We start from the raw sequence: 42,428 nt of genomic DNA, 5'->3' as shown, positions 1-42,428 counted from the left end.
AGTGACTATGAAGCGGCACTAGCTCAGCTGGTAGAGCGCGACCTTGCCAAGGTCGAGGTCACGAGTTCGAACCTCGTGTGCCGCTCCAATCCCCCTTTAAAATCTCTTTTTTTATCAATTCCTTTATAAATTTATTCTTTACATAGCAAATTTTAATTGCTTAATAATCCAACTCTACGTAAAATACGCGCTCTTTCGGCTATCACATTTAGTTCCTTGCCTTCACCCGACTGGCCGAAACGGGAAAAGGCTATATTAACCGTAAGGAATATCCATGCGTCATTACGAAATCGTATTCATGGTTCACCCAGATCAAAGTGAGCAAGTACCTGGTATGATCGAGCGTTATACAGGTTCTATCACTGAAGCTGGCGGTACTATTCACCGTTTAGAAGACTGGGGTCGCCGTCAATTGGCATACCCAATCGAAAAGCTTCACAAAGCACACTATGTTCTTATGAACGTTGAAGCACCAACTGAAGTAATCAACGAGCTTGAGACTTCTTTCCGCTACAACGATGCAGTACTACGTAACCTAGTTATGCGTACTAAAACTGCTGTAACTGAAGCATCTCCTCTTGTAAGAGAAGAGAAAAAAGAAGCAGCTACTGCTTAATCGTTATTGACTCTGGACATTGAGGGTTTGCGGTGCAAAAACAGGTTGACCTGTATACAAATCAATATGTGCTTTCGGGCGTGATTTGTAAAACACCCAAATTTAATCAAAGCCCAGCCGGCATTCCACATTGTATTTTTGTGCTTGAGCATAAATCTACTCAAGTTGAAGCTGACTTAAACCGTAATAGTTATGTTCGCATTCAAGTGGTTGCCAGTGGGCACAAGTTCCAGTCTCAAACTCAGCATTTATACGTTGGGCAAGCAATACAAGTTAGTGGTTTTTTAAACCGACACGAAAACCGTAATGGTTTAAGTCAACTGGTATTACACGCACAACATATTGAAAGAATTAATTGAGGAAATTACTCATGGCACGTTATTTCAGACGTCGTAAGTTCTGCCGTTTCAAAGCGGAAGGCGTACAACAAATCGATTACAAAGATCTAGCTACTCTTAGAAACTATGTAACAGAAAGTGGCAAAATCGTACCTAGCCGTATTACAGGTACTAGCGCTAAATACCAGCGCCAGCTAGCAACAGCTATCAAGCGTGCTCGCTACTTAGCCCTTCTTCCATACACTGACTTACACAAGTAAGCAGCGGATTAACAGTTTTTAAAAGGTGTAGAGACATGCAAGTTATTCTACTAGACAAGATCGCTAACCTAGGTGGCCTAGGTGACCAGGTTGTAGTTAAATCTGGCTTCGCACGTAACTTCTTATTCCCTAAAGGTAAAGCAGTTCCTGCGACAAAAGCAAACATTGAAACTTTCGAAGCACGTCGTGCTGATTTAGAAGCGAAAATCGCTGAAGAGCTAACAGCTGCACAAGCACGCGCTGAGAAGCTAGAAGCATTAGCTGAAGTTACTTTAGTATCTAAAGCTGGTGACGAAGGTAAGCTATTCGGCTCAATCGGTACTCGCGACATCGCTGACGCTATCTCAGCTGTTGGTGTTGAAGTTGCTAAATCAGAAGTTCGTCTACCTCTAGGTACTATCCGTGAGACTGGTGAATTTGACGTAGCAATCGCAGTACACTCAGACGTAACTGCTACTATCAAAGTAATCGTTATTGCTGAAGCTTAATTTTTTGTATTAAGCAAAACCGTGTACGCTCGTGCACGGTTTTTTATTTATCACGCCTGAAACACATAACAACAACTCTAATTTTCAGATAAAAACCAAAGTATACTTTGCATAATTGCGTAACTCGCTGTTATTTAATGTGATGAAATTGCTTGAGGCTGAATAATTCGCATGGTTTTTACACAAATATTATTGCATGAAACTTCCAACTCGCACCGTGCAATGTTAACTTATAGAAACAATATATAAGAATTAAGTATTGCTGCAAAAATTGCTATAATTTTAATTAAGCGATGACAGCGCTGTCCTTGTATTGGGTAAATTTAAGGCTTTTGAGGTATGTATGGTTAGTAAAGGGTTTTCGTTAACGGAGCTGTTAATCGCCGCTGCAATCGTTGCAATACTTGGCGCAGTTGCTTACCCCACCTACATAGAGTCTATGCAAGAGAGCCGGCGCTCACAAGCGCAACAAGAAATGCTACAAGTGGCAATCATATTAGAGCGTTCCTACTCACGTAACGGCGGCTATCCAGACAGCGACACCTTTACAGCTCTACCAGCACTTGAAATGTATACATTTAAATATGAGCACCTAAACAAGCCTGAGAATGGAGAAAACTATACAAGTCGTTCATATTTACTAACAGCAACGCCAAAAACGGGAACATTACAGGAGTCTGATCCTTGCGGGGCAATCACCTTGAACCACATAGGCACACAGGGGGCTGAAGTTGATGACTGCTGGTAGTAAAAGCGTCCGTGGCTTCTCCTTGACGGAACTTGTAATAACGCTGTTGATTGCAGGTATATTGGCTTCGTTGGCAATGCCTTCTTTTGTTAGGCAAATAAAGCAGGACAGAGTTGTTAATAATGCGAACTATTTGAGTGCTTTTTATAAGTACTCTCGTAGTGAAGCGGTAAAGCAGGCAAAAACATTACATCTGGTTGCCAGCTCTTCTAAATGGTTATTGCAGTCACAGGCTGATGGTGAATGGGTAACGGTACATGAATTTTCAGTTGTAGATGATTCAATCGAAATTGAATACGCTGATAGAACAATTACATCAACGGGAGAGGTCAATCAGGCGCTAAATTTATTAGTGACAGACAACGATGACAGTACCACTGACTATCGGCTGTGTGTGTTACAAAGTGGGCAAAGTTGGGTTGATGAGGCAGATAAAAATTGCGCTTAACGAAAGGTTTTTCATTGGTAGAGGTGATGGTGTCGATGCTGATAGCGAGTATCGCGCTGCTTGGACTAGCAGCAACGCAGCTCAGGGCTTTGCAATATGCGACCAATAGTTTTGACTATACTGTAGCGCTAGTACAGGGCCAAAATGCGATGGAGAAAATTTGGTCTCGATTATGTGATATTCAACATAACGACCCATCGTTGTTCCAAGATGAAGATTTTAGAGAGTGGTTATTAGCGCCATCAGATATACGTACAACCTTTGAAGTGATTGTTCCTCAGACCTATGAAAATGAAATGAATATATTGGTGAATTGGGTCGATGATCGTATGGATCCGGATGTAGATGGTGAAAACCAAGTGGTATTGAATGCCACATTTATGAGTTTGGATGACACATGCGATTAAGCTCGTACTCAGTTAGAGGTTATTCACTCGTAGAGTTGATGGTAGCGTTAACTATCGGGACATTTTTATTGGCGGGGATTGGGATGTCTTATTCAGCAATAAAAGGCACGGTGATGACCACACAACAACTGTCTCAAGCGCAGGAAGTTGTGCGTTATACAAACCATATTTTGTCTCGTAGTGTGAAGCAAACTTCTGTTATTCCAGCAATTACAGAAAACGGAACGATAATTACCATCGATCAAGATGCGTACAGCACTTCGTGTCAAGGAACTGTACCTACATTTAATTATCAGGAGGTCTATACTTTAAGTGATGGGTACTTAACCTGCGATATATTAAATCTGGATGATGATGGGAATAGTGTAGGGGTCTTAAACCTTTTAAAAGGTGTACAGGCGCTTGGATTTAGTAGTAGTCAAAGCGGACGTTTAATCAATGTTAACGTGACGCCACAAGATGTACCAGCGCAATTTGCTACAGGCATCGTGATTAGCCTAGCTACTACCAGGGTAATTATGAGGTAAATGATGAAAAAGCAAAATGGCTTTACACTGATAAAGGTTTTGCTATTAAGCACAATGGCAGGTGTTGTTGTGTTTGGTGCAATGAGAGAAACTCTTGTTCAAGAGCGTTTATCAGGTAATTTTCAAAAAAGCATGAATGCCAGATTCTTGTCTGAAAAAGGTATTTATATTGTAGCAAAATGCCTAAAGGATAAACTGGTAGAGGATCCGTCGTTAACGAGAGATGAGCTTGTGTTGGCCCAGTGTTCATACACTGGTGGTGGTAGCGCAGGGGACGATCTAAAGTATGACGCTTCGGCTGAGGCGGGGGATGCACCGGATATTGTGGTGATTACAAGCTCTGGTGAGCGTTACAGCGGTGACTCTAATGACAAAATTATAGCTCACTACAAGTTCACACCGGGTAGCTCTTCTGCGGTTAATGACAGCATTATGGCAGGTTGCACGGGAGTTAGTCTCAAAGGCAGCTCGTTGATAGACAGTTATGACTCGTCTGCGGGTAGTTATGAACAGACTAAAGGCAGCAATGCCGTCATCAATACTTCCAGCAGTAATGCAAATGTGTCATTGAGCGGACACTCAATCATAAAAGGTGATGTTAACGCCGCGGGCGCAATATACCTAACGGGCTCTTCGCCAGTTTATGGCAATATTAAATCGAACACCGGGATTGAGATTTCATCAGGTGGCGGTGTGCGTGTTGACGGTAACGCGATTACGCTAGGTGACATTGTGCATAAAGGCGGTGAAATAACGGGTTATGTGCGTGCCAATGGTGATGCCACTATGAAATCGGGTGCCTCAATTGCTAACCTTAGCAATGATGATTTTGATATCCAATATGGTGGTACAGGGACTTTTCCCAATGAAGGTGCATTTAGCCAAAATGGTGTTCATTACTCAAATAGTCGGTATAACGTAAATCCTCAGATCACGCCAATAGAGATCCATGCAGCAGACTCATCACACTGTGATCCATTAGCAATCGTACAGAATATGGACGAAGTGATCGGAGAAAGTAACGATTATCTATACTACAAGGTATGGGCCAACCAACATTATACGTTTGCACCTACTTGGGCCTATTACGAAACTATAAATGGCAATGGCAATGGCAATGGAAATGGCAATGGAAATAGTGGTGGTTTGAGTGCAATATCTGCCTTTCAGAAGGATATTTACATATTCGATACCTTGGAGCAGTATTATGAAGATGTTGTACAAAGCGACAATGACCTTGAATATGTATATGGCATGAGCGGCTTTGAACTTGGTAGCAATGGCTCTGTTACGATTCAAGGGGGCGATGTTATTTTCCTTATTGATGGTGACTTCTCTATTAAAGGTGGTTCGGGAATGACCATTAAAGCTGGAAGTAGCCTGAGTATTTTTGTGACGGGCAATATAGACCTAGGTGGCAGCGGTAATGTGTATGTGGAGCAACATGGGCTTACTAACAGCGGGCATGCGGCATTTAACATTTACTCATCTAAATCCGGTGAAGGGGTCTCACTGGGTGGCAATAGTGACATGTACGCTATGGTGTATGCGCCATTATCAACAGTTAAAGTGACAGGTAGCGGTTCTCTTTATGGCAGCATTGTTGGCTCGTTCATTGATGGCTCCGGCAGCGGTGACTTTCACTTTGATGAGGCACTGAAAACGGTAGACTTCGGTGTCGGTGATGGTAGTGGAAGCACACAAACTAAGCCATTACTTACTTTTGAGCGTTGGTATTACAGGTTACCAAATAGTACTGAGTAATATAACTCTTTATAGAAAGACCCGCTTTATAGCGGGTTTTTTATTTTTTCAAAAAAATACTTCTTATATTTAAACCTTTTCTCGCTTTAAAGACGTCTTACTTAGCAACTTGAAAGCAAGCTCTGTTTATATCAAGCTAGCTCGACCAAGAAAAAGGAAAGTAAAAATGTTAATTGATGCCAACCAGGCATTGTCGAACACAGAGCAAAATCCTATCGACGAGTTGGTGCGTAAAGTACAACAGGGTGATCAACGGGCTTTTGAACAACTGTATAGAAAGCATGAAAGGCGAGTTTTTGGGCTTTGCCTAAGGTTGCTCGCATCTCCAGAGTATGCGGAGGACGTAACCCAAGAGGTATTTGTGCAGTTGTGGCATAAGATTGCGCAGTTTCAGGGGCAGTCACAGTTCTCGACTTGGCTCCACAGCGTCACGAGTAACATAGCAATAAGTTATTTACGAAAGCATAAAAACTGGTTGCAAAAGGTCGTGAGCATTGAAGGCAGCGGAATGAATGAACAATCAGCGCAGATGTGTCACGGGCTTAACGGGTTAGACAAGCTGATAGTACGTTTACCAGAGAGAGCCCGTTTAGTATTTGTATTGCATGCTGTTGAAGGTTATCGCCATGAGGAAATAGCCAACATGTTAGGTATGGCAGTGGGATCAAGTAAATCGCAATATCACCGTGCTCGTCAGTTATTGCAGGAGTGGTACGACAATGAGTAAACCTGACTTTGAGCAGTTTTTGAAAGAATCGCTCGAACAAACAAAAGACATCGCACCAACGCGAGACTTATGGAAAGGAATTGAAAACGCAATCGCGTCAACACCAGCAGAGGATACGCAAAATAGTTATTGGCCGAAACTCACAGGAATAGCGGCTTGTATTCTCGCTGGATTAATGGCTTGGCAGGTGGTGCTGAATCAACCGCAGCAAAATACCATGACAAACATGAGTGCGTTCTTTGAGCAGCAAAAACAGAGTTTGTTGGTGCAGTATGAAACTCAGCCTGCATTAACTTCGGATTGGCAAGCCCAACTGGGGGAGCTTGAAAGTGCTGAGCAAGCGATAAAAATGGCGTTGCAGAATGATCCTGAAAATGCGGCACTGTTACAAATGCTTGCTCAAGTTTATCAGCAACAATTGGATTTAATAAACAAGGTACATGCACCTCGTTGGCAACAAATTTAGGAGAAGAGTATGAGAGCACTATTAGCAGGATTAGCACTACTGCCATTGACGACTTTTGCTGGGCAAAGTATTGATGAGAAGATATCTCTGCCAAAGCAAGGGAAGGTTTTTATCGAGAATCAGCGCGGTGTCATCACAATTAAAACTTGGGACGAAAACAGCTTTAAAATTACGGGTACCTTGGATGAAAAAGCCAAGGGATATAAGCTAGAAACTAATGGCTCCGTTACCGAGTTTATTGTACAGATGCCAAATCAGTACCGAGGTTGGAACAACCGTCATGATGGTTCAAAGCTGACAATTCATATGCCTAAAAGTAGCGAGTTAAATCTCGAAGGCGTGAGTATTGATGTAAACGCGAGCCAGTTATATGCGGGCACCAGTATAAAAACTGTTAAAGGTGATATTCAGGTTTTTGATTTGAAAGGGAAAATCTCTTTACAGACCATAAATGGCGATATTGATGCATCACAACTTAGCGGCCACATTCACTATGAAACAGTCAACGGCAGCATCAATGATAGGGGATCAGATGGTAAGCTGAAATTTAATGCGGTTAATGGTGATATCGAGAGCGACACAAAAGCGCAGGACGTACGGTTAGAGAATGTGAATGGTGAAGTTGACTTACGTATAGAGGAATTAGCTGATTTACGTCTGAACACGGTAAATGGTGAAATCAATGTACACATCAAAAAGCTAAAAGATAACGCGAATATTAATATGGACTCAGTTAGTGGTGATGCTAGGTTTTACTTTCCAGCGGATGTTTCCGCTCGGTTTGACATTGATATGCATGCCGGTGGTAAGGTTATTAATGAATTGAGTGACCATAAAATGAAAAAGGCAAAATATGGCCCCTCAAGAGAATTAGAATTTGTGCTCAACGGCGGTAATGCCGATGTAGAAATCGACACTGTGAGTGGGCACATTGAACTGAAAAAAAACTAATCTCCCTCACACCACCAACCCACTCGTTGGTGGTGTATCTTTTTATTACTCGTGGTTTGGGATATAGCATTGCACTTATCTCATGAGCAGATAAAATAGTCCTCTGAATTCCCAATTGTGCAGTGCTATGGCAAAACCAGATCTTCAAGTTGATACGCTAAAAGTTCCACCCCATTCAATTGAAGCCGAGCAGTCCGTTCTCGGCGGCCTTATGTTAGATAATCAAGCGTTTGACAGAGTTGCAGAACTTGTTGTTGCGCAGGACTTTTACACCCGTACACATAAGCTGATTTTTGAAGCGATGGAAAAGCTGGTGGAAATGGGTAACCCCATTGATTTAATCACCATCTCCGAGAATTTGGAGAAAAATAATCAGCTCGCTAATGTCGGTGGTTTTGCTTATCTTGCTGAAATAGCTAAAAACACGCCCAGTGCCGCTAATATTGATGCTTATGCGAATATTGTGCGCGAACGCGCGGTTGTTCGAGAGATGATAGCGGTCGCAAATGAAATTGCTGAGGCTGGTTTTAACCCCGAGGGTCGTGATAGTCATGAACTACTCGACTTGGCCGAAAGTAAAGTGTTCAAAATTGCTGAGCAACGTACCAAAAGCACAGAGGGCCCGCAAAATCTTCATAGCATCTTGGAAAAAACCGTCGATAAGATTGAAGAGCTATACCAGTCACCTCAAGATGGTGTGACCGGGGTAAGTTCAGGCTACTCAGACTTAGATAAAATGACTGCGGGCCTACAACCATCGGATCTGATCATCGTCGCCGCGCGTCCTTCAATGGGTAAAACCACCTTCGCAATGAACCTTGCGGAACATGCGGCGATGACCCAAGATAAACCAGTACTCATTTACTCTCTAGAGATGCCCTCAGAGCAAATCATGATGAGGATGCTCGCATCTCTTGGCCGTATTAACCAAACCAAGGTACGTACCGGCCAGTTGGATGATGATGATTGGGCGAGACTGTCTTCAACCATGGGATTGTTGATGGAAAAAGGCAAGATGTATATTGACGATGCATCAGGTTTGACCCCAACGGATGTTCGCTCCAGAGCAAGACGTATTGCACGTGACCATGGTGGTATCAGTATGATCATGGTGGATTATTTGCAGCTCATGCGTGTACCTAGCTTGTCAGACAATCGAACACTTGAGATTGCTGAGATATCTCGCTCTTTAAAGGCGTTGGCAAAAGAGCTACAGTGCCCGGTTATCGCGCTTTCTCAGCTTAACCGAACGCTAGAGCAACGTGCCGATAAGCGTCCAGTAAACTCCGACTTACGTGAATCAGGATCAATTGAGCAGGATGCCGACTTAATTATGTTTATCTATCGCGACGAAGTGTACAACGAAGATAGCCCAGATAAGGGAGTCGCAGAGATCATTATAGGTAAGCAGCGTAATGGTCCAATTGGTAAGGTTAGGTTAACCTTCCAAGGACAATACTCACGTTTTGATAACTACGCAGGTCCTGCGGTTGACGACGAATACTAGGAGAGTCGCACATGAAGTTAGCGGCGGCGGAGATAAACTTATCGGCATTAAGGCATAATTTACGGCGTATCAAAGCGCTGGCACCGCGAGCCAAAGTTATGGCGGTGTTAAAAGCCAATGCGTATGGGCACGGCCTAGTGACCATTGCTCAGCACTTACAAGACGCTGATGCGTTTGCAGTAGCTCGAATCGATGAGGCATTAGCCCTCAGGGCTGGTGGTTTAACTAAACCGATAGTGTTGCTTGAAGGTTTTTTTAATGCCAATGATATTCCTATCCTTTTAGCGAATAACTTTCAAACGGTGATTCACAACGAGTATCAGCTTAATGCGTTAGAGAGCGCAAAGTTAGACGCACCGATAGCGACATGGCTAAAAGTTGATACAGGAATGCATCGGCTGGGAATTGAGCCTGAGCAATTGGACAGCTTCTATAATCGTTTGAAAAGCTCTGAGAATGTGAAGCCCCAAGTTAATTTGATGACCCACTTCTCGTGTGCCGATGACGTCGAAAATAGTAAAACTAAGGTACAGCTAAATAAATTTACTCAGTTGGTAGACAATAAAAATGAGTCTCTATGTTTAGCAAACTCGGCGGGTATTATTGGTTGGCCTGAAAGTCATAATGATTGGGTGCGCCCAGGGCTTATGCTCTATGGTGTGTCGCCAATGCAAGAGCAGGTTGGCGCTCATCATGGTTTACAGCCCGTTATGCGTTTAACTACTCGAGTCATTGCTATTCGCAGTTTACCAGCCAACGAACCCGTCGGGTACGGTGGGCGCTGGCAGAGCAAGCACGCGACACAGCTTGCTATTGTTGCAATGGGGTACGGTGATGGCTATCCTCGACATGCGAAAAATGGTACGCCAGTGATGATCCGCAATCAACGCTTTGGCATTGTGGGTAGTGTCTCTATGGATATGATAACGGTAGATATTGGTGATAACAAAGCTGGTATCTCGGTTGGCGACGAAGTAGAAATGTGGGGTCCCAATTTACCGGTTGAAGAAGTTGCGGCGTATGCAGATACTATACCTTATGAACTGCTATGTAATGTGACTCCGCGAGTAAGCTACGAATACGAGGATAAAAACCAAGCGTAAGCTACTTACAGCCGATACTCGAATCTAGGAATGTTTCATGTGGTTACAGAAAAAAATAGTACTCAAAGCAAGAAAGAGGGGCTTTCACCTTATTGGTGATGAAATTGAACATCAGCTTCCAGAGGTAAAAAATGTCCGTGTAGGTTTACTCCATGTATTTATTCAGCACACGTCAGCTTCTCTTGCCATTAACGAGAACGCAGATCCTTCAGTCAGGCAGGACTTAGAAAGCCATTTTAATGTACTTGCACCTGAGAACGCTCCTTATTACATACACACATATGAAGGGCCTGACGATATGCCTGCACACATCAAGTCCACCTTAATAGGCAGCAGCCAAAGTATACCCGTGAGTAATGGACAATTGGCATTGGGAGTGTGGCAGGGGCTTTATCTGTGCGAACATAGGGATCATGCTTCAAGCAGAACCCTTATTGTTACCTTACAAGGTGAAATTTGCTCTTAGCCTTGCAGCCTAAAGCTTGTCGAAGCTGACTTCTATATTTGCATCACCATCTGGTGATGTAAAAGGCATAATGATTTTTGCACCTTCACATTTATGTGTAATGGTGTGGTTTTTACCAGATACAACAATTGGTGTGGCCATTTCAAACTCGTAGCCCTTTTCACCCAATAGGTTTTTGGCACCGCCAGTTACCATATTAGTGATTTCACCGACCATATCGGTGACTTCCTCGTTAATGGTATCTGGGCGCTCACCTAGCATTCGTTCCATAATGGTCAAGGCTAAGTTTTCATCAAACGTTATAGAAAATGAACCTTTAGTTTGCGGCCCAACCATTCCTATGAGACCAGACACATCACCCAGAGCAATTTCATCTTTTTTTATTTTTGGCTTGCCTGGCGTTAACTCCGTTTGCGCCATGGTTGCCAATACATTGATTAAAGACGATAGAAAGGGGTTTATAAACTCTACATTCATATGACTTCCTTAACTACATATTTTTTTAGAGATAGTATTTGAGTGTAGTGTGGTTTTGGAGCAGATGCACTTACTCATTACACTTTTCACATTTACCGTGCGCTTCAATGGTTTGAGCGCTTACTACGAAGCCTTTCTCGGCTGCGAGGTTATTAAGTTCATGGGAAATTGCGCTTGAGTGTAACTCTTCGACATTACCACATTGGTCACATATCAATAGTTGTACGGGGTGAATATGGTCAAAATGATGGCAAAGCATGAACGAGTTTGTACTTTCGATCTTGTGGATGAACCCTAATTCTGCAAGAAAATCCAAAGCGCGATAAATCGTTGCCGGTTTAGCTGCGGCTTCTGTAACTTTGAGTTCTTCAAGTAGGTCATAAGCTCCGACACCGCCTTGCTTGCTTGCGAGCAGACGAAATACCTTCTCGCGGATAGGAGTAAACCTAGCCCCGCGATTATCACACACTTGCTTTGCTTTGCTGATCAGTAATTCTACATTCATTATCTTAATCCTTACCCTTGCACCGCAATACTAACATATTCTTATTAATAGTCTTATAAACTGAGTAAGTTATCATGAAAAAGCGTCGCATGGGGTTGAAAAGTTAATACGTTAGCCTTCGCTATATCGCTCTTTGGTGATGCCAATTGAATGTTCGAAATCTTCACTTGTCATTGGCTCTCCAAGTAAAAAACCTTGTCCAACATCACATTGATAATTCTGTAAAATCTTGAGCTGAGAGAGGGTCTCGATGCCCTCTGCAACAACCCTTATCCCGAGACTGTGAGACATGGTAATAATAGAGTTTACCAATTCATCAGCAGCTTGGCTGGTAGATAGGTCAGCAATAAAACTTTGATCGATTTTTAAGATATCAAAAGGATATTGGCGTAGATAATTGAGGGATGAATAGCCTGTTCCAAAGTCGTCCATTGAGATAACTAACCCTAATTGATGTAAGTTATCTAGCGAATCCTTGAGTGCGTCATCACCGGACAAAAGCACGCCTTCGGTGATTTCAAGCTCAAGTAAAGAAGTGGGTATTTGCGACTGTTGAATGTATTTGTGAATATCTTCAATTAAGGTGCGATCTTTAAATTGTCGCGGAGATAAATTAACTGCCACTTTCAATGGTCGCTCTAGCACGGATTGCCACTTTTTAATTTGCTTTATTGCTGATTGCAGCACGAATTTTCCAATAGCAACTATCTCGCCGTTGCTTTCTGCCAATGGAATGAATTCACTTGGTGAAACGGTGCCTAGGGTTTTATTGTGCCACCTAAGTAAGGCTTCTGCGCCAATCAGCTCGTTATTATCAATGGTAAATTGTGGCTGATAATAAACTTCGAACTCTCCATGCTCCAGAGCGTGACGCATATGCTCTTCAAGTAGCAAGCGCCGAGATAAATCCTGACTCATTTTCTCTGTAAAAAATGAGTACGTATTTCTACCTTGCTGTTTTGAGTGATACATTGCTGAGTCAGCTTTACGAAGTAGCGTACTGGGTGTACTGCCATCTTGTGGGTATACAGAAACGCCTAAACTCAATGAAATGCTAAACTCTCTTTTATCGATATTTAAGGGGATGCGAAATCGCCTTACCAAATTTGCGGCGATTGGAATGATATCCTCGCTGTTGTGTAAGTTATTGATTAGAATTACGAACTCATCACCACCAAGGCGAGCCACGGTGTCTTCATCGCGCAGCGTATCTTGCAATCTCTGCGCTGAGGCAATGAGCAGCTTATCACCAATTTCATGCCCTAAAGAATCGTTTACCTTTTTAAAATCATCTAAATCAATGAAGATCACAGCAATAATAGTTTTATTTCTGGTCGCTGTTTTGATTTGTTGAGTCAGTCGTTCCATGACTAAAAAACGGTTGGGGAGATTGGTAAGGGTATCAAAAAATGCATGATGGAAAATAAGTTCTTCTTGGCGCTTACGCTGAGTAATGTCTCTGAGTACGATAACAACATGACTGCTTAGCGGCATAACAGACATGCGCGCTTCCATGAATTTTTCTTGATGCCTATGAGTAAAGGGATATTCAATACAAGTGAGCTTTTTATATTTTCTGGTCTCTTTGATAGCGCCATTAAAGCGCTTCATAATGGTATTAGGCAATAAAGTGGTCACATCACAGCCGATGAGCGGAGGACTTTCAACAAACATATCGTTTTGATGAGAGTTACTAAACTCGATCACTTTACCTTGTGAGTCGATAACAATAAACAAATCTGGCAGTGCCGAAAAAATACTTTCAAGCAAGTTGTGTTTAGACAGAGCATATAGCTCAGCCGCTTTTTGTGCGGCAATTTTCTCCTGCAAATTGTCAGCCATATCATTGAAGTTATCAGCTAGTAACTTTAGTTCACCACTGCCTTCAATTTTCGCTCTTTGGCTAAAATCAAGTGAGCGCAGCTTCTGACCAACATAAATTAGTTGATTTATGGGCTTGGTGATAAAAGCGTACACAAACATCGCTGTAAGGCAGATCAAGCACAGCAGCAGTAAGGCAACGATAAAACTCTTATTCAGGCCAATTTCTAGAACACTCTGAACTTCATGCGCAATGTGGTACGTGGCAAATAGTATGGCTGTTTTGGTTTCATCACGATGTTGAAACTGCAGCGGAAAATATGCCTCAAAAACAAACTTTGACTCATTAAATTCAATAATCCTTGCGTTTTGAGCGAGTGCCGTTTGCAATAGTTTGAAGTTAATGGGCAGATCAAATTTACTGAAGTGTTGTGTTTGCATATGTCGCTCTGGTGCGGCGATTATGTGACCATCGGGATCTAGTACTAAAACATGTTGGTAGTTAACTCGGCTCATTTTAGTGTTGAGTGCAAAGGTCGCATTTTCAGTGTTGTTGGCTGATAAGGCCCGCTCAAGCTTGTGGGAAAAAATTGGCAGCTCCTGTGATAATGACTCTTGGCTACTCCTAATGAGCGTATCTAATTGGGTGTAATAGGTATGAAAGGTGATAATGACAGAAAACAACAAAAAAACCAGCGCAGCCAAAATGCTCAGCCACAGCTTAATATTGATAGAGTATAGCGCTTTCATCATTATTCACTCACGGACGCTTAGCGAGCGAATAATGTTAATTACTGAAAAGGTATGCATGCTGTTAGTCATTGATAAAGTTGAGCACAGTAGTGAATTAAGTCTAGCTCAAAATATTAAAGCGGTAGTTGTTTGAGTGCCAAAGGTATGTAGGCTCTGCAAAAAGTGACCTGTAGAAATAGTGAAAGTTAATGAATAATACAGCGAATGAGAGACAGGTATTATTGCTTATGTTGATATAACCTTGAGGTTACATCAGCATATTTTAAAGGATCACTATGCAGATTGACCTTCACCTAGGCATGACTTGGGTTGTAGCCCGTGCCGCAGGCTTTAGTAACGAACAGGCAAATATCATCGCGCATGCTTCGCAATACGTTGACGACGCGACTAACGAAGGCCACATAAAATTCAATAATGGTGCTGCATATCAACGCATTGCCACAGCCCATAAGATGTTGGACTATAGAAATATCCAAAGCCTAAAGAACCAACAAGTGTGGATCCCATTTCACTTTTTGCCTGGTAACAGTGGGCTGCCGGCGGGCAGCAACCCATCAGGTCGTTTTGTTCATAAGCTAGTATGTAAGCCTAATTCCTATGTTGCCCGCGATATGGTGAATGAGTGTATAGCTCATCAACACAAGCCTTATGCATTGCATTTACTGGGGATCACATCACATGTATTTATTGATACTTGGGGGCACAAGGGATTTGCGGGAATACAGCATAAAGTCAATAAGGTCGATGATATTAAAGATCACAATGGCCAAATAGATAAACATTGGACGCAAAGAGTAGCAGATTATTTTATGGGGATGTTTCAGGATGACATTCCCAGTTTGGGACATGGTCAGGCGTTATCAAATCCTGACTTACCACATCAACATTGGAGCTACACCAACGGGTTGGGGGAGGTTATAGAGCGTAATAACCCGGACGATTTTTTAGAAGCAGCTGATGAATTGTGTAAAGTCTATCAAACTTACCTGAAGCAGCAGCCAAAGGGCTTGAACGAGTTACTCAAAGCACAAATAGCCAAATGTTTTACCGACTTTAATATGGATGCTGGCCAGCAGAGGCTTGCTTTGTGGATTGAAGCAATCGCCAACGATGAGTTCTCACTTGGGGCATATCAGCTGGCCTATATCGCAAAAGGCGCGGGTTCCTGGAAGCATGAAGCATTAGGCACTACGTTGATTGATAAGGACGAAGATGAATACACCTTTACACAGGGGTTTTTAACCTCAAACTGGAAGCTATTTCATGACGCTGCGAAGCAACATAGGTTGAATATAGTGGATATTGTTTTACCTCGATATGGGATATGTGTCGCTTAAGGCATCAAAATTGATATTTATGCTTCATTTTATCCATCAAACGGTGTCGAGAACTTCTTGCTCTTTCATGAGGAGTAAACAGCGCGCTTGATTCATCCAGTAGGTCTATTGCGCGCTTTAGTTGGGAGAGCTGCGAGCCAGTTGGTGACTCAAGCTTTGAAAGCGCGTTAATTTGGGTGATCGCAAGTTCCTTTGTTGCAATATGTTCGGGTAAGCCTGATTTTGTGCAAAGGCCGTAAATCCCTGACTTTTTAATTGTTCGAGTGCTTTTTTATAGCGTTCAGAAAACACAGAATATATTTTTAGCCTTTCGCCACATATTTTTTGACGCTAATACGATAGAAACAGCAAGGGAAAAGAGATCGTTTGTAACATGTGGAGTGATAAAAGATGACTTGCTAAGAAAATGGTGGCCCCTCCCAGACTTGAACTGGGGACCTAACGATTATGAGTCGTGTGCTCTAACCAACTGAGCTAAGGGGCCATTTTTGTGCCTGCTTAGGAATGCAGGTAAATAGACTTACCAATGTTGGTAAGCGGGTTGCAGTATAAAAACTTTTAAAAGCCTTGTCACTAGCAAAAGCCATAAATTTAACTATCTGTAAATCAAATGATTAAATTTAGACCAATTTGGCTTGTTTCATTTTTGAACACAATGAAAAAGCCGGCATTGGCCGGCTTTTCAAATCATAAATACTTATAAACCAAGTTTCTTCTCTAAGTAGTGAATGTTTGTGCCACCACTTTGGAAGTTTTCATCCGCTAAGATCTTCTTGTGTAGCGGTGTATTGGTTTTGATACCGTCGATGACTAACTCATTGAGTGCATTGCGCGCACGTGCAATCGCTACGTCGCGATTTTCACCATACGTGATCAACTTACCAATCATTGAATCGTAATGAGGTGGTACGGTGTAATCAGCATAAATATGGCTATCCCAACGAATACCTAAGCCGCCAGCAGGGTGGAAGCGTGTGATCTTACCCGGTGACGGAATAAAAGTATCAGGGTCTTCAGCATTGATACGGCATTCGATAGCATGACCTCGGATCACCACGTCATCTTGTGTGATAGACAATGGTTGGCCTGCGGCAATCTTAAGTTGCTCTTTGATCAAGTCCACACCTGTAACCATCTCGGTAACAGGGTGTTCAACCTGGATACGGGTGTTCATTTCAATGAAATAGAACTCGCCATTTTCATACAAGAACTCAAAAGTACCCGCGCCACGGTAGCCGATTTCGATACATGCACGAGTACAGCGATCACCAATGAACTTACGCATTTCAGCAGTAATACCTGGTGCTGGCGCCTCTTCAACAACTTTTTGGTGACGGCGCTGCATTGAACAGTCACGCTCACCTAAGTGAATCGCATTACCTTGGCCATCGGCAAGGACTTGAACTTCGATGTGACGTGGGTTTTCAAGGAATTTTTCCATGTAAACCATGCCATTACCAAAGAACTGCTTAGCTTCTTGCTGTGTTAAGGCGATTGAGTTATTTAGCTCAGCCTCGCTTCTTACCACACGCATACCACGACCACCACCGCCACCTGCGGCTTTGATGATCACAGGGTAGCCGATACGTTTAGCGATTTGTGTGTTGCGTTCTTTGTCGTCCGTTAATGGACCATCAGAACCAGGTACACACGGTACGCCAGCTTTGCGCATCGCTTCGATGGCTGACACTTTGTCGCCCATTAAGCGAATAGTGTCACCACGAGGGCCGATGAATACAAAGCCACTTTGCTCAACTTGGTCAGCAAAATCAGCGTTCTCTGATAAGAATCCGTAACCTGGGTGAATTGCAACCGCATCTGTTACTTCTGCTGCTGCAATAATGCGTGGAATGTCTAAGTAACTTTCAGACGCTGCTGGTTTACCGATACAAATGGTTTCATCCGCAAGAAGTACATGCTTAAGATCGCGGTCAGCGGTTGAGTGTACAGCCACCGTTTTGATCCCAAGCTCCTTGCAGGCACGCAATACGCGAAGTGCAATTTCACCTCGGTTCGCAATGACTACTTTATCTAACATAGCGTTTGCCTTCTTATTGCGTAATTATTCGATAATGAATAGTGGCTGGTCGAATTCAACTGGCTCGCCATTTTCAACAAGAATTGCTTTCACTACACCAGCTTTGTCAGCTTCAATTTGGTTCATCATTTTCATTGCTTCAACGATACATAGTGTATCGCCAACGCTTACTTTAGAACCGACTTCTACGTATGAAGGAGCTTCAGGAGAAGCGGCCGCGTAGAAAGTACCAACCATAGGAGATAACACTTGATGGCCAGCAGGTGCTGCAGGAGCCGCAGGTGTTGCTTCAGCAGGAGCTGCTGCTGGCGCTGGTGCCGCTGCTGGTGCAGGCGCTGCAGCAAACTGTTGTGGCTGTGCCATCACAGGTGCGTTGCTGTAACGATTAATGCGTACTGATTCTTCACCTTCAGTGATTTCTAATTCAGCAATACCTGATTCTTCTACTAATTCGATAAGTTTCTTGATCTTGCGAATATCCATAATGACCCGCCTGTTAGTTAATTTGCGTTATTTCTGTTGTGCAATTTGCTGACGGCCGCCGTTAAAGCAGCTTCATAGCCAATTGCGCCTAATCCACATATCACCCCTTGCGCCACATCGGAAAAATACGATTTATGGCGAAACGGCTCTCGTGCATATACGTTACTAATATGCACTTCATAAAAAGGTATGTTGACGCTTAAAAGCGCGTCTCGCAGCGCGACACTGGTGTGTGTAAATGCTGCGGGGTTGATGATAATGGCATCAATTTTTTGCCATGCATCGTGTATGGTGCTGATCAGTTCAGCCTCACTGTTACTTTGCAAATGAGAAAGCGTTACGCCAAGTTGCTGAGCGTGTTTGTCTACTCTGCTCATTAGCTCATCAAGTGTGAGCGTGCCATAAGTCTGTGGCTCACGGTGACCAAGCATATTAAGGTTTGGCCCATTTAAGACTAAAATCTTCAAATTTGCAGTCATAATCCGTGAAAACCTCTCAAATTGAAATTAACGTGATTTTTTGTATAAGTTAATAAATAACTTAAGCTGTTCAGACCAAAATAGCAACTTTTTCTCACTTTAGCTGTGTATTATAGATATTTCGCGGTAAATAGCAGCAAAATACTGGTCTAATCAGAGAGGAGGCGCTGGTCAAACATGACCAGCGGGTGAAGATATAGGGTTATTGTACGTTGGCACGCACCTTTTCTAGGTGTTTTGCAAATGGCTCAGGGCCCATAAAACCGGTAACGCGTAGATCTGGCAGTTCATTACCTTGTGCATCAAAGAACAACATGGTGGGCAGCCCAAATACGTCGAACTCTTTCATTATCTCTACGCTCTTGTTGTTACTTTCGGTTAAATCCAACTTCAGTAGCGCAAAGTGTTTGAATTGCTGCTGTACTTGAGGCTCAAAGAAGGTGTACTTCTCAAACTCTTTGCAGGCAACACACCAGTCTGCGTATAGGTCAACGATGGCAATTTGACCGTTGTTGTTGGCCTGTTCAATGGCCTCTCTCAAAGCGCTTAAATCGTCGACGAGCTGAAACTTTTTCTCGCCTTGTGCCGACTGTGCTTGTGTTACATTAATTGTTTTGCTCGGCCAAATGAGATTTTTGCCTACCAGCAAGGCACTGACTAACAACACTGAAGCAATACCCCACAACAAGGTTTTTAACACCCCACTGCTTTGTTGGCTTTGCCAGTGATGTAAATAAAGAGCCGTCGCAAGCATCAAACCGCTGGCAAGCCATAAGATAATGTCAAATTCAACAATGCGCTCTAGCAGTATCAGTGGCACCACGAGCATAATGAAACCAAACAGCGTTTTTACCTGTTCCATCCATGCGCCTGCTTTGGGTAGCAACTTGCCACCGGACGTACCTAATAGTAATAGTGGTAAACCCATGCCTAAGCTGAGCGCGTAGAGCGTAATGCCACCGATAAAATAGTCACCACTTTGAGCAACATAAAGCAAAGCGGCTGACAGCGGTGCAGTGGTACATGGTGATGCGATTAAACCTGATAGCACGCCCATAGAAAACACGCCCAGATAGTTACCACCTTGTTGTTGATTGCTGATAGCCGTGAGGCGATTCATCATGCCGCTGGGCAGTTTAATTTCATACCAACCAAACATGGCCATCGCCAGCAATACAAACAGTAAACTAAAGCTAATCAATACCGCAGGGTGTTGCAGGTAACCTTGTACTTGCCCGCCTAAAGCGGCTACAACAAGCCCAAGCAATGCATAAGTTACCGCCATGCCTTGTACATATACAAATGACAAAGTAAAAGCCCGCTTGGTCGATAATCCTTTTTGTCCAGCGATGAGACTAGAAAGGATAGGGAACATAGGAAAAACACACGGGGTAAACGCAAGACCCACACCCACCATAAAGAAAATGGCTAAATTCGCCATCAAACTTTGGCTGGCAAGGCGCTCGGTAAATGATAACTCGTTGTCTGAGGATGGCGTTTGCTCTGCGACTAGAGGTGTTGTGGCTGCGCTATCGACGCTTGCTGTGCTGCCATTAGCCATCGCTAGAGGAGATAAGGGAATCGTGATGACTTCAGGGGGGTAACATAATCCAGCTTCGGCACAGCCTTGATAGCGGATTTTTACCACCGCATCGTCGCCAATATTGCTAAGCTTTGACACCACAGAGAACGAATCAAAATACACTTGGGTTTTACCAAAAAATTCATCCTCTATTTCTACCCCTTCGGCATATTCTCCCACTTTGATGTCGGCATTTTTTGCGATTATCTCAAGCTTCTTTTTATAGAGGTAATAGCCCGGTGCAATATCCCAACCAGTGAACAAAATATTGCCCTGCTGATCAAAATCGAATTTAAATGCCTCATTGACCGGCAAGAAGGTATCTTGTTTTGGGGCCAGCAAGCTATTGAGAACATCATTGTTGGCCTGTGCTGGTAACAGCCACAAAAGTGAAAAAACAAATAACAGCGCGCGCATTAATTCAATACCTCGTCCATCCAGTGAAAATAAGCAAGATTCCCCGCGCTGACATCTAGTACCTGAATTTCCGGTACCTCATAGCTGTGCAACTCTTTAATGACTTGGATCATTTTACTTATTTTGTCTGCTTTGGTTTTTATAAACAGTTTAGTTTCGGTTTGTTGCACAACCTCGTTCTGCCACATATACACCGACTCGACGCCTGGCAAAATATTCACACAGGCAGCCAACTTTTGAGCAATCAGCTGTTTGGCAAGTTGGTGAGCGTCATCTTGGTTTTCACAGGTGGTCAAAACCAGTTTGTAATGGGGAGCCATGCTCAATTCCTTTCAACAAAAATATGAACTTTCGCCATAGTAGCTCAAACTATCAGCTATCCCAAGTGTCTATAGATGAAAGCAAAAATACCTAACTTAGCCGTGTGGGGTCGTTTGTGCTTGAAATGAGACCGAGTCACCCATATTTAAGTTTCATTAATTTAGGAGAAAGTATGTTTCGGATTTTATTTGTACTGTTTATTGTGGTGCCGATCATTGAAATTGCGCTGCTTATTCAAGTGAGTGACATCATCGGAGGATTTGCGACGATTGCGTTGGTGATCTTAACCGCAATTCTTGGTGCAAAGCTGGTAAAACAACAAGGCCTGAGCGCATATAGTAATGTACAAGGTCAAATGGCGCGTGGTCAGATGCCGGCCAGCGAACTGTTTACAGGGTTGTGTGTGATAATCGCTGGTGTATTACTGATGACACCAGGGATCATGACCGATGCACTTGGCTTTATGTTATTAACGCCCGCCATTCGCTCAAAACTGGCGGGTGCATTGATGAAGCAGATGACCGTTAAAATGCACACGACGATGCAGCAGTCGCAACATGCTTACTCTGAGCATGAGCAGGCACAGCCCTTTGAGCATAACGAACAAAGCTCAAAGCAGCCTTCCCATCACTCATCGAACACCATTGAAGGTGAGTACGAGCGAAAAGATTAAAAAATTTTAGTTTTTTGACTTGGGTTTTAAAAGTGCCATCCCCATAAATGATGGCAACTTAGTTTTAAAGAATTTTTCTGTAGTTGTTCAGAAACTGTTAGGAGAACATAACAAATGAACATTCGTCCTTTACATGATCGCGTAATCATCAAGCGTCTTGAAGAAGAAACAAAATCTGCTGGCGGTATTGTATTAACTGGCTCTGCCGCAGAAAAGTCAACTCGTGGTGAAGTTATCGCTGTAGGTAATGGCCGCGTGCTAGACAATGGTGAAGTAAGAGCGCTTGAAGTAAAAGCAGGCGATACCGTGCTATTTGGCTCTTATGTTGAAAAAACTGAAAAGATCGAAGGTCAAGAGTACCTGATCATGCGTGAAGATAACATTTTGGGCATTGTAGGCTAATCCTACTTTTCACTTTTCAAATTAACCAAATTTAATAGGAATTTATATCATGGCAGCAAAAGAAGTTTTATTTGCAAACGATGCTCGCACTAAGATGCTAGCGGGTGTAAACATTTTAGCAAACGCAGTACGTGTTACTCTTGGTCCTAAAGGTCGTAACGTCGTTTTAGACAAATCATTTGGCGCACCGGTTATCACCAAAGATGGTGTTTCAGTGGCTAAAGAGATCGAACTTGAAGACAAGTTTGAGAACATGGGCGCACAAATGGTTAAAGAAGTTGCATCTAAAGCAAACGATGCAGCGGGTGACGGTACAACAACTGCGACAGTACTAGCACAGTCTATCGTAAACGAAGGTCTAAAAGCGGTTGCCGCAGGCATGAACCCAATGGACCTTAAGCGTGGTATCGACAAAGCGGTAGCGGCGGCAGTTGCTGAGCTTAAAGAACTATCGGTTCCATGTGCAGACACTAAAGCGATTGCTCAAGTAGGTACAATTTCTGCAAACTCAGACGTTGAGATCGGTGACATCATTGCAAACGCAATGGAAAAAGTAGGCCGTGAGTCTGGTGTTATCACAGTAGAAGAAGGTCAGTCGCTAGAAAACGAATTAGACGTTGTTGAAGGTATGCAGTTTGACCGCGGTTACCTATCACCTTATTTCATCAACAATGCTGAAAAAGGTGCGGTTGAGCTAGATAACCCACACATCCTATTAGTTGATAAGAAAATCTCTAACATTCGTGAGTTACTACCGACGTTAGAAGCGGTTGCAAAAACCAGCAAGCCACTCCTTATCATTGCTGAAGACCTAGAAGGTGAAGCACTGGCAACACTCGTTGTGAACAACATGCGTGGTATCGTTAAAGTTGCTGCGGTTAAGGCACCTGGTTTTGGCGACCGTCGTAAAGCGATGCTACAAGATATCGCAATTCTAACTGGCGGTACGGTTATCTCTGAAGAAATCGGCCTAGAGCTTGAAAAAGCAACTGCTGAAGACTTAGGTACAGCTAAGCGCGTTGTGATCACCAAAGACGATACAACTATCATCGATGGTGCTGGTGAGCAAGAAGGCATTGACGGCCGTGTTGCACAAATCAAAGCACAAATCGAAGAAGCTACTTCAGACTACGACAAAGAGAAGCTACAAGAGCGCATGGCTAAACTTGCAGGCGGTGTAGCTGTTATCAAAGTAGGCGCTGCAACAGAAGTTGAAATGAAAGAGAAAAAAGACCGCGTTGAAGATGCACTACATGCAACTCGCGCAGCGGTTGAAGAAGGCGTAGTACCGGGTGGTGGTGTTGCACTTGTACGTGTGGCAAACAAGCTTGTTGACTTATTAGGTGACAACGAAGACCAAAACCACGGTATTAAAGTAGCACTTCGTGCGATGGAAGCGCCACTTCGTCAAATCGTATCAAACGCAGGTGACGAAGCATCAGTCGTTGTAAACAACGTTAAAGCAGGTGAAGGTAACTATGGTTACAACGCTGCAAACGGCGAATACAACGACATGATCGAGATGGGTATCCTAGACCCAACTAAAGTAACGCGCTCTGCACTACAATTTGCAGCATCTGTAGCAGGTCTAATGATCACTACTGAAGCAATGGTTGCTGAACTACCTAAAGATGAGCCAGCCGCTCCAGATATGGGCGGCATGGGCGGTATGGGTGGCATGGGCGGCATGATGTAGTAAAAATCGGTCCAAATCGCTTTTTATAAAAACCCTAACAGTTTGATGTTAGGGTTTTTTTGTGTCTGAAATTTGCTCAAGCGTCATTATTTAAGGGGTATAAAGTGGGGTATCGATTTAACGCCCATGTGTTGTCTTTAGAGCGTAAAAGTGGGCAGCAAAGTTTTGCGTTACTTTCTTTTAATGCCTCATGCTAAGAGAAGTGGGTATATGTATCCACTGAACTTTTAGGGAGGATTTCTTTAGCGATACCAGCTTGACTAGAGCGCCACTTATATCGTGGCGTCTATTATTATCTATCTGAATACGCGTGGCGATAGGCTAATTAACTACAGCATCCAGTTTCCATTGTTCAAACTTGGCTGTTTTGCTCAATGCCTCTACTTGCTCTAAAAATTGCTTGTGCAGACGCTTGCAGCCTTCCAAATCATCGTTAATCGCGGCCTTCTCTAGCTCAGCACAAACTCGCCCAATACCTATTGCGCCAACATCACCTGCTGCACCTCGAAGCCTGTGGCTTGTAATGCGAATATCGTTCAGGCTTTGCTGTTCAACTGCTGATTGAATTTCCTCTATTCGCTCAGGCAAAGAGTCTAAGAACATTTTCACAAGCTGATTATGTAGCTTTTTATCTCCCATCAGTCGAGACAGTACATTTTCTATATCCCAAACATCAGCATCTTTTTCTAACCTGTCATCTTTTTCACTCGGGGAGCTAGGTTTACCATTGCTATCAGTATTTACACGCTCAGGGGGAGATTTGGCATTTTTGTTATTGTCGGGAGCATACTTTGTTATCGCTTGGGTAAGCGTGTTGATTGTCATTGGTTTAGCGATGTAATCGCTCATGCCAGCCGCTACACACTTGTCTTTTTCGCCCGACATTGCATTGGCAGTCATTGCAATAATGGGAATATCTACATAACGTTTACCAGCATCTCCGCGTCTGATTGACTTTGTTGCTTCGTAACCATCCATGTTTGGCATGGAGCAATCCATGAGCACTATATCAAGCTCAGAAGCATGCTCTTTGAGTGTAGCGATTGCCTGTAAGCCATCTTTCGCCGTGGTAATATTTATCTCAAGTGGCGCTAAAAAGCCTTTTAACACTTCGAGATTAATGTCGTTGTCATCAACCGCTAGAATATTGAGCCCGTGAATGCGCTCTAAACTTGCGTCTAGAAGCTCTATTGAGCTGTTTGTGGCCGTTAAAGCTGAGGTTGACGTACTTGCACTTGAGCTTGAAGACTGTAGCTTATTGCTCAACTCTGAAAGGGTGATTGGCTTGTCAATCAAGATGGCTGGCTCATAGTCGATTTCAATATTATTTGAGGCGGGTGCCTTCATGAGCGCGACTTTACAGCTACCTTGTGGATATTGTTGCCATTGTTCAAACCAATGAGATAAGTTAGGTATGTTGTTGTCGATTATCAGCCAGTCACATGAATGACCAACTAATGCACTTTTTAAATCCTCATTGGCTTGATGGTGTATTTGTACTTCACTGGCGCCTAACCTTTTTAAGATAGCTAAGGCACTTTTACATACCACTTCGTTTTCACAAGCAAATATAACGTTTTTTTCAGCGAGTATTTTAGGTACTGATAATGCTTGGCAGCTGTTTTTTTCATACTTTAGCTGCAACGTAAATGTACTTCCCACGCCCTTTTCAGACCCAAATGTAATATCGCCATTCATTAGCTCGGCTAACTGTTTAGAGATTGATAACCCTAACCCTGTACCACCGTACTTTTGTGATGTTCCTGACGTTTCTTGATCAAACTTTGAAAAGATTTTGTCGAAGTTTTCTTTTGCTATGCCAATTCCGGTATCGATAACGTCGATGCGTACTTCAACTTGGTCATCGTCTATAGCGTAACTACTTGCTTGTAGCGTGACATTGCCATTTTCTGTGAATTTAATGGCGTTACCTATGAGATTAAACAGGATTTGATTGAGCCTCAAAGCGTCACCGTCCACAACTCGGTGTTGTAATTTTTCGATGTCTAAAATCAGCTCAGTTGAACTATCAAATGCTCTCACAGCCAAAGACGCCATGACATTTTCAAGTAACCCGAGTAGGTCAAATGGTTTGTTGTCTATTTCTAGCTTGCCAGCTTCAATCTTAGATAAATCAAGTATATCGTTGACCAAAGTGGCAAGGCTTTCAGCGCTACTTTGCGCCATTTTCATATACTGTTGTTGCTTTTTACTGAGGGCTTCACGGTTAATGAGGCTTAACATACCAGAGATACCATTGAGTGGTGTTCTCATTTCATGGCTGATGTTAGATACAAAGGCGCTTTTCACGTCACTGGCTTTAAGTGCCTGCTTATGTGCTTGGGCTAATTCAGAGGTGCGCTCTTGGATTTGCTTTTCTAATGACGCGTTAATACTGACGACTTTTTCTTGCGCGATACGCTCTTGTGTGATGTCTTGCAGTATCAATGCAACGCCAATGAGTTTGGGTGTGCCCGTCAAGTCAGCCTCTTTTGCAGGAGAAACAACCATATTGTAACTGCGGTGTTCGTTGTCTATCTCTATGTCGACCTCTTCTTGAATCGATGCTCCAGATTCAAGAACATGGAGTAATTTTTGTGGCAAATCGCTTAATTTGTCCCCGATAATATGATTAAGCTTATTGCCCACCACATAGTCTTCAGACACACCAAATAGCTTACTTGCAGCTCTATTCCACGTCATGATTTGCCCGCTCGAATCAAGCGCTATAATCACATCTAATGACCCGTTCACAATTGCTGAAAACACCGAACGGCTTTCCGCTAACTTATTCTTGTTATAGTACTGGAAGCTTAAAACAACGATGAAAATGGCCACTAACGTTAAAACAATAACAATCAACGCATACGTTGATAAGCGGTTATCATAGACTAGCTGGTTGTAGGTTTGTTCGGGAGCGTAAGATATTGCAATGAGAGACTGGCTAGCCGCGCCCTTAGTAAGCGGGACCTCAACAGCCTTTGCGAATATCGCCTCACCTTGCCAACTCAATTCAAAGGCCTCTGAAGGGCTGATACCCACATGAACCATATGAGGCCACACCAGTTCGGGTTGCAAGTCAGCTGAAAAGCGAAATTGCTCTTCAGGGTGCCAAATAATTTGTCGTTGTTGATTTAAAATAATGATTTTGCTGGTGTCTTTATTACCCATATTCAGTTCAGAGAGTAGCCCCTTTGGGTTTACATTCATGACTAAAAAGCCAAACAAGGCATTATTGTCATCAAAGATAGGTTTAACAAATCGCTGAGCTAATCGATAAGGAAACTCAAATTCGCCATGCTCTTTATTTAAACTAATAGGAGAAATATATAACTGATTACGCTTTAATTTAGCGCTAGTTTTCATGTAACTCGATTGTGATTTATCTTGTAACAGGTTACCGCCATACACTTCTATGCGCCCCGAAAGACGGTCTACGCGGATAATTTCCATCCCTTGTGCATTTATCACTCGTAACTGATCCAACTCTGGGTGGTTTTTTAGCATTGAAACAAAAATGGTTTCTAATCTAATCTTCCATTGCTCTGTGGTTGTATTGTCTTTGGGGTCAAAACCATCATTGTTAGATGCTCGTGCAAGTCCTGATATGGGGGGAGTGGCATATAAAAATTGGATGTCTTTTCGTCGCGCATCAATGCCATCATTAACTTTTTGTTTAGCCGATAGCAAAGTAAACTGAAGTTCATCCGATACCTGTTCAAGGGCGTTTGTTTTTATTCTTTGGTCAGTAAAGTAGATAAGCACACTTATTGCGAGTGTGAACACAATACTGATTGGTGTCACTAGTTTATTAAAAACTGATCGTTTCATATATTCTGCTCCTTGCTCTGCACTTACTATTACCGGCTTTAATTAGATTTATTGGTAGTGAGTAACAAAGCCTCAAACTCACGCTCAGGAAGGGGTTTGCTAAATAAATAACCCTGACCTAAATGGCAGTCTAGCTCTATTAATTTGTTTTTGTGCGCTTGCTCTTCGATGCCTTCGCCAACTATCTCTAGCTCTAAAGACCGTGCCAGTTGTACGATTGCTTTGACAATATCCAAGCTTTGCGAATCAGACAGCATGTCACGTACAAAAGATTGGTCAATTTTAAGTACATCTACTGGTAACTGCTTGAGATAAGACAAACTAGAGTAACCCGTGCCGAAGTCATCAATTGCAATAGACAACCCTAACTCTGACAGTTTCGACAAAATGGCGTTGGTTTCATCAAAGTCGTGTAGCAAGGCACTTTCTGTCACTTCTAGCTCCAAAAATCGGCTTTTTAATCCAGAGTTTTCTAGTGCGTTCATCACCTTTTCAAAAAAGCTGGCGTCCGAGAACTGCTTAGCCGCGATGTTAACGGCAATAGTGATTGGATAGCCTTTTTCTGCCCATAGCTTTGCCGCTCTACAGCTTTTAAGTAAAATCAGGTAACCCAGCTCATTAATCAGACCGGTTTCTTCTGCAAGCGGGATAAATGACATAGGTGAAATGAACTCTCCGTTATCATTTTTTAGTCTTACTAGAGCCTCTGCGCCTATTAGCCTATCTGTACTTAGCTCGAACTTGGGTTGGTAAAACACGTCAATGTCTTCGTGGTCAATTGCTTTTCGTATTAAGCGCAGCATCTCGTGCCTGTCATTGAGCGATTTGTCTATATCTTCAGAATAAAACGAGTACAGATTATGGCCTCGCTCCTTTGCTTTATACATTGCAGCATCGGCATGGGTCATTAATTGTTCAGCGGTTGTCGCATCGTTTGGCATCAAGCTAATGCCAATGCTCACGGTAAGCGTCACCTCTTCTGAGGGCGTGTTAAAAGGAATGCTCATCACTTCGATTATTTTCACACCAACAGAGTCAACGTACGCACTTGATGCTGCGTTAGGTATGAGCAACACAAACTCATCTCCGCCAACTCTGGCTAATGTGGCGTTTGGTTCTGTTATAGACTCAAGCCTTTTGGCAACCTGCTTAATAATCGCATCTCCCTGATAATGTCCGAGGCTATCATTTATATACTTGAATTGGTCTATATCTATTAAATATACCGCTATTTGTGTTGTAAGCGCTCGACATGCTTGGGTTATTCTGTCGTGTAATAGGATACGGTTGGGTAAATTAGTGAGTTGGTCATAATTGGCTAAATGACTCATTTTCACAGAAAGTGCAATGGTTTCACTGACATCGCGAAATACTATAATTGCCCCTATCACTTCTTTGTTGTTATTTCTAATCGGTGCCGCTGAGTCTTCGACGCGATAAAGTTGGCCGTTTATGCTCGTCAGCTGGCTATTCAAAGCCATCGCCACGATTCTATTTTCTTGTAAGGCTAAGGTGATGGGGTTAAAGCTTTTTTGTTTTGTGGTTGCGTCAGCCAAATCCATGACCGTATCAATGCTCTTACCTTTTGCATCATCTAAGTTCCACCCAGTTAACCGCTCAGCAATTGGATTCATAAAGGTCACGCATTCATTGGTGTCGGTCGCAATGACCGCATCACCAATTGAGTTGAGGGTGACTAGCAGCCTTTCTCGTTCCATGTCCAGTGCAAGCTCTGCCGCCTTGACTTGAGAAACATCCGTTAAAGTCACTAAATAACCAGAAACTTCATTTTGAACACAGCGCTTTGTGATACACACTTGAACGTACTGAATGACCAGCTCTAATGAGGTAATGTCCAGAACATAGGTCAGCTCAGGTTGGGCATATTCAATGTGTGCTTTTATCGATTGCGCCAAGATGAGCGGTAGCCCTTCATCAATAGCTAACCCCTCAACATCTCTGGCTGCTTTTTCAAACCAACTACCATCAAAGTCATTACAAAACTGACAGACTAACTGACAATCCCAGTAAGAAATGTATGCCGATAATTGCTTAACTAAGTCATCAATGTCTCTTTGCGCGCTGGCAATAATCGCCTCTTGGCGTTTTAACTTTAGGTGGTTTTGCACTCTAAGCTGACACAAACGTGCATCAACGGGTTTGCGTAAAAAGTCTATGCCACCCACCGTTAGTGCTTGGTATTCAATCTCTGTATCTTTATGAGATGTCACAAAAATCACAGCGCTATGCGCTGTGCGTTCAGATGACTTGAGTGCTCTACATACTTCAATGCCGTTAAGTTCGGGCATATCAATATCAAGCAATACTATGTGATAACTGTTTTGCTGAGCGAGCGTAATGGCTTCTTTTGCACTTGGGCATGTGTCTACCTGAGCACAGTCTTTTAAAACCTCCGCTAGCACAACCAAGTTAATTGGTTCGTCATCCACCACAAGTACGCGCGGCTTAAACTCCGTTTCGGATATGAATCTCATCGTTAAACACGCTCTGCTACCATCCTAGAATAAGTTATTAGTGACATAACTCTAAGCTATACTAACTTTATTCTAGCTGCATATATCAAAGGTTCTAGTTTGTGTGGCAACAATCACTCTATACAGGTAAAAATAAGTGACTTATCTTGGCAGCCCGATAATAAAGCACCCTAAAGATTCTCGCGTGTTAATTGTTGATGATGAGCCAGTCAACCGCACGCTAATGGAGAGCTGTTTAAACACCTTGTTTAACGTGATGGTGGTAGATAGTGCCGAAGCAGCGCTTGCTCATTGTGAAGCGACACCGCCTGATTTGATTTTGATGGATCTCGTGCTTCCACACATGTCTGGGTTACAGGCTTGCCAAGCGCTTAAACGAAATCGAGACACTCAGCATATCCCCATCATCATGGTTACTTCTAGTGAGGACGAAACGGCACAAAATAAGTGCTGGGATGCGGGATGCTCTGATTTTATCGCAAAGCCAATAAACGGAATAACATTACGAAATCGCGTAAAAATACACTTAAATTATAAACACCAAACAGAAGCGCTACAGCGCCTTTCATACATTGATGGGTTAACTGGCGTTAATAACAGAAACCTTCTAGCTCAACTGTTACCAAAATATTTGCAATTGGGCGAGCGAAATAAGCTACCGACAGGTGCTTTAATGATAGATGTAGATTGGTTCAAACTATATAACGATACTTACGGCCATTTAAAGGGCGATGAGGTTTTAAGGCTTGTAGCACAAACTATAGCAGATAACTTGCACCGCCCATCTGATCTGTTATTTAGATATGGCGGCGAAGAGTTTTTAGGGTTACTTGCTGATACAGATCACAACGGAGTTGCTCACGTAGCCAAAATGCTCAACAAAAAAGTGCGAGAACTGGCTATTCCACACGAAAAGTCACCCTTTGGCATTTTAACAATCAGTATTGGTTGCGCTGTTGCTACACCAAACCAAGGCATCAAAGGCGAAAAGCTTCTGCAACTGGCTGACAACTACCTGTATAGAGCCAAACAAAAAGGCAGAGATGCGGTTGAAGTGCACGTGTAGGGGGGCTCAAAAAATGCAGGCAGACATAGAGGTATTGTAATGCCATAAATAAGAACGGTTCATAGCGTAAAGTAAATGAGCACCTTTTGAGTAAGTATGATACTTAATGAGTCGAGATGTGGGTAACTATTTGAAAATAAATAAATTTATCCTTTATTTCACTCTAGGGGTATAAAGTGGGTATCGTCACTTTTTCCCATGTTAATAGTGTAATTAAAACAAAGATTTAAGCTCTATATGGGCGGCATGATGTAGTAAAATAGGTCCAAATCGCTTTTTAGGAAAACCCTAACACATTGATGTTAGGGTTTTTTTGTGTCTGAAATTTGCTCAAGCGCCATCATTTTACGGGAATAACGTGGAGGGGGTAAAAGTATTGGTTTGATAAACTCAACAATGATGAGAAAGTTATCGTGTTGAAATTATTATTAAAAATTATGATGTGGCGCAAAGTGATGCAATTTTACCCTTTAGGGTACTCGCACTTTTGTTCAATTAGGGTACACTGTCCGTACCGCTATCAGATATATTTTTATAAATAGTACATCTGAATTTATCCAATTTTCAAAAACAGTTATATGGAGCTAATTGAGTGAAACTTGTTTTGAATGTCTGTTTTGTTACTTTCATTATTCTTTTTTTTGCGGCTATTCCAAACGCAAATGCAAATAACTTCAAACTAAATAAATCGCGTATTGTTTTTGAGCAAGATGATCGCAGAGCGGAATTAAAGATTTATAACGAATCTAACAGGTTACAAAGTTATAGGATCTTGTTGACTGAAATGGAAATGAATCAAGAGGGTAACTTAGTACCTGTAGAGGAATATACCTATTCAGCGAAAGAGTATTTACGTGTAGGTCCAAGGATTGTGCGAGATATTCCACCAAACAGCTTCGCACGTATCAAATTGATCAAAAAAGGGGTAAAAGAGCGTGGTGAGTTTCGCTCACATCTACTCATCGAGGCAATAAAAACAGAAGTAGCGAAGCAAGTAGCGGGCGTTTTTATTCAGCCTAACATCAAGTATGTGATCCCTGTGTTTGTGCGCAATTACCCAGATGAAGAAAAGGCTAGCGTTGTGCTGGAGAAGCACTTTGTAGACAAAAACACAAAAGCATTATCACTGACGTTTAAACGTGAAGGCTTAGGCTCATATAGTGGCAACTTGGTTGTCAAAGATATGAACGGAAAAGAGCTATATCGTGTTAATCAGGTGAGTATTTACCCAGAGCTACAGCGAAGAACTTTTAATACGACCATTTCTGCGGATGAGTCAAAACAGCCTTTATCGGTTGTATTTGAAAGCCTTGAACAAGGCAATGAGATTCAATTTCAATCAAATATTTAATGTGCTTAGACAATACGGATGTGAGTAGCATGAGAAAAATAATATCACTTGTATTTTTAGCTTTGATGGTAGTAAAGAACGTGAGCGCCAGAGAGTTTGGCATCAATGTTAACTTTGAAACGCAAAGTACCCCGTTAGAAATCACTGAGCGCAAATCAATGGAGTTTCCCGATTTGATTGCCGATAACGCAACCAAAAATGGCGCGAAATGTGAAGTCTACGGAGTTGTCAACTCGGGTACTAATGAAACGTCTCTTTGCCCTGGCCAAATTGGCCGCATGGGGGAATTCAAAATTTCTGGTGCGCCAAATGGGGCGGTGACAGTAACCCATACGGCTGATCAGACCATCAGCGGGCTAAGATTTTCAACCAATTCGAGTGCGCAACCTGTACTTAAACCACTGACTTTAGATTTGAAAGGGGAAGCGATATTTTTTGCGGGTGGCGTTATTACCTTGGTTGACAAAAGTGCTGCACAAACGAATGCTTACCAGTTTTTCTACGATGTGTCTGTGGCATATCAATAACACAAAAACACCAAAACATTAAAAAAGGAATCAAAATGAAAAAACTACTCATGACTGCTTCATTACTTACTTTGTCAGGTTTAGCGTGTGCGCAGGAATACACAATTGACGTCAATTTACAGGTTGAGGAAATTCAATTGGGTTATGAAGAAACCCAGCTATTAAAATTCCCACCTCTTACTGTAAACCGTGCGACGGATGTTGGTGCCATCTGTAATGCGCACTATCTACAACCAAATGTGATTACAACGCCTGAACAATCACTTTGCTTTAGAGCGACAGAAGGTCAGTCGGCATTATTTACACTTCAAGGTGTACCTTATGCCGATATAACATGGCATGCATCTGCACCTGAGCAAATTGTTGATGGTCTGAGCTTCGTTATTCATGATTCAGCGCTTAGAAACGGCAAACTAAATAATGAAGGTGAATTGGTGGTAAATTTCTTAGGTCAAATCAGACTAACTGATAAAGATGCTGCATTACAAGGTGCTGGCGCTAAACAGTTTACTTACGACTTTGTTGCCGCATATCAATAAATAGTCATTGCTAGTGGAGCCCACTCCACTAGCGCTTTTAATCAACTCATTCCCAATCTTTTCTAACGCGAACGTGATTTTTAGAATAGTCAGACTTTTTTGTGCCGCACTGTTGCTCAGTGCTACCTTTGTGGTTGCAGCACAAGATTACCTAGATTATATTTTTGCCGACTTCAAAATTGATAATCGCATTATATCTTCTGAGCTTGAGCTAGTGACGCGCGATTACAGAGACTTTTATCTTGCCTTAACAAGCTTTAATGAGCACTTAGCTTGTACGCTCAAATTAGACAGTGATGCACGCCTGTTGAGTGGTGACTTTTGGGGGCAAACCATTTCACTGAATTTAGAGGCCCAAGCATTCCTCGTGGATGAAGACGATGTGTATTTGAATATCAATGTGCTTACTTATTTTCCTTTAGAATATGAATTTAATCACGCGAAGCAATGGCTCTCCATCTTTACCGACGGTAAACACCCCAAGACTCAGGAAATTATACGTGAGCAACGTAAAAACTTAATTGAAGCAATTAAAGAGCGACAAAAAGAAGTATTGGTTAAAAGTGATAGATACGAAATTTTTACGCCGCCTAATCTGGATATAAACCTAGGGATAAAAAATAAAGACAAACTAGAACAAGCTATGTATGCGCAAGCAACGGGCGACTTTCTTTTTCATCAAGGCAGTATTCAAATAAGTACCAGTAGCAACCAAAAGCCACATGGTCGTGCCATCTTTGCGCGCAAATTAGATGTTGGATTAACGCCGATGAGTTACGAGTTTGGTGATATAAAAATACCGCAGTCAGCGTTTATTCCAACAGTGTCATCTGGTTTAGGTTTTTACATTGGACAAGATGCGCGACGTAGCCAAAAGCTCAGAGATAATGTCAATGGATATACCCTTCCTGGCAGTGAAATAGAATTACACCAAGGGGACTATTTGGTGGACTTTACTGTGGCAGATGAAAGTGGTTATTACGAATTAGGTAAGCTGGATTTTAGGCGCTCTGAAACGTCATACTTCATTAAAATTATCGCTCCTGATGGCAAAACAACGCGCCAAGAAATTAAAAAGCCGACTTGGAAAGGCTTAAAAGTCGGGCAATGGTCCCCTGAATTTGTGTACATGGATGCAGGGGCCTATGTGTTAAACAAAACGCGTTCAACGCGCGATGACCGCTTTGCCATGATTGGCAGCAGTTATGTGTTTGATGAAGAACAGCTTGTTAGAGGGGGCGTAGAATGGCATAAAACTAGTTCAGGTACTTATAATGTCCCATTTGTTGACTATGAGTTTATCAGTCAGGATGGCTCTGAGCTGTCGAGTAAAATTGGCTTTGCTGACGCATGGTTACATGAAAACCGGCTCAAGTGGGTTGTCAATTCAGCTCATTCACTAGACCTTCAAATAGCGCGTAGCAAGGCTTACGACAATATACAAAATAGGAAAACGTTAGGGTACTACTTCACTGATGACAAGCGACGCTTTCAATCTGTGTATTCTTACTCTTCAGGTATGGGGGTAACTGAGAAATCAGTGATTTCTCAGTTAGGGCTGAGTGATGTAGATAAAAGCTTTTTGCTGACTTGGGATAAGAAAATTGTCAGTCAAAGTGCCGATAGAGTAACTTTAGTAACATCGGCAAGTGGTACATGGGGAGCGGTCAACTTGTCACTGACCAGAGAATTTCAACAGCAACATCAAGATTACCTATCGTTGAGTTATTCAAAACTCATCAATGGTTATAGCTTTTCCGCGTCAACCTCTTACTCTACGAGACAATCTAAAGTTGCTACCTATATGCGTTTATCTAAATCGTGGGGGAAGCTCTCTAGTAGTTTTTCAATCTCAAAATCAGAAAGTCAACCACTCATAGTGGGGTTGAATATCGCCTTTTCATTTAATGCGAAAGCGCCGTTTGAAACCCTCAATAGTCGTTCATATCGCAATGGTGCTACGATAAAAAACTGGGCATTTTTGGATGGAAATTATAATGGCAAGTGGGATGAAGAGCTCAATGAACAAACCATTCCAGGCGTCAGGTTAGAAGCGAGATCAAGCGTTACAGCAGATATAGAAATTGATGAGCGTTCTCATCTGTTTGGGGTGGACGCGTATGACCCATCTTTATTTCAAGTAAACTCGGAGCAAGTCGATAACCCATTCTTAATTCCGCTTTACCCATCAATTCAAGTCGAATCTCATCCAGGCGGTCGAGTAGATGTCGCTATCCCATTACAGTTGTTTTATGAAGCGGAAGGGGAAATAATTTTGCTAGATAAAACGGGACAAGCGAGCCGTCATACTGGCTATGTTGCTTTGGAGCTTGTTGATCTCGACTCAAAAAGTGCGCCTGTTAGAGTGGCTTACACGGAGAAAGATGGCTTTTATATCATCGATAAAATCAAGCGTGGACGCTATACATTGCGCGTATCAAAAGAATACCTTGATGAGAACAATATAACGTGTTCGCCCTGTGAGTATTCAATTGACACGCAAAGTGCTGATGACTTTATTATGTACGTCAGTGATATTGTGTTGCGAGCGCGCGAGGTTAACAGTAATGAAGAGTGAACCGCTAAAAATTATAAATAAATCAAGGCGCTTTTCTTAAGAGTTTAGCGCAAATCTAAAATGCCAGTCACCGATAGAAAAATGGGTAATTGCCAAAATTAAGCCTGAGCTATGGCAAATGACGACTTACAATTCACACAATAAATGTGAAAAGCTATAAAACAGGACGCATTAATGCGTAGTATGTGGAGTGTTCATTTTTGAACGCAACTTAGCTGCCTTTTTAAGGCAGTATTTAATCTATTCATATAAGGAAATGTATTTATGAAGCGGGTAACACTATTACTATGTGGGAGTTTTTTGCTTTTTATTCAAAGTGCTTTGGCGAGCGTTAGCACTGACAAGCTAATGGCGTATTGGTCTGGGGCTGTATTTGGCGACCAAGCCGAAGATGTGTCTGTGAACACACATTGGGGCAGCTTAGTTGGCGGTATGTCCTCAAGTGCAGGTGTGATTGGCAATGGGTTCAGTTTTGATGGTGCAAATGGGCACATCAAAGTGGCTGACAGTGATGCATGGGACTTCTCTAACCAAGACTTTACGATTAGTTTTTGGATTAATCCTCGCGCTTATAACGCATCCTACACACGGGTGATGACTCAGTGGCAGTGGAATGGCGGAAGCAACCGTGCTTGGCAGTTTTATATTAACAGTGGCAGGCTCACGTTTGCTGCCAATGGCGCTTTTAGTATCAGAACGGCGAGTCAGCTGGCGACAAATCAGTGGCATCATATTACCCTTACGCGCACAGGTTCGGTAGCGAGGATATACATCAATGGTGTTGTAGATGCAACACATAACAGCGCAGGTGCAACATTAAACAACTCCAGCACTTTTATGCTAATCGGCGCTGTAATTGATAGAAATGGGGTAACGGCTCATTCAGGTGATATGCTCAATGGACAAATGGATGAAATTCGAGTCTATCACAGAGCACTGACCGACACAGAGATACAAGTGTTGGCAGATCCAACAGCGCAGGAGCCTATTTCATGGCAGCCTGAGCCTAATACAACCTCATTATTTTATCCTGCGGCGACCAATTGCAACATGGAAGATGATGTATCGACGCCGGTTGCACACGCCTACCGAGGTAGCTACGAAGTTTCGCAGGGTAAAATCATGACCTGTAATTTGCCTGTGAACCCAGGCAAATATATTGAGCGTATTGTGTTTGACCACCTTGCAAACGAAATGGTCAGTCCGCAGTGCAAAGTGGGCATTATCAACGCAACGAGAGGTAGTACCGCGACAAATACTCACCTGATGATGCTGTCAAAAGACGGCGGCTTGGTTGACGTATTCGTGTACGAAGATTTAGGCATAGCAGAAGCATACAGCAATGGTCATCCACACAACACGTTGGTTTTGACATGCGAACATGGCAGCTTCTCGGCTGACTCTTGGGTCCGCTATGGTGTGATCCGTGTGGATTATGCCGTTGAGCAATAATACCTAAGTGCTTGCTATAAAGCTGGGTTGTATACCCCAGCTTTATTTTATTGCGTGATATGCACATAAAACCTTTGTTGAAGTGATTGTGTTAATTGGCTAATGTACCTAAAACAAAAATAAAAATTAGGGAAGACACATGAAGCCACTACTTTTCGCGATGTTGGTTGTATGCAGCTGGAGCGTTTACGCTGATGATATAGCCAGCCTAAACAAGCAACAGCTTGAACGCAAAATAAAAGAAGTGAATACCTTACAAAACGCTATCTTGATGAAAGGCTCACAAGTGACGGATGTAGATGTGCTGTTTGAGCACTTTACCGAGGACTTTGAGTATATTCATCAGGGGTACGGTGGCCGTTATTCTCGCCAGCATTTATACAACAATTACGTGAAGTTTCTTAAGGCAGGTCAGTATCAATATACAACACCACGCTACCAGATTGTGACGATGATAGTAGGCCACGATGCGGTTTCGGTTGAGCGTCAGCAATTATATGAAGGTAAACCTGAAAGTCATTTAACGGTTTTCGAGTTCAAAGGCTCTAAAGTTTCCAAAATTATTGAATACTGGAAATAACAGCAAAAAGAAAGTGAGCATAAATTTGTATGGATAGGATAGTTTACCCAACGGCTTTAAAAGCGGGCAGTAAAATTGCTGTCACGGCATTTTCTGCTGGAGTCAGTGAGGCTTTTCACCCACGCCTAGAGCTTTCGTTGGCTTACCTGCGTGATAGCGGGTTTGAAGTCATCAGTGGTGAATGTTTAAAAGAAAATAACCAGCATGTGAGTGCTTCAGATCAGCACAGAGCACAAGAGTTAATGACTTTTCTGTGTGACGACAGCATTGATGGCATTGCTCCTCCTTGGGGTGGAGAGTTTGCCATGGAAGTTTTGCCGCTATTAGATTTTGAACGTTTAAAAACGGCCAAGCCCAAGTGGCTATTTGGCTTTTCGGATATCAGTACCGTGGCTGTAGCACTGACAAGTCGATTAGGCTGGTCCACCGCGCACTGTGCAAATTTAATGCAGCTCATCGGCAATGAATCAGAGGCATTGACCGCTGCGACAATTCCTCATCTGATGCACGCGCAACGAGGGTATGATTTTGCGCAGCGTGCCTCAAGTCACTACCAATTACACGGCAAGTCATTTGCGGATAATCCTCATACAGTGCTCAATGCCACACAGCCAAATGCATGGAAAACAACATCATACAGCAATCAAGCTACTATCCGAGGTCGGTTAATCGGTGGCTGTTTGGACACTCTACAGCATTTACTTGGGAGTGAATATTGTGACCTAAGCGTACTACAACACCGCTATGGTGATGATGGTATTGTGTTGTATCTAGAGAACGCTGAGTTGACCTCCACCGCATTAAAACGCGCCTTATTGGGCCTGAAGCTTAAAGGGGTGTTTTCACAAATTAATGGTTTGTTGATAGGACGAAATGCCCAAATGGAACAAGGCGTTAAGGATATCAGTTCACAGCAAGCTTTGCTGGATGTGGTAAGTGAGCTTTCTATTCCAGTGATTTATGACATGGACATCGGCCACTTGCCTCCTAATTTAACCTTGTTCAATGGAGCAATGGCACAGGTGAGCCTTGATAACGGCATCGGAAGTGTCAGGCAGTGGTTGCGTTAGGTACAATCAACCGAAATATTCCTTCTTGGGCGCACTTTGCTCTATGTAAGGCTATGTAATTCGCTTTTTGGGATTACTGAGCTAGCTTTACATGCACCCGCAAAGTAGCGGCGATATGACGGACTGTTCTGTCATATTTTCCTAGGAGGAAGCAACCATGGATAACCATCAATCACGCGCTAAGTTTTTACATAGCCACCCCAAGGCTAAAGCACATGCAGCCCTTGATAGTGCGACCAATCAACAACTAAAAGTCACCCCTGGGCCAATCAAGCTTACCGCTGGTAAGTTTGCTGGCAAAAAGGCCATTATTATCGGTGCAGGTGTGTCTGGATTAACAGCGGCTTATGAGCTGCTACAACAAAAAACGGGTATGGACGTGACCATACTGGAGGCACAAAATCGCACCGGAGGGCGCTGCTTAAGCTTGCGCACGGGTGATACCCTCACAGAAGATCAAGACAGTCAGCTATTTCAGTCAAAACCGGGACAAACCCAAGTGGTCCGTTTTCAACAACCTCTAGGTGATAATCAGCCATATCTCAATGCGGGGCCTGGACGCATTCCATCAAGTCATAAGCGTTTACTTTCATACCTTAAGCAGTTTGGGGTTGATGTAGAGGTTTATGTGATGAACAGTGAGTCAAATCTGGTACAAATGAAAGACAGCTTTAACGGTATGCCCTTGGTGTATCGCCGTTTAGATCATAATACTCGTGGCTGGCTCGCACAATTGGTCTATGACAACGCTGAACAGCTGATACAGGCAACGGAGTGTCAGGTGGCACCACAAGACATCACAATGCGTGCCAAACAGCTCAAAGAGCTGATGATAAGCTTTGGTGAACTCAGTGAAGATGGTAAATATGTGACCACGGCAGGGCAAGCAGGGTTGGAAAATGGTAAAACGCGAGCAGGCTTTACCGAACTACCCGGTGTACAGGCCGGCGTTACAGCGGAGCCTTTAAGTTTTAATAGTTTACTCGACTCGCAATTTTGGGACAAAACTCGCTTCTACCAACCTGTAGACTTTTTATGGCAGGCAACATTGTTTCAACCTGTAGGTGGGATGGATCAGGTGCAACATGCGTTTGCTCGACAGGTTGCAGCACTCGGTGGCACCGTGCATTTGAATAGCCCAGTAAAACATATCGAGTGGGACAATGATTGCCAGCAATATAAGATTTCAGTAAGCAAGATAGGCACTACGCAGTTGGATGTGTACTACGCCGACTACTGTTTTGTGAACATGGCGCTGCCGTTTTTAAAAGAGATCCTTGATGAATCATTACAGGATGTTCATTCGGATAAAGGACTAGATAAGCCTTTTAAACAAGCACTTCATGCGGTGTATAGTGCGCAGTTTTTTGATGATAAAGGACTGTATCAAGAGAAATTTCTCGCCTGTACAACCAAAGTTGGCTGGCAAGCGGATCGTTATTTATGGCAAGGCAGCCAAGTTGATATGAGAACGCCGCCTCATTGCCAAGAACAAGTACTGACGGTGCCAGACTCAGAAGTGGGTGTCGTGCCTATTTTCGGCGGCATTTCTTGGACCGATGATGAAATTGTTCAGATCTGGTATCCATCGTGTGACTATCACGACCAAAAAGGTGTGTTAACCGGAGCTTATAACTTTTCAGAGGTCGCTTATGAATGGGGCAAGTTAGCCATTGACGAGCGGTTGAAAAAGGCGCGTGCAGGGGCCAAGTTATTTGGCAATGCTTTTGGCGAAGGTTTAGAGCTCGGGGTTGCAATCGCGTGGCAAAATGTGCCTTACATTAAAGGTGGTTGGGCGCAATGGCATGCGGTTGATAAGCATGCGGGTAATGCGGTAACGCACTTTAATACACTGGCACAAGGCAGTCGTATTCATACGGGTCATAGCCAAACACAACCCAACTTTTTTGTCATTGGTGATCAACTCTCTTCTCTACCGGGCTGGCAAGAAGGCGCGATTGCTGCAGCACTCAATGCGATTAGCCGTGTTGAGCGGCCCGACTTAGCTATACCCCATTTATCTTCTCTACCAGATACCCGCCTTATGGTTGAAGGTATTTAAGCGTACGCTGCAAGTTGCAGATGGTGACTTGCAGCGCACTTGCTGAGTTAATCGGTACTGAGCTCATAAACTGTCTTTAAATTAATTACCTACGTTTGAAGTGCTTTGGCTTATCTGGTCTATTATTAAGCTAACTTTGCGTTAAAAACTGGCGTTACTCGCCATATCTTCTAGGAGCTTAAGATGGGACTTGTTAAGAAGCGCTTGATGTTATGTGGGTGTTGTTTACTACTCGCGTGTAGTCCAAAAGAACAAGAAAGTGATCAGACAACACAGCTACGCCCTGTTAGAACACTCACTGTGGGCCTGTTTCATGCGGGGCCCGTCCAAGAGTTTCCTGGCGTGGTTGATGCGGCGAATACTGCTGAGTTGTCGTTTAAGGTGTCAGGGGAGGTGACGAAGCTACTCGTTAAACAAGGGCAGGAAGTAAACAAAGGTGATGTTATAGCGGTATTGGATGACACCAGCTATAAACTGGCTTTCGATGAGGCGCAAGCATCGTTTGATAAAGCCAGTGCTGATTTCGGTCGCGCAGAAAAGCTACTTAAAACCGGCACCATTTCTCAGTCTGATTACGACCAGCTCAAACTACAATACGCCAGCGCAAAAAACAAACTGGCAACCGCCAAAAACAATCTAGAATACACCACGTTGCATGCATCGTTCAGCGGCGTTGTGGCGCGTACACACATTGAGCAGTTTGAAGAAGTTCAAGCCAAGCAGTCAATCGCAACACTGCAAGACATCAAAACCGTCAATATAAAAGTGAATGTGCCTGAAAGCATGATGATCACGGTGTCAAAAGATGTACCCAAACAAATTTATGCTGAGTTTTCAGCGATTGAAAATGCGCGTTTCCCACTGACCTTTGTGGAGGTCAGCACCAAAGCCAACGAGGTGACTAATACCTATGAAGTGACGCTCGCCATGAGTCCGCCCTCAGGGTACAACATTCTACCGGGTATGACCGCCAGAGTTTTCGCCAGTGAAGTATCAGCCGATCAGCAAGCTATCTACCTACCCATTAACACCGTGCTAAAAGATGATGTCGGTAACTATGTTTGGACTGTTGAAAGC

At 43.0% G+C, this 42,428-nt stretch carries 40 protein-coding genes and 2 tRNA genes (1 of these 42 cut by a window edge); 30 read left to right on the top strand and 12 right to left on the bottom strand.

Annotated elements, in window-relative coordinates; translation table 11 throughout:
• Positions 1–12 precede the first annotated feature (12 nt).
• The 16 genes from L1070_RS09060 to L1070_RS08985 all read left to right on the top strand — a co-directional run bounded on the left by L1070_RS09060 (position 13) and on the right by L1070_RS08985 (position 10,816).
• Positions 13–88, top strand: a tRNA-Gly gene (locus L1070_RS09060).
• Between the two features lie 186 nt (positions 89–274).
• Positions 275–616 (top strand): 30S ribosomal protein S6, encoded by a 342-nt coding sequence (rpsF, locus tag L1070_RS09055; protein ID WP_070986357.1) that lies wholly within the window; start codon positions 275–277, stop codon positions 614–616.
• A 32-nt stretch (positions 617–648) separates the two neighbouring features.
• The gene (gene priB / locus L1070_RS09050) at positions 649–975 is read left to right on the top strand and encodes a primosomal replication protein N (protein ID WP_237125316.1); all 327 of its coding nucleotides are present in this window, start codon (positions 649–651) and stop codon (positions 973–975) included.
• Positions 976–986: 11 nt separating this feature from the next.
• The gene (rpsR, locus tag L1070_RS09045) at positions 987–1,214 is read left to right on the top strand and encodes a 30S ribosomal protein S18 (protein WP_002962753.1); all 228 of its coding nucleotides are present in this window, start codon (positions 987–989) and stop codon (positions 1,212–1,214) included.
• A gap of 35 nt (positions 1,215–1,249) precedes the next feature.
• Positions 1,250–1,702 carry a 50S ribosomal protein L9 gene (gene rplI, locus L1070_RS09040; RefSeq protein WP_070986355.1) on the top strand — a complete coding sequence of 151 codons (453 nt, stop codon included), beginning with the start codon at positions 1,250–1,252 and terminating at the stop codon, positions 1,700–1,702.
• Positions 1,703–2,045: 343 nt separating this feature from the next.
• Complete coding sequence (locus L1070_RS09035) at positions 2,046–2,450, top strand: type IV pilin protein (protein ID WP_237125315.1); 405 nt, start codon at positions 2,046–2,048, stop codon at positions 2,448–2,450.
• A complete protein-coding gene (locus L1070_RS09030; RefSeq protein ID WP_237125314.1) occupies positions 2,437–2,898 on the top strand; it encodes a prepilin-type N-terminal cleavage/methylation domain-containing protein in 462 nt (153 codons plus the stop codon). The genes L1070_RS09035 and L1070_RS09030 overlap by 14 nt, the downstream gene beginning before the upstream one ends.
• Positions 2,889–3,305 carry a prepilin-type N-terminal cleavage/methylation domain-containing protein gene (locus L1070_RS09025; protein WP_237125313.1) on the top strand — a complete coding sequence of 139 codons (417 nt, stop codon included), beginning with the start codon at positions 2,889–2,891 and terminating at the stop codon, positions 3,303–3,305. Before L1070_RS09030 ends, L1070_RS09025 begins: the two co-directional genes overlap by 10 nt.
• Complete coding sequence (locus L1070_RS09020) at positions 3,296–3,832, top strand: prepilin-type N-terminal cleavage/methylation domain-containing protein (RefSeq protein WP_070986352.1); 537 nt, start codon at positions 3,296–3,298, stop codon at positions 3,830–3,832. The genes L1070_RS09025 and L1070_RS09020 overlap by 10 nt, the downstream gene beginning before the upstream one ends.
• Complete coding sequence (locus tag L1070_RS09015) at positions 3,833–5,596, top strand: polymer-forming cytoskeletal protein (protein ID WP_237125312.1); 1,764 nt, start codon at positions 3,833–3,835, stop codon at positions 5,594–5,596.
• Positions 5,597–5,762: 166 nt separating this feature from the next.
• Complete coding sequence (locus L1070_RS09010) at positions 5,763–6,323, top strand: sigma-70 family RNA polymerase sigma factor (RefSeq protein ID WP_237125311.1); 561 nt, start codon at positions 5,763–5,765, stop codon at positions 6,321–6,323.
• Positions 6,316–6,789 (top strand): hypothetical protein, encoded by a 474-nt coding sequence (locus L1070_RS09005; protein WP_237125310.1) that lies wholly within the window; start codon positions 6,316–6,318, stop codon positions 6,787–6,789. The genes L1070_RS09010 and L1070_RS09005 overlap by 8 nt, the downstream gene beginning before the upstream one ends.
• A gap of 9 nt (positions 6,790–6,798) precedes the next feature.
• Positions 6,799–7,740, top strand: a complete 942-nt coding sequence (locus L1070_RS09000) for a DUF4097 family beta strand repeat-containing protein (RefSeq protein WP_237125309.1) — start codon at positions 6,799–6,801, stop codon at positions 7,738–7,740.
• Positions 7,741–7,867: 127 nt separating this feature from the next.
• Complete coding sequence (gene dnaB / locus L1070_RS08995) at positions 7,868–9,247, top strand: replicative DNA helicase (protein ID WP_070986347.1); 1,380 nt, start codon at positions 7,868–7,870, stop codon at positions 9,245–9,247.
• Between the two features lie 11 nt (positions 9,248–9,258).
• Positions 9,259–10,350, top strand: coding sequence for an alanine racemase (gene alr, locus L1070_RS08990; protein WP_237125308.1), 1,092 nt, complete (start codon positions 9,259–9,261; stop codon positions 10,348–10,350).
• A gap of 37 nt (positions 10,351–10,387) precedes the next feature.
• Positions 10,388–10,816, top strand: coding sequence for a secondary thiamine-phosphate synthase enzyme YjbQ (locus L1070_RS08985; RefSeq protein WP_070986345.1), 429 nt, complete (start codon positions 10,388–10,390; stop codon positions 10,814–10,816).
• A 9-nt stretch (positions 10,817–10,825) separates the two neighbouring features.
• Here L1070_RS08985 and L1070_RS08980 read toward each other — a convergent pair whose 3' ends face one another.
• From L1070_RS08980 to L1070_RS08970, 3 genes are all read right to left on the bottom strand, one after another.
• Complete coding sequence (locus tag L1070_RS08980) at positions 10,826–11,293, bottom strand: chemotaxis protein CheX (protein ID WP_237125307.1); 468 nt, start codon at positions 11,291–11,293, stop codon at positions 10,826–10,828.
• A gap of 70 nt (positions 11,294–11,363) precedes the next feature.
• Positions 11,364–11,798 (bottom strand): zinc uptake transcriptional repressor Zur, encoded by a 435-nt coding sequence (gene zur, locus L1070_RS08975; protein ID WP_070986343.1) that lies wholly within the window; start codon positions 11,796–11,798, stop codon positions 11,364–11,366.
• A 111-nt stretch (positions 11,799–11,909) separates the two neighbouring features.
• A complete protein-coding gene (locus L1070_RS08970) occupies positions 11,910–14,372 on the bottom strand; it encodes an EAL domain-containing protein (RefSeq protein WP_237125306.1) in 2,463 nt (820 codons plus the stop codon).
• A gap of 275 nt (positions 14,373–14,647) precedes the next feature.
• Between L1070_RS08970 and L1070_RS08965 the strand changes: the two genes are divergently transcribed.
• Positions 14,648–15,709, top strand: coding sequence for a DUF6765 family protein (locus tag L1070_RS08965; protein ID WP_237125305.1), 1,062 nt, complete (start codon positions 14,648–14,650; stop codon positions 15,707–15,709).
• A 4-nt stretch (positions 15,710–15,713) separates the two neighbouring features.
• Here the strand turns inward: L1070_RS08965 and L1070_RS08960 are convergent, their stop codons facing one another.
• From L1070_RS08960 to cutA, 7 genes are all read right to left on the bottom strand, one after another.
• Complete coding sequence (locus tag L1070_RS08960) at positions 15,714–15,911, bottom strand: DUF6058 family natural product biosynthesis protein (protein ID WP_237125319.1); 198 nt, start codon at positions 15,909–15,911, stop codon at positions 15,714–15,716.
• Between the two features lie 205 nt (positions 15,912–16,116).
• Positions 16,117–16,193, bottom strand: a tRNA-Ile gene (locus tag L1070_RS08955).
• 213 nt (positions 16,194–16,406) lie between these two features.
• Positions 16,407–17,747 carry an acetyl-CoA carboxylase biotin carboxylase subunit gene (gene accC / locus L1070_RS08950; RefSeq protein ID WP_070986340.1) on the bottom strand — a complete coding sequence of 447 codons (1,341 nt, stop codon included), beginning with the start codon at positions 17,745–17,747 and terminating at the stop codon, positions 16,407–16,409.
• Positions 17,748–17,771: 24 nt separating this feature from the next.
• A complete protein-coding gene (accB, locus tag L1070_RS08945; protein ID WP_237125304.1) occupies positions 17,772–18,230 on the bottom strand; it encodes an acetyl-CoA carboxylase biotin carboxyl carrier protein in 459 nt (152 codons plus the stop codon).
• 17 nt (positions 18,231–18,247) lie between these two features.
• Positions 18,248–18,709: a type II 3-dehydroquinate dehydratase gene (aroQ, locus tag L1070_RS08940; protein ID WP_237125303.1), complete on the bottom strand. Its 462-nt coding sequence runs from the start codon at positions 18,707–18,709 to the stop codon at positions 18,248–18,250.
• A gap of 202 nt (positions 18,710–18,911) precedes the next feature.
• Positions 18,912–20,708 carry a protein-disulfide reductase DsbD gene (locus tag L1070_RS08935; protein WP_237125302.1) on the bottom strand — a complete coding sequence of 599 codons (1,797 nt, stop codon included), beginning with the start codon at positions 20,706–20,708 and terminating at the stop codon, positions 18,912–18,914.
• Positions 20,708–21,028, bottom strand: a complete 321-nt coding sequence (cutA, locus tag L1070_RS08930; protein ID WP_237125301.1) for a divalent-cation tolerance protein CutA — start codon at positions 21,026–21,028, stop codon at positions 20,708–20,710. The genes L1070_RS08935 and cutA overlap by 1 nt, the downstream gene beginning before the upstream one ends.
• 173 nt (positions 21,029–21,201) lie before the next feature.
• Here cutA and L1070_RS08925 point away from each other — a divergent pair, with 173 nt between their 5' ends.
• From L1070_RS08925 to groL, 3 genes are all read left to right on the top strand, one after another.
• On the top strand, positions 21,202–21,702 hold the full coding sequence (locus tag L1070_RS08925; RefSeq protein WP_237125300.1) for an FxsA family protein: 501 nt from the start codon (positions 21,202–21,204) through the stop codon (positions 21,700–21,702).
• A 114-nt stretch (positions 21,703–21,816) separates the two neighbouring features.
• Complete coding sequence (locus tag L1070_RS08920) at positions 21,817–22,104, top strand: co-chaperone GroES (RefSeq protein WP_070986334.1); 288 nt, start codon at positions 21,817–21,819, stop codon at positions 22,102–22,104.
• A gap of 49 nt (positions 22,105–22,153) precedes the next feature.
• A complete protein-coding gene (gene groL / locus L1070_RS08915) occupies positions 22,154–23,800 on the top strand; it encodes a chaperonin GroEL (RefSeq protein WP_237125299.1) in 1,647 nt (548 codons plus the stop codon).
• A gap of 321 nt (positions 23,801–24,121) precedes the next feature.
• Here the strand turns inward: groL and L1070_RS08910 are convergent, their stop codons facing one another.
• Positions 24,122–27,631 (bottom strand): ATP-binding protein, encoded by a 3,510-nt coding sequence (locus L1070_RS08910; RefSeq protein ID WP_237125298.1) that lies wholly within the window; start codon positions 27,629–27,631, stop codon positions 24,122–24,124.
• Positions 27,632–27,669: 38 nt separating this feature from the next.
• Positions 27,670–30,126, bottom strand: a complete 2,457-nt coding sequence (locus L1070_RS08905; protein WP_237125297.1) for an EAL domain-containing protein — start codon at positions 30,124–30,126, stop codon at positions 27,670–27,672.
• A 136-nt stretch (positions 30,127–30,262) separates the two neighbouring features.
• On the opposite strand from L1070_RS08905, the gene L1070_RS08900 reads away from it, so the two are divergent.
• The 10 genes from L1070_RS08900 to L1070_RS08855 form a co-directional block, all read left to right on the top strand.
• Entirely contained in the window at positions 30,263–31,192 is a 930-nt protein-coding gene (locus tag L1070_RS08900) for a diguanylate cyclase (RefSeq protein WP_237125296.1), read from the top strand.
• A gap of 592 nt (positions 31,193–31,784) precedes the next feature.
• Positions 31,785–32,543: a hypothetical protein gene (locus L1070_RS08895; RefSeq protein ID WP_237125295.1), complete on the top strand. Its 759-nt coding sequence runs from the start codon at positions 31,785–31,787 to the stop codon at positions 32,541–32,543.
• Positions 32,544–32,572: 29 nt separating this feature from the next.
• The gene (locus tag L1070_RS08890) at positions 32,573–33,070 is read left to right on the top strand and encodes a hypothetical protein (RefSeq protein ID WP_237125294.1); all 498 of its coding nucleotides are present in this window, start codon (positions 32,573–32,575) and stop codon (positions 33,068–33,070) included.
• 35 nt (positions 33,071–33,105) lie between these two features.
• Positions 33,106–33,609, top strand: a complete 504-nt coding sequence (locus tag L1070_RS08885; RefSeq protein WP_070986312.1) for a hypothetical protein — start codon at positions 33,106–33,108, stop codon at positions 33,607–33,609.
• A 73-nt stretch (positions 33,610–33,682) separates the two neighbouring features.
• Positions 33,683–36,187, top strand: coding sequence for a hypothetical protein (locus L1070_RS08880; protein ID WP_237125293.1), 2,505 nt, complete (start codon positions 33,683–33,685; stop codon positions 36,185–36,187).
• A gap of 264 nt (positions 36,188–36,451) precedes the next feature.
• Positions 36,452–37,639 (top strand): LamG domain-containing protein, encoded by a 1,188-nt coding sequence (locus L1070_RS08875; RefSeq protein ID WP_237125292.1) that lies wholly within the window; start codon positions 36,452–36,454, stop codon positions 37,637–37,639.
• Positions 37,640–37,778: 139 nt separating this feature from the next.
• Positions 37,779–38,219, top strand: a complete 441-nt coding sequence (locus L1070_RS08870) for a hypothetical protein (protein ID WP_237125291.1) — start codon at positions 37,779–37,781, stop codon at positions 38,217–38,219.
• A gap of 29 nt (positions 38,220–38,248) precedes the next feature.
• Positions 38,249–39,289 carry a S66 peptidase family protein gene (locus tag L1070_RS08865; protein WP_237125290.1) on the top strand — a complete coding sequence of 347 codons (1,041 nt, stop codon included), beginning with the start codon at positions 38,249–38,251 and terminating at the stop codon, positions 39,287–39,289.
• Between the two features lie 157 nt (positions 39,290–39,446).
• Complete coding sequence (locus L1070_RS08860) at positions 39,447–41,351, top strand: FAD-dependent oxidoreductase (protein WP_237125289.1); 1,905 nt, start codon at positions 39,447–39,449, stop codon at positions 41,349–41,351.
• Between the two features lie 183 nt (positions 41,352–41,534).
• Positions 41,535–42,428 carry the 5' portion of an efflux RND transporter periplasmic adaptor subunit gene (locus L1070_RS08855; protein WP_237125288.1) on the top strand. Its footprint extends 171 nt past the window's final position, so the window shows 894 of its 1,065 coding nt (coding positions 1–894); its start codon is at positions 41,535–41,537; its stop codon lies off the right edge, out of view.

The organism is Pseudoalteromonas sp. MMG022 (genome assembly GCF_021654245.1).
GTDB classification, from domain to species: Bacteria; Pseudomonadota; Gammaproteobacteria; order Enterobacterales; family Alteromonadaceae; genus Pseudoalteromonas; species Pseudoalteromonas amylolytica.
Note: the sequence above shows the minus strand (reverse complement) of the source record. Positions and strands in the feature narration are given on the sequence as shown.

Excerpts from the sequence above, each read along its gene's own strand:
- L1070_RS09015 (WP_237125312.1), top strand. The coding sequence starts at position 3,833 with ATGATGAAAAAGCAAAATGGCTTTACACTGATAAAGGTTTTGCTATTA.
- accC (WP_070986340.1), bottom strand. The coding sequence starts at position 17,747 with ATGTTAGATAAAGTAGTCATTGCGAACCGAGGTGAAATTGCACTTCGC.
- L1070_RS08910 (WP_237125298.1), bottom strand. The coding sequence starts at position 27,631 with ATGAAACGATCAGTTTTTAATAAACTAGTGACACCAATCAGTATTGTG.
- L1070_RS08885 (WP_070986312.1), top strand. The coding sequence starts at position 33,106 with ATGAAAAAACTACTCATGACTGCTTCATTACTTACTTTGTCAGGTTTA.
- L1070_RS08890 (WP_237125294.1), top strand. The coding sequence starts at position 32,573 with ATGAGAAAAATAATATCACTTGTATTTTTAGCTTTGATGGTAGTAAAG.
- L1070_RS09000 (WP_237125309.1), top strand. The coding sequence starts at position 6,799 with ATGAGAGCACTATTAGCAGGATTAGCACTACTGCCATTGACGACTTTT.
- L1070_RS08965 (WP_237125305.1), top strand. The coding sequence starts at position 14,648 with ATGCAGATTGACCTTCACCTAGGCATGACTTGGGTTGTAGCCCGTGCC.
- L1070_RS09020 (WP_070986352.1), top strand. The coding sequence starts at position 3,296 with ATGCGATTAAGCTCGTACTCAGTTAGAGGTTATTCACTCGTAGAGTTG.
- L1070_RS08970 (WP_237125306.1), bottom strand. The coding sequence starts at position 14,372 with ATGATGAAAGCGCTATACTCTATCAATATTAAGCTGTGGCTGAGCATT.
- accB (WP_237125304.1), bottom strand. The coding sequence starts at position 18,230 with ATGGATATTCGCAAGATCAAGAAACTTATCGAATTAGTAGAAGAATCA.
- L1070_RS09035 (WP_237125315.1), top strand. The coding sequence starts at position 2,046 with ATGGTTAGTAAAGGGTTTTCGTTAACGGAGCTGTTAATCGCCGCTGCA.
- dnaB (WP_070986347.1), top strand. The coding sequence starts at position 7,868 with ATGGCAAAACCAGATCTTCAAGTTGATACGCTAAAAGTTCCACCCCAT.
- L1070_RS08875 (WP_237125292.1), top strand. The coding sequence starts at position 36,452 with ATGAAGCGGGTAACACTATTACTATGTGGGAGTTTTTTGCTTTTTATT.
- aroQ (WP_237125303.1), bottom strand. The coding sequence starts at position 18,709 with ATGACTGCAAATTTGAAGATTTTAGTCTTAAATGGGCCAAACCTTAAT.
- L1070_RS08860 (WP_237125289.1), top strand. The coding sequence starts at position 39,447 with ATGGATAACCATCAATCACGCGCTAAGTTTTTACATAGCCACCCCAAG.
- L1070_RS08870 (WP_237125291.1), top strand. The coding sequence starts at position 37,779 with ATGAAGCCACTACTTTTCGCGATGTTGGTTGTATGCAGCTGGAGCGTT.
- groL (WP_237125299.1), top strand. The coding sequence starts at position 22,154 with ATGGCAGCAAAAGAAGTTTTATTTGCAAACGATGCTCGCACTAAGATG.
- L1070_RS08905 (WP_237125297.1), bottom strand. The coding sequence starts at position 30,126 with ATGAGATTCATATCCGAAACGGAGTTTAAGCCGCGCGTACTTGTGGTG.
- L1070_RS08865 (WP_237125290.1), top strand. The coding sequence starts at position 38,249 with ATGGATAGGATAGTTTACCCAACGGCTTTAAAAGCGGGCAGTAAAATT.
- L1070_RS08985 (WP_070986345.1), top strand. The coding sequence starts at position 10,388 with ATGTGGTTACAGAAAAAAATAGTACTCAAAGCAAGAAAGAGGGGCTTT.
- zur (WP_070986343.1), bottom strand. The coding sequence starts at position 11,798 with ATGAATGTAGAATTACTGATCAGCAAAGCAAAGCAAGTGTGTGATAAT.
- rpsR (WP_002962753.1), top strand. The coding sequence starts at position 987 with ATGGCACGTTATTTCAGACGTCGTAAGTTCTGCCGTTTCAAAGCGGAA.
- rplI (WP_070986355.1), top strand. The coding sequence starts at position 1,250 with ATGCAAGTTATTCTACTAGACAAGATCGCTAACCTAGGTGGCCTAGGT.
- L1070_RS08980 (WP_237125307.1), bottom strand. The coding sequence starts at position 11,293 with ATGAATGTAGAGTTTATAAACCCCTTTCTATCGTCTTTAATCAATGTA.
- cutA (WP_237125301.1), bottom strand. The coding sequence starts at position 21,028 with ATGGCTCCCCATTACAAACTGGTTTTGACCACCTGTGAAAACCAAGAT.
- L1070_RS09010 (WP_237125311.1), top strand. The coding sequence starts at position 5,763 with ATGTTAATTGATGCCAACCAGGCATTGTCGAACACAGAGCAAAATCCT.
- rpsF (WP_070986357.1), top strand. The coding sequence starts at position 275 with ATGCGTCATTACGAAATCGTATTCATGGTTCACCCAGATCAAAGTGAG.
- alr (WP_237125308.1), top strand. The coding sequence starts at position 9,259 with ATGAAGTTAGCGGCGGCGGAGATAAACTTATCGGCATTAAGGCATAAT.
- L1070_RS09005 (WP_237125310.1), top strand. The coding sequence starts at position 6,316 with ATGAGTAAACCTGACTTTGAGCAGTTTTTGAAAGAATCGCTCGAACAA.
- L1070_RS09030 (WP_237125314.1), top strand. The coding sequence starts at position 2,437 with ATGACTGCTGGTAGTAAAAGCGTCCGTGGCTTCTCCTTGACGGAACTT.
- L1070_RS08935 (WP_237125302.1), bottom strand. The coding sequence starts at position 20,708 with ATGCGCGCGCTGTTATTTGTTTTTTCACTTTTGTGGCTGTTACCAGCA.
- L1070_RS08925 (WP_237125300.1), top strand. The coding sequence starts at position 21,202 with ATGTTTCGGATTTTATTTGTACTGTTTATTGTGGTGCCGATCATTGAA.
- L1070_RS08920 (WP_070986334.1), top strand. The coding sequence starts at position 21,817 with ATGAACATTCGTCCTTTACATGATCGCGTAATCATCAAGCGTCTTGAA.